We start from the raw sequence: 57,671 nt of genomic DNA, 5'->3' as shown, positions 1-57,671 counted from the left end.
CAAGAGTTCGATTAAATCGGCAGATCTTAAAGACGAATATTTATGGCTCTTGGATGAAGGCCACTGTTTCCGCGATCAGCTGGTCAAATTCTGCCAACTTAAAGCCGCTTCCCACAGCAAAAAGGCCTACAACTTAGGAAGTATAGAAACCTTTATGCGACTTGTCGAGAAAGGAAAGGGCGTTACGTTCATCCCCGAGTTGGCTATGCTGCAATTAGATGAAAGTCGGCGCCCGCTGGTTCGTCCTTTCGCCATCCCCGTGCCGACGCGCAAAATCGTATTGTTGACCAACAAAGATTTTATTCGCACGGCGCTGCGCGATCTTATTATCGAAGAGGTCCGAAAAGTCGTGCCGCGCGATATGCTGACGCTCCACAGTACGCAGAAGGCTTTGTTCTGACCCGCCCCGACACATTATTATATATATAGGGCCGACCTACGCACGCCGCGGGTCGGCTTTTTCGTATCGCGCCCCCGCCCTCGGTCGCCGCGTTCCCGCCTTTGCGCGGCGGCAACCCGATTTCCATGGCGCGCAATCAGCATAGGCAGAAGTCGTTGTCGGAAAGATTCAGCCCGCCTTTTACTTATAAATCGTTGGGGTTTCGTAACTTTGCACTTTATCAATGCTAAGATTGGGTTATGACTGAGCACAAATTATTTATCCACAATACGCTGACGCGCAAGAAAGAAGAATTTAAGCCTTTACACCCCGGCCGCGTCGGGATGTACGTGTGTGGGCCGACGGTGTATGGCGATCCGCATCTGGGCCACGCTCGCCCGGCCATCACCTTTGACCTGCTGTTTCGCCTGTTAAAGAACGAAGGCTACAAGGTGCGCTACGTGCGCAACATAACTGACGTTGGCCACCTCGAGCACGATGCCGACGAAGGCGAGGACAAGATTGCCAAGAAGGCGAAGCTCGAACAGCTCGAGCCGATGGAGGTTGCGCAGCATTATAGTAACCGTTTTCACAAAGCAATGGACGATCTCAACGTCCTGCCGCCCAGTATTGAGCCGCAAGCTTCAGGTCACATTATCGAACAAGAAGCGCTCGTGCAAAAGATTTTGGATAACGGCTACGCATATGAGCGCAACGGGTCGATTTACTTCGATGTAGAAAAATACAACACCAAGTATCGCTACGGCATACTCTCGGGGCGCAACCTCGAAGATACCATTGACGCGAGCCGAACATTGGACGGTGTAGACGAAAAGCGCAATCAAGTAGACTTCGCCCTTTGGAAAAAAGCCCGTCCGGAGCATATTATGCGCTGGCCATCTCCTTGGGGCGACGGCTTTCCGGGCTGGCATTGCGAATGTACGGCTATGGGACGCAAGTACTTGGGCGATCATTTCGACATCCACGGCGGAGGTATGGACCTCGTCTTCCCACATCACGAATGCGAGATCGCGCAAGCCGTCGCGGCCGAAGGGGAACAAATGGTGCGCTACTGGATGCACAACAATATGATCACGATCAACGGCCAGAAGATGGGAAAAAGTCTCGGCAATTTCATTACGCTGGAGCAATTCTTTACGGGCGATCACCCGAAACTGGACCAGCCCTATTCGCCGATGACCATTCGTTTCTTTATTTTGCAAGCCCATTATCGCTCAACGGTCGACTTTTCCAACGAAGCGCTTCAGGCCAGCCGCAAGGGCCTTGATCGCCTGATGGAGGGCTTCGCCACTTTGGGGCGCTTAGCGGGTAACGACGGCGGCGAAATTACGGAAAGCTATGCCGAAGCTCTGTCGGAGCGCTGCTATGCGGCCTTAAACGACGACCTAAACTCGCCCATCGTGATCAGTCACCTTTTCGACGCCTGCCGACTGATCAACCAAGTGGCCTACAAGCAGACGACGATCACGCCCGACGGCTTGGAAGCTCTGAAGCGCGTCTTCAGTCTGTTTGCTTTCGACTTGTTAGGACTCAAGCCTGAGGCTGACGGCAACGCGCAGCGCGAGGAAAGTTTTGGCAAGGCCGTAGATCTCCTGCTCGACGTAAGGCAGCAGGCCAAGGCCGCCAAAGATTGGGCTACGAGCGACAAGATTCGCGACGACTTGGCTGCGCTTGGCTTCGCCGTAAAGGATACGAAGGACGGCGCAACGTGGAAATTGGAAAAATAAATTGAGGCACGCGCAGCCTCAGCGTTTGGTTGGCCGATGGTCGTAGTCTGTTTTCAGATTACGGCCATCGGTTTTTTTAGCCTTTCGGCAAGGGGGCGGCGATGCTCACCTTTGCGCGCGGCCGGCGGGGTTGACACGTGATCAAGGAAATAGGGATATTCGATGATGAACCATTGGTTTTTATGGGCCAAACATGGGGTTTTGCGCGCGCCTCCGGTGTGCTTTTTGCGTTCGCCGTCGCAATTAAAACCTTTTTCATCACGAGCGTACACCTTTTTTATCACGAGCGCAAGCCTTTTTTATCGTGAGCGCAAACCTTTTTTATCGTGATCAAAAAGGGTCGAAGTCGATGCTTTGTGCTGCAAATCGTTGAGCTGTAAGTTTTTATGCGCGCCCTATTGTGAGGCATTGCCTAACCCTTGAAAACGCCCTTGCCGAAGCGTTGATCGCGGATGGGCGTGCAGCGTGTAGCGGCTTGCCGGCAGCGATGGGCGGTAAATGGTCCGGCCACCGTTTTCCGACTATTATTTTCCGAAAGTGCGATGGCCGCATCATCGTTGGCCCACTGACAGGCTACAAAAAAGGCCTGCCGAAGCAGACCTTTGTAGAAATCAAGCACAAAGCAAACGGCGTGTGCCTATATATAGATGTGTGGGGCCACGATGCACCACCGGCGGCCTACGTATTGCGCCGCAAGGAGGTGAAAAGGCTTCCGCCGCGACGGCGTGTGCGCGCCGGGCGCTCTTCTTGGTGCGGGTGGAGCGTAGGATAGGCGATGCGCGTGTGGTAAATCGTCTTGAGGTTGTCGATCAATACGTCTTTCGCGTCGGAAATGTCGCGGAAGGTGATGGGGCATCGGAGGAAGGCGCCGTCGGCCACTTGCGTGTCGATGATGCGATTGACCAGTTCGGTCAAACTCTCCTTCGTGTATTCTTTTAAGCTGCGCGAACTAGCTTCTACGGCGTCGCACATCATCAGAATAGCTTGTTCTTTGGTCGTCGGATTAGGACCCGGGTAGGTGAAAAGCGCGTCGCGCGGCGTCTCGTCGGGGTGCTCGTTTTGCCATTGTATGTAGAAGTATTTCACTTTTCCACGCCCGTGGTGCGTGCGTATGAAGTTGCAGATGCTTTTCGGGAGATGGTGCTTCTCGGCCAAGCGGAGGCCTTCCGTGACGTGGCCGATGATGATCTGTGCGCTGCGCTCCTCTTTCGAAAATCCGTCTTTCGCTTCCAACGCATCGTGGGGGTTGACGCCGTTCTGATTCTCCGTGAAGAAGAGTGGGTTGAGCATCTTCCCAATGTCGTGATAGAGGGCGCCGGTTCGTACAAGCTGAGAGCTGGCTCCGATTTTCAGCGCCACTTCTGCGGCTAAGTTGGACACCTGCATAGAATGGTTGAGCGTACCTTGGGCCACCTTGGACATACGCCGAAGCAGGGGGTGGTTGATGTTGGTCAACTCAATGAGCGTTACGCTTGAGGTGAAGCGATATACGCGCTCGATGAGGTACATCAAGGGGTAGGCAAAAAGGAGCTGGATGCAGCTGAACGTGATGAAGAGATAGCGGTAGAGGCTTAGTTGGGAAAACGACAGGCCTTCGAGCATATCTTGCGCCAGCTGGGCAACCAAACCTACAATAAAGACTAAGCCGACGACGCGTATGATCTGGCTGCGCTGCGTCAGTTCGCGGATGCCGTAAATCGCGGTAAGGCCCATGTAGAGTTGGAGTAAGATGAACTCAAACGACATCTGCACACCGATAGCCGAGAGCAGGACGACGACGATCAGGGCCATCGTGGCCGTGCGCGAGTCGAGGAAGATGCGGATGAAGAAGGGAACAATGGCGTAGGGGATAATGTAGACCGCAGAGAGGGAGAAGCGGACGATGCTGTACGTCAGCAGCGGAAAAAGTACGAGCAGCGTGAAGAAAAAGAGCAAGGTGGAGGTCGACCGGATATAGTCGGGGCGGAACATTTTCAGATAAATGGGGAAGAAACCCAAGATGAGGAAGACCAAAAGCGCTTGCCCGCTGACTTGCTCCCAGAAGTCGGTGCGTATTTCGCTGCGCCGCTTGCTCTCTTTTGTGTACGAGTCGATCAATTGCTTTTGCCGCGCCGAGACAATCTCGCCGCGGTCGATGATGCGCTGGCCTTTGAGGACCATTCCGTTGGCCGCTGATATGCTGCTGATGAGATCTGCTTTCGCGCCGTCGGTTCGCTTGACGTCATAAAGCAGATTTTGCGTCAGATAGTTGTTGATATTGCAGCGCATAAGTATATCTCGGCGATAATTGATCGTATCGTTGTGCATAATATACTCGTAGGCGGTGCGCGTGGAGTAGATACCGGAGACGGGAACTGAGACTGCCTCTTTCCCGTTTACGATGCGGATGGCCGTGGAACCGTTGCGCATCAGCTCGCTCATACCCTCGGTCGATACGATTCCGGCTTCGTAGACTTTTGCGAGCATCTCGGCGACGTAGTGTGCGTAGTTGTCGGGCACTTTCTGGAACATGCCCTTTTTGTAGTCGCCCCTGAAGAGACGCACTTCGATCTGCGCCGTCTGCATGTTGACGCTGTAGAACGGCTGGAAAGTTTTCATCGCGCTATCTCGCTCCATGGCGATCGTAGCTTCGCTTTTGTAGACCGGAAAGTCGTAGTTGGCGATTAGCGGAAGGTGTTTCCAGGGCCGTCCTTCCTCATAATCGAAGGCGATTTTCTTTTGTCGTGGCATCAAAGCTACGAGTAAGACGATGCTTAATAGGTATGCGAGCGCTATATATACGGTTTTTTTCACGAGAATTCCTTTTTTGTTGTTGTATATGGGATTATTGAGCGTCAATATCTATGCAAATATACAACAAATTCAATGTTTTAACGCGTGAAGGCGGGGAGAAGTGATGCGGCGGTGCGTGATGCGTGTTTTTATGTTGGGGCTTGGGCGGAAGATGTTGGGGCTTGGGCGGCTGAAAATGCGATCGCCGCGCCGAAAGATGTGCTTTCGCGCGGCGATGTAAAGCTTTGTGGGGACTTTAACGCAGAATGACTTTCTTGCCGTTGCGTACGAAGACGCCGCGTTTGGGTTCTCCTTGCACGGGGCGGCCTTGCAGGTCGTAAAGTTTCGCATTGCGGCGGTCGGCCTTCACATTTTCGATGGCTGAAGTCTGCTTCTTGCCGGCGAAACGCACGTAGATCGGCGTGCCGCTTCCGCCTTGGCCGTCGTTGAGCCAAACTACGTCGACGTCGATGCTGGCACTGTCGCCTTGGATAAAGCTGTTGTCGCCGTTGATCTTAACCGTAGCTTCTACAGCTCCGCCCATAAAAGATACGTTCTTGGGCGCAGTCGTGGCAAACTTGATTTTGTCGCCTTCAGAATGGATACCCACTTGGTCAATCTCAATGTCGCCCAGTTCCATTCCGGCTGCGAAGGAAAAATTCTTGAGTGTGAAGCGCACAAGGTTTTCTCCGACGCGCTCAATGCTGACTGCCTGGTTCGGCAGTCCTGCTGTTGACTCGTCAATGGGCGCGCCCAGAGAAATAAAGAGCGATCCGCTATACGTGCCCTCAGCTTTGGGCGTCAAATCTTCTGCTTTAATCGTCGCAAAGATGCCAACTAAGAGTAGCAGGCTAAGTAATGTTCTTCTCATAATTCTATTTTGTCGTTGATTGTTTTTGTTTCGTATGCGGTCGGTCGGCTTTTAGAATTGATAGGCAAAGCCCAGGTTGCCGTAGATGGGATAGAGCGGGAAGGTAATGCTTTCAAAATCTGTCGGGAACAAGCCATTGAGATTCCAATCCAAGTTTGCCGTCACGCTAAGATGCTTATAGGCGCGAAAAGTCCCGCCAATCTGCCAGCCCCACGCGAATTTGCGCAGCTTGCGTCCGAAATCGTACGTCGCGTGTGAGACATAGGCCTTCTCGCCCGTAGGATTGTGGTGCCGGATATAGCCATCGTAGGCTTCGCCATTGAAATTGCCTTCGAGCAGCAGGCTAAAATACGGCCCCGTATTGAGTATCCACCGCGGCGATACGTCATAAGTCAAGGTAATCGGGATCGTGAGATACGTAGCCTTGTATTTCGTCATCACATGTCCGGTCCAGGCGCCCTCCATATAGCCTCCGTCGTCGGCCGTCATTTCCATGTGATAGTTCTTCACGTTGGCGCGCGTCTTCATCCCTTTGTTCTCCAAGCGCAGTGCGATATTGAGTCCGAAGGGCGATTGTGCGAAGCGCTTATGTACCATTCCGTAAATCGAAAGATTGAGCAGCGGGTTATACCCCTCGATTTCGCGAATCGACCGCGGCATCGGGAGCGGCGCAGCTCCGCCCAGTGCGGCGCTTGCACCGATAGAAATGTGCCAACCTTTGAGTGCGGCGCGAATCAGGTTGTGATCCGTGTCTCGCGGATAGCGTTTCGATTGCGTCGGTGCGCTTATCTCGAGCGTATCTACCGTTTGGGCTGAAAGAGAGCCGAAGACCGTTGCCGCAAAGAGGGTGCAGAGGATAGAGCGTCTTTTCATTGCTTCCACGTAATCTTAATATTGTCGAGGTAAAGTGTGGATCCGACGGCGCCTTCAAAGAATGCGCCCTGCCGGCTCGAAGTCATAACCACGGCTATTGCATATCCATTGCGGCGCATACGGCCGGCGTCGAACGACTTCCCTGTTTGATAACGGAAAGGCGTGCTAAAATGCGTCCATTGTTCGGGTTCGCCGGGGTTATCGAGCCTTGCGATGGAGACGATGCGCGGATTGCTCAGCACGTCGTCGCCCTGCAGCGGCACGAAGTGGGTCGGATCGACCTCGTAGAGTACGGCATAAATGTCGCACGTATCTTTACGGCCCGCCAATACTTGGCCGTTTTTGTCAGTCATCGTATTTCCCGCCTTATACTTATAATATCCGCTGAGCGAAAGTGGCTCGCTCTTGACCAATTGGAGGCCAAAGCGCGTGGCTTTGAGCGGATAGAGCATCGCTTGAGCTACCTTAAACTCGCCGATAAACAAGTTGCCGGCCGCTATGGGCATCTTCACGCGGCTGCCAAACGAACCCGTACTCTTGGTTTCCAACTTGGCGCAGCGGCCCTTCACCCCGCCGTCAATGAAAGTGGTCGGATAATCTTCCGGCGTGTGGGCCATACCCGTCAGCGCAAAGCCTCCGTTGCCGCTGGCCCAGATATTGGCGTTCAGGCTTCCATCCGTTTGCGTTTGATACAGGATTTGATATTGCGAACGTTCATCGTAGCCAAAATGCTCAAAGTCTGTGCTGTCGATGGGTTGCGGATCTTCAAAGCTCACTTTATATTCCTTCTCCCAAGCGCCGTCTTCAGAGACCACGACGTAAGTTTGAGGTGCAGTGAAGTCATGATATTCCGTGGCGTCAAAGGGGCGTTTGCCCGCAGCGTCCTTATAAAAGAGTCGGGCGCGCGGCGTGATGTAGAAAGCCGGATTCAGGTGTGTGCGGTCGGCATTTTTACGCACCAAGAACGTAACGCTGTTGTTGCGAATCAGCGGATTGCCCGTAATAAATCCCGCGGGCTGCGCGGCCAACCAAATACTGTCTACACCAACTATGTCGCATTCGGCATTAGCTGCCTCTTCGCGAATGCAAGAGGTAGAAACGAAGGCTGCAAGCAGCAAACATAAAGCGAAGGAAATGCGAATTTTCATAAATTATATCATCATTCAAGTTGCAAAAGTAAGGCAAACCGCTTGATAGGCAAAGGTTTTTCATTCTTTTTACGCATTTCCGGAAGACATTGACGGCTTATGTCGAGGCCTGCATATTGCGGGCAAATGAGCCGGTCTTGATGGCGTATGCGGAGGACTTGATGTCTTTCTGTCTCCGGCTTAAATACAACGGGCGAAGCGTGGGCGGCTTATGTTTTTTATCACGATGACAAAGGTTTGTGCTCGTGATAAAAAGTGCTTACGCTCACGATAAAAAAGGTTTGCGCTCGTGATGAAAAACCCAAGAAGTTGGTCCGAGGTCTAATTTTGTATGATGTTTTAGGATTGGTAATCAGTGAATCAGTTATTAAAAATTAGCCGGAATCGTTTTTGAATAAGTCGGCCGGATCGCGCGATCAATGCCTGTGCGAGGGGTGTGAATCGTTGGCCTGAAAATGAGCGTGCGCCGCTAAAAGAAGTGGCTCGTTGGCACGAAAAAAGCCGACGCACGGAAAACTCGCGTGCGTCGGTCGCAATGTGATTTCAGCGCGTCGGCAGACTTTATTGCGTTGTCCTTCGCCGCCGAACCGGTACGTTTACAGCGGGAAGAAGAAGGGGATGACCAAGAGGGAGACGATCATCATAATCACTTGGAGCGGGACGCCTACACGCATATAGTCGGCGAAGGTATATCGGCCGGCCGTCATCACCATGGCGTTGGGCGGCGTGCAGATCGGTGTGGCAAAGACCGCACTTGCGGCCACGGCAGCCGTCATCATAAAGGCGTGGGGGTCTACGCCCAGTTTTGCGGCTGCTTCCCAAGCGATCGGGGCTACCAGGATAGCCGTAGCCGAATTGCTTAAAAAAGTTGAGAGCAGCGAAGTGACGAGATAGATGCCCGCCAATACGCCGTAAGGACCGAAAGATTGGAGGCCGCTGACGATAGAATCGGCTATGATCTTTGAAAGTCCCGTCTCGCTCAGTGCTACAGACATACTCATCATCGCCGCAATGAGCACGATGCTCTCCCAACCTATGGCTCGATAGGCGGCATCGGCTGATCGGATGCAGCGCGTCAAGACAATGAGGACGCCGGCGGTAATGACGGACGTGACGGGCGCTACGCCGATCTGATCTGCAAAGACCATCGCAATAATCATCAAGATCATAATGATGCTGGCCAAGGGGGCTTTGTGGGTGAGCGGCTCATTTTCGGCTATATCTTGAGGGCGGCCGATCGTAACCCATTCGCGACGCTTTCGAGAAAGCCCTTCTATGCCGTGCCAATCACCATGAACGAGGAGCATATCGCCCGTTTTTAATGTCACATCTTGGATTTCGTCGTATTCATATTCGTCTCCGCGTTTAATGGCTACGACATTGACGCCGAAATTCTTTCGAAAGTTCATTCCTCTCAGCGTTTGGCCGATGAAATGCGACTCAGGCAGGAGCAGCATTTCAGCCATTCCCAGTTCGTAGAAGTCTAATTGGCTGTTCTCTTCTGTAGCTTTGTCGTGGCAAATGGTGAGTGCGCAATGCTTTGCAAAGGCCTCGATGCTCTCAGGCTTGCCCACGGCGTAAAGCGTATCGCCGAGGCGGAAGATCGTATCGGGCAAGACGCCCTCTTGCAAGTGCGCGTTGAAAAAAGCCGACCTTCTGGCGCGCCTTATTTCAAGCAAACGAACGTCGTAACGCTGGTGAATCTCGAGTTCGCCAACGGAATGGCCCACCAGATGGCTCTCTCCTTTAATCTGTAAGCGATATATTTTGTTGTCGATCGAATATTCGTGGAGCAATTCGTTGAGCGACTTGTCGTCGTTCGCATCATCTTCGCTTTTACCCTTTGACGAAAGCAATAATCTGCAGAGCGGGTAGAGGCAAATCAGGCCTACGAGGAGCAGGACAAGGCCAATCGGCGTAAATTCGAAGAAGCCGAAACCCGGGCGCCCATTGTCGCGGAGGTAACCATCGACAATCAAGTTGGGCGGTGTGCCTATCAGTGTTAAAACGCCGCCCATACTCGAAGCGAAAGCCAAAGGCATCATCAAGCGGGAGGGATTTACGCCTGCCGTTTTGGCCATGGCGAGGACGATAGGTAGGAGCATGGCGACGGTACCCGTATTGCTGACGAAGGCCGCTACGACTGCGGTGACGGACATCACGACAAAAAAGAGGTTTTTCTCGTTGGTTCCGGCCAAGCGCAGGAAGCGTCCGGCAATATATTTTGCCAATCCGGTCTGGAAAATAGCACCTCCGACGACGAAAAGAAAGACCATAATGATGACGGCCGTGTTGGCGAAGCCGCTGAGTGCGGCCTTGGGTGTCACAATCCCACACAGCATGAGCGCAGCCATACAGCCGAGGGCGACAATGTCGGACCTGATTTTACCAATTAAGAAGAAAATGATCGTAACTAAAAAGATGAGGATGGTCAAGGCTTGGTGGAGCGTCTGCGTATCGCTCCATAGCAGCATCCAAAGGGAGACAATGGCGTCCATAGTCGGGGTGTTTTTTTACGTTATACCAATTTAAGGAGATTTATTGGCGGCTAATATACGAAAAGAATGCATAAGAGGGGAAGAAAGAAAAGTGATTTCGCCTTTTTCTCGCGTTTTTGTTAGTTTTTGTTGCGTTTTTGCGCGTTTTTGGCTGTTTTGTGTTGCGACTTTTTGAGTTGTGCGATATTTTTCTTCAACTTGAACGGCGGAGAAAGTGAGACATTTGTGCCCTTACTCGCGCTCCGAATTGACAGACGCTTGGCGGCGCGGCTTTTTCTCACTACCTTTGTCCACACATTATTATATATAGGGACGCGAGTCTCTGGGGCTTTTTATTTTGAAAATAATTCTTGTAAACACAGCTGAAAACATGGGCGGCGCAGCTATTGCTACGAAGCGCCTGATGCAGGCTTTGCGCAACGACGGACTGGACGCGACGATGCTCGTGCGCGACAAAACGTCGACCGATCCGCACGTCGTGGCGCTGCCGGGCAGATTTCAGCAGCGTTTTAACTTCCTTGCGGAGCGCGCCGGCGTATGGGCGGCCAACGGCTTCAGGCGGCGGAATCTTTTTGTCGTGGATACGGCCGCTTTTGGTACGAACATTTTGCGTCAAACGTTGGTGCAAGAGGCTGATGTCGTACACCTCAATTGGGTGAATCAAGGAATGATGAGCCTTCGATCCATTGCTCAACTGCTGCAGGCGGGGAAGAAAGTGGTCTGGACGCTACATGATATGTGGCCGCTCACAGGTATTTGCCACCACGCCGAAGATTGCCGCGGCTGGCTGGCTTCTTGCGGGAACTGTCCTAAGCTTTTGCGACCTGCGGCGCAGGACTTATCGCGGCAAACGTTTGAGAAAAAAATGCTTACTTACGGTGCGGCGCGCTTGAAGATTGTGGCTTGCAGCAATTGGCTTGCTGATCTGGCTCGCCAAGCGCCCCTGTTGCACGCTTCGGAAGTGTTTAGCATTCCCAACGCCATAGATACGCAATTTTTCTCACCCGGAAGCAAGGCGGAGGCGCGGGCTGCGCTCGGCCTTCCGCCGGATAAGCGGCTGATTCTCTTTGTGGCTTATCGCGTGACGGATGAAAAGAAAGGCATTCAATACTTGATTGAAGCTGCAAACCGTTTGATGGCGGCGCAGCCTGAGAGAAAAGCCGACTGGGGCGTCGTCTTGGCGGGCCGCGAAGCCGCGATAGCGGCGGAGCGCTTTCCTTGTTCGGTTTATCCGCAGGCCTATGTTTCGCAAGCAGAACAGATGCGACTCTTATACAGAGCGGCCGACGTGCTGGCAATGCCCACTTTGATGGATAATTTGCCCAACACGATTGCTGAAGGGATGGCTTGCGGCCTGCCTTGCGTGGGCTTCCGCGTCGGAGGTTTGCCGCAGATGGTAGACGATGACCTCAACGGCTATTTAGTGCCCTTGGCTGACGCCGAAGCCTTGGCGCGCCGACTCTTTGAGGTCTTAACGACGAGCAGTTATCCCCAACTTTCGCTCAATGCGCGCCGCAAGGCGGAAACCAACTATGGAGCAACGCGCGTGGCAGCGCGTTACCGCGCTATTTACGAAACATCTTAAACCAGCTATATATGTATGCTGCTGTCGTTGAGCTGCATACTGTCCGACTATGGCACGTCAACCTTTGAAAATAACTGTGGCCACCGTGGCCTACAATGCAGGCGCTCTCATCGGGCGCACAATTAACAGCGTCGAGGAGCAAGATTATCCTTACGTAGAGCACTTGATCATCGACGGAAATTCGACCGACGACACGCTGAATCGCATACATCATTATATGGAGCGCAACAGTACGGCGTCAATCAAGCACGAAATAAATTGCCTGAGCGAACCTGACAAAGGCATCTACGATGCTATGAACAAAGCCTTGGGCTTAACGACCGGTCGCTATGTGATTTTTCTTAATGCCGGCGATTGTTTTTACGCGACTGATACGCTTTCACGCATCGTTCGCGCCATTTCGCAAGAGGAGGCTCAGCCGGCCGTGGTCTATGGTGATACTCACTTGGTCGATGGCTTTGGCAATTTTTTGCGGCGTCGGCGTCTGACACCGCCGGAGCGTTTATCGTGGCGCGACTTTAAGGAGGGAATGCTCGTTTGTCACCAAGCTTTTTTTGCGCGCACTGATTTGGCACGCGAATGTTTGTATGATACGAACTACCGATTCTCGGCTGATTACGATTGGACTTTGCGTATTATGCAGGAAGCCGAACGCCGCAGCTTGAAACTCTTGAATGCGCACCTCGTCGTGGCCAATTATTTGAGTGAAGGGACTACTACGCGCAATCATCGCCGCAGTTTGATGGAACGCTTACGCATAATGACAGCCCATTTCGGTTGGGCTACAGCGCTGAAGCAGCATTTATGGTTTGTTTGTCGAGCGTTTTTGAAGAAATGACAAAAGATAGCTTTTCACCCGAAAAGCTTTACAAACGTGCAGCATCCCGTTGTGCGCAGCGAGAATACTGTCGCTCCGAATGGGCGCGCAAGTTTATCGAAGGCGGACTGACACACGCTGAAGCAGAAACCTTACTCAATCGGCTCGAAGCGGAAGGCTACATCGACGAAGCGCGTTATGCGCGAGCTTTTGTTCACGACAAAACGCTCTACGACCGCTGGGGGCGCTTCAAGACGCGACAGGCATTGGCGCTGAAAGGCGTCGGGAGTGAGCAGATCGAAGCGGCGCTCGCGGAGATTGACGAAGAGGCCTATTACGACACACTGAAAAGTCTTTTGCAAGCAAAGATGAAAAGCGTCAAAGCGGATTCAGCGTATGAATTGCAGCAAAAGCTCATCCGCTACGCAGCCGGCCGCGGTTTTGAGCAGGATTTGATTTTTAAGGTCTTGGAAACGGAAATATTGCAAAGCGGATATTGCATATAAGTTTCTATATCCTGCAAAAAATCTTAATATTGAAAGAAAATAGGTCTGATTACTTGCATTCTGAATCCAAAGCTTGTATCTTTGCATCGTGTTTTTCATAGTATTAGATTTAAGGTTAACAAGGTTGGGATACAGAGGTATCCCTTTTTTTATGCCTTTTTATCAAGTTGAACTATTTACCTAAATTCGATTGAAGTAAGGTTTTACTTTCGATTGACAAAAGTGCACACTTCTACCTTTCTACTTTTGTTTTAGGTTGAAAAGGAATTGTTTTACGAAAATAAGTCTTACAATAAAGTCATTTTATGAGGATTGTCTTGTTGTAATTTGATTGATAGTCAAAAGATAACTATACGGATGAGATTTCCCTTTTGCGGCTTTGTTGAAACGGACTTAAGGTAAAGATAGACACAGCTTATCTTAATACATGAGAATAGGCTGATAAGCTTAGTTTGAGCTTAGCTTTCAAAGTATGGACAGGCAGATATTTAGTGTCTCAACGCGTAGAAACGATCGTTTCTACGCGTTGAGACGCCATTTGACGATAATGCAAACGACCGCTGCTTCGTGAAAAGCAGCGGTCGAATAAGTGTAGTGTACCTTATGTTATATATTGTGTAGCCCGTAGGGCACCTATAGCAACTTTACCTTTTATAAAAAAATAGTCATTTACGAGTGAGCTTAAAAGGTTGACCATTGCACATGTGCATTGATGCGGTCACTATAACCGGTGTGAACCTCATCTTTGCACACATACATATTATAAGCCTGCTGCATAGGAATATTCCCAGTCTTTCTCGGCGTAGAAGCCCAGAAGTAACCTCTTATTCCTACAAAGGCCAACTTCCCTTCTCTGAAATAGCCTAAAGTAGGCAGGAAGATATACTTACTTTCAACGGCTGGTTTACCGCTTTTTATTTGTGTATTGCTATAAACAAACTTGACAAAATCGGTTTGCAGATTGTTTACGAAGTCTGTTCCATCGGGAGCATGAGACTTGAGCTTGTTGCTTCCTCCGTTTTCTGCTGCTATCACGTTCAATTTCTTCAGCCACATACCACCGGCATACAAGTGTTTCATAACAGACCAAAGTGATGGATCCCAGTGGGGGTCTCCCTTTTCTGCTATCCATCGAAGTTCGTTTGCATTAGGACAATCCTTTGCGGAGCGAGTGGCGTGTGCGGGGAATTCAATGTTATTAAACCAACGAGGATCACCCTGAGCAGTTGGGAAATTCGTTCCAAGATTATCGTTGAGAATTGGTTTCTCATTTTCATGTCCCTTCCAGTAATGATTTCCGACCGGAGCGTCCCACATATAATAGATGTCGTCGCCATAATGCTGTATAGCGAGGTCAGTTTGTACCTTTTTGTTCTTTCCTTCTTTCAAGCTCAATGCAGCATATTCTTTTTTAACCGTGCCGCGCACTTTCGTAGCCTGATCATACAATGTATATTCTACAGTAAAACCTGTATAATCTCCAGGAGCCAGCACCATAATAGCAGCATTCTTCGAAGCTGTGGGTGATTTCGGAATTGTAAAGCCATTATCTCCGCCTCCATTGAGTGTAAGTGTGATACTCTTATTGCTCGTATTAGCAGTCGGACGACTTGAAAGGACAATACCTTGATCGTTGAAATCAAACGTTCCGCAAAGAGCTTCATTAGCCGACACCTTGATTTGCGTCACTTTGACGTCTTCAGCAAACTCATGGTGATAATAAGGCATAAAGGTAAGATAAGCAGCCTTATGCTCAAGTCTGAAAGTATATTTTCCATCTAGGCCTCTTTTAGCTATTGCTGTTCCGCAGTCGCCATCAGTTCCAAGATGTTCGCCAATGCTGGGGGCTTTCTGCGACTGGGTAGCCTTTATGGTGATTTTATCTCCCACAGGGTTGTCCTGTCCTGTGTAACGCACGGGATATTCGGATTTGTTGTAAATTCCTGGGAAGTAGAAATTTGCATTGGGCTTCTTATTGCCGCTGCCGCCGGAAAACTGGCCGTTGATATCATCTTTCGTACTTTGTATCAAATCAGGGTTTGCGTTGACATTATGCACCCATAATTTGTCTCCTTTTTTCCAGTAGAATCTGATGGCTGAGCCATTATAATTTCCGGTAGTACGAGTATCTATAGGATCATAAATAAATGCTGTCAAGTCGCCTTTTTCCTGCGGGTTGGTAGCATCTTTTCCGCCATTAGTCGTTTCGTCGCTGGAGCAACCGGCGGCTAAGAACAACAAGGCGACGGGGAATAGTTTTAAACGTCTCATTTTTACGTTTCTTTTTAATTGTTTTATACTTATAATAATTTCTGACTGCTATTTTTTCTCTCTTCGGGGTGACAGACTCTCCAATTTACTCTCTATCAAAATAAGCAATCGCGCGCGTAAAATACTATAGAAAAAGCGCTAAAAACCACGGAGAGTACTCTGCTTTCCAAAAATGATTTCAGCCTTCGCTATAGCCTTACTTGTCGATTTATTAATGACAAAGATAGGACAATATTTTTAATATGCAACAGTTGCATTTCGCCCCGACAACTACGATTCCCCGTTTTGGAGTAATGAGTTGTCGGGACCTGAAGTTTTTGTATTGTTCCGAAGATTGTGAAGCCAAAGGAGCATAACAAAAAATGGGAATCACATAAAAGTATGAATCAACCGATTAGGCACATTGTGTGGAAATTATACGACTTGTTCCGATATATTCAGGCGCTAACATCGTTACGTCGAATTAAGTTGATTATCATTTGGTCGGGACAAACTATCGTTTGCTGGGGTCAAACTAACGTTTGGTGCGGCCAAACTATTGTTTGGTGAGGCCAAACGGTCCTGAGGTGTCCTTAGGTCCTGCTTTTATCTTATCTTCCAGTTGTTCTTTTGAGAAAGAAAGGATCTATTTTATTAACCATAACTCTGATTTACAAGCTTTCAGAGTCGGGAAGCAGGCGCCGGCGCAATTCTTTCAACCCCTCGGAGGCCGGTAGACGCAAGACGGTGATTGCGCGGTTGGAGGGGACGTGCACTTCGGCAGGGTCGATCAAGAAAATTTTGGCTCCGTCGGGCACATGGCGCACTAATCCGGCTGCGGGATAAACATTTAAGGATGAGCCGATGATGACAAATATGTCGGCTTTGGCCACTTCTTTGGCCGCTTGTTCAAGGTTGGGCACGGCTTCGCCAAACCATACGATCCACGGGCGGAGCAAAGAGCCGTCGGCAGCCAACTCTCCGGGATGTATCTCCACGCGTTCGGGAGTGAGCGTCTGCCATAAGCGTGGATTGTCAGGATCGCGCGAACTGCATGCTTTCATGAGTTCGCCGTGGAGGTGAATAACGTGCGAACTACCCGCTCGTTCGTGCAGATCGTCCACATTTTGTGTCACGATGGTCACATCAAATTGATTTTCCAGGGCAACCAGCCCGCGGTGGCCCTCATTGGGGCGTGCATTAACCAGCAGGCGGCGCAGGTGGTTGTAAAAGTTTGTCACCAAAGTGGGATCTGCCCGCCAGCCCTCGGGGGTAGCGACCTGCTCCACGGGATATCGCTCCCAAAGACCGTCGGAGTCGCGAAAAGTACTGAAGCCACTTTCGGCGCTCATACCGGCTCCTGAGAGAATAACCAATTTCTGTCTCATACTTGCTTAATTTTATAGGCTACTGCGCAAAGGTAGCGAAAAAAGTTGTACATTTGCCCGATAAAATGTAAGATAGCAATAGAGAAAATGGACAAACTCAGTTATGCATTGGGCGTAGTCATCGCCAATAATCTTAAGGGCTTGGGCGTGAACAGCCTCGCAACGGCCGATTTCAGCAAAGCCATCGACGATATTTTGAAAGGAGAACAGCCGGAAATCGGCGAAACGGAAGCGCAAATGCTCGTGCAGCAGTTTATGGAACAGCAGGAGGCTGAGCGCGGTAAGTTTATGCGCGAAGCCGGAGAGCGCTACTTGGCTGACAATGCGAAGCGCGAGGGCGTCACCGTGCTCCCCAGCGGCCTGCAATACGAGGTTTTGCGCAGCGCTATCGGACGTAAGCCGACGGCAACGGATACGGTGGAGTGTCATTACGAGGGCCGCTTGATCGACGGTACGGTGTTCGATTCTTCTTATAAACGCGGGCAGACGGCTACTTTCGGTTTGAATCAAGTGATCAAGGGTTGGACGGAAGGCGTGCAGCTTATGGCTGAAGGAGCTAAGTATCGACTCTTCATTCCTTATAACCTGGCTTACGGCACGCACGGTGCAGGGCAGCAGATTCCGCCTTATGCCGCGCTGGTCTTCGATATCGAATTGATCAAGGTTAAATAAAGTTCGCTACAATGAAGCGCTTATTCTTATTACCGTTGCTTGGCGGCATCTTTCTCGCATCTTGCCATAAAAGTGCGCCGAGGGCTGAGATGAAAACCGATGTGGATACGCTCAGTTATGAGATCGGTATGGCCAATACACAAGGCATTGAGGCTTATTTCCGGCAGATGGGCATTGATTCTCAATATGTCGACGACTTTATCCGCGGCCTGAAAGACGGCTCGCTGGCCGGCGACGATAAGAAACAAATGGCTTACTATGCCGGCGTGCAAGCCGGATTGCAGATAAAGACGCAGATGTTTCCGACGATCGAGCGTCAGGTTTTCGGCAGCGACACGACGCGTATGCTCAGTTTGAAAAACTTCCTCGCAGGCTTCTCCGCCGGATTGCATAAGAAGTCGGCCTTTAAAGTAAATGGGCAGGAGCTTACGCCAACATTGGCCGGACAGGACGCCGATAAGCGCGTAAAACTGATGGCTTCAAAGGCTTTGGAGACGCAATACGGTCCGCAGAAGAAAGCGGCCGATGCTTACTTGAAGCAATTGGCGAGCCGGAAAGACATAAAACGACTCCCGGGCGGCGTTTTCTATCGCGTGATCAAGGCCGGTGGGGGCGCAATTCCTTCAGATACGTCCATTGTCGAAGTAGAATACGAAGGGCGGCTCGTTGACGGCAAGGTTTTCGACTCCTCCATAGAGCGGCAGCCGGGCAAGCCGGTTAAAATGAGCGTCGGCACGGCCATAGAAGGCTGGAAAATAGCTTTGACGCATATGCCTGTGGGCAGCGTTTGGGAAGTTTACGTCCCTTACGATAAAGCTTACGGCGGGCAGGGCACAGGACCAATTCCGCCTTTTGCCAACGTCATATTTAAGATTCAGCTCGACGGAATTGATCGCGCGGCAGGCGGTGCGGGTAGCTAATGCGCCCGACTTCCTGTGGTCCGGCAAAGTCCTGATCGGCAGAACGCTGACTCCAATATTTTACAAATACATCGCACGAACAAATATCTTTAATCTATCCGGCACGCCTTGAGCACGGCGCAGCAAACAACGCGATTAAAACCGCGCCGGGCGAGGCCGATAATTTCAACACACAATATGAAATTCAAAGTTCTTTCCATGTTGTTGCTCACAGCCTTGATGGGCGTGAGTTGCTCCAAACACACAGCGTCGCTAAAGACAGACGTGGATTCGCTAAGCTATGCCCTCGGAATGGCCACTGCGCCCGATTCCGCGCAGCTTGCGATGGCATTTCCTGACAGCACCATCAAGATTGACAACAAAAAGCTTCTTGATGGTATGGAAGAAGGTCTTAAAATGGCCAAAGATACGACTAAGCAAGCAAATTTCTTTGGCTTGCAGGCGGGTATGATGATGACGCAACAAACTTTCCCGACCATAGAACAGCAACTCTTTGGTGAGAAAACAGACAAGAAAGTCAATGTTGACAAGTTTATTGAAGGCTTTAAGGACGGACAAAAGAAGGCGGACGCCGAAATAGAAAAGGCTTTCAAAACACTCAATGAGAAAATGACGAAGCTAATGCAGTCAAAAGACAGCATTAAGATGAAGGATGACGAGTTTGAGAAGCTGGCTTACGATATGGGCTTCACGGCTGTATCCGGCGCGAAGCAGATGATGCAAAGCTCCGGCGTAGCAGCGAAGAACTTGGACAAGTTTTTCGAAGGTATGAAGGACGGTTTGAAGTCGCGCGGTAACAGCAAAAAACTTTCTGAGTCGCTCGGCTTGATGATGGGCTTGCAGATTGCCAACAACCTCTTCCCCGGCGTGGAGCAGCAGATCTATGCTTCCGACAGCACGAAGAAGATTAGTACCGCCAACTATCTGGCCGGCGTTTACGATGCGCTCAATCACAAGAGTTCAATGCAATATAAGGGCAAACCTTTGACGCGCGAAACGGCCAACGAGTACATCCAAGAGCGCATCAATGCCGCAGCTGAGGTTGAGATGGCTAAGCAATACGGCGCTGACAAGCAAAAAAACGAAACCTATATGGCTAATAAAGCCAAAGAAGCCGGTATCCAAAAATTGCCGGAAGGCGTTCTTTACAAAGAAATTACGAAAGGCAGCGGCCCAATCGCCAAAGAAAACCAGACCGTGGAGGTACAATATGAAGGCCGCCTCATTAACGACACCATCTTCGACAAGTCAGAGAAGCCCGTGACCTTCCCTGTCAACGCCGTCGTTAAAGGTTGGCAAGTCGTGCTTACGCATATGCCGGCCGGAAGCGAGTGGGAGGTTTACATTCCTTGGAAAGTGGGTTACGGCGCACGTGGTGCCGGCCAGAACATTCCGCCTTTCTCCACGCTGATCTTCAAGATGAAACTCATCTCAGTGAAATAATAAATCACGACGATTGTTCTTATGAAACTCAGATTTCTTTTTGTCATCGCGCTGGCAGCTTGCGTTTGCAGCGCGACGGCACAGAAGCGCAAGAAAGCGCCGAAGAAGGCCACGCCGGTTGCCGAGGTGGTCGAGCAGATCAAGCCCGTCAGTCCCGAAGACTTTAGTTATGCGATGGGCGTAGCGCAAGGCGCTTCTCTGCGCCAATATTTGCTCACTCGCGAAGGCGTAGATTCAGCTTATCTCGGTGAAGCAATCAGAATGATGCAAAGCGATATTCCCAAACAACGGGCGCAAATTATCTTAGCTCAAGCTGCCGGCTTGAAAATAGCGCAAATGAATGACGAACGCGTCATTTCAGAGGTCAACAAGGCTGCAACGGGTAAGGCTGACACCACATATATGAGCAAGGAAGCCTTTGTGCGCGGCCTTGCAGATGTGGTTCTTGAGCGCCCACACGCTTTGCGCGAAGATAGCGCACAAGCTATCGTCGAGCGTCAGTTTAACTTTTACAAGAACAAGTACAAACTCGAAAATCAAGCTTTCCTAACGGCGAACAAGCGCAAGAAAGGCGTCATCGCCCTGCCTTCAGGTTTGCAATATCGCATCTTGAAAGCCGGTAAGGGCGCTTTGGCTACCGATTCAACGCTCGTTGAGGTAAACTACGAAGGTCGTCTGACGGACGGCACCATCTTTGATTCCTCCTACAAGCGCGGACAGACCGCCAAGTTTAAGCCGAATCAAGTGATCAAAGGCTGGACGGAAGCGCTCAAGCTTATGCCTGAGGGCAGCACGTGGGAGCTTTACCTTCCCTACGATTTGGCTTACGGTAAGAAAGGTACGGGAAGCATTCCGCCATATTCCACTTTGATTTTCAAAGTTGAGATTGTTAAAGTCGGCGCAACTGAATAGCCGTTAACTACAAACATTTATTGAGGCCGCGCGACCCATTTTGCGGCCTGCTTATATAAATCGGGGCGACAGGAACACCTGCCGCCCCGATTTTTTGTTTGGAAAAGCGAGGATGGGGTTTGACAAAAAAACGCAGCAAAGCCTATTTTTTTTAGCGTCTGCGGCCAAGGATTTTGTTTGCGCTCGTGAGGGTAAACCTTTTTCATCACGAGCGTAAGCTGTTTTTATCGTGAGCGTAAAGGTGTGTTATCGTGATAAAAAAGGTCGGGCGTGGGGTGGGGGTGTTTGTAAGTTGATGATTATGTGAGGGAAATATGGGTTTTCAGCGTTTATAGTTTGCCGTTATCCGTTGCGTTTGGATGAGCGGATGTTTTTGAAAGACCAACCCTGAGGGGTTGTCAATGTTGGGGCGCGTTAGACAGGGTTAAAGCGCTGCACGCTTTAACCCTGCCCTGCCAAAAGACTAACCCCGATGGGGTTATTTGCGGCGGGAAGCGTTAGTGGGCGGAATTGCGTGGCGTGTGGGGCGAATTTGTTGGGCCTATTTGCGGCGTTGGTTGTGGAGATCGGGAAATTCGTGTCGGCGTTCGGGGTTCATTTGGTGCAAGATGTGAGGATTGATGGGGTTATTTGCGGCGGGAAGCGTTAGTGGGCGGAATTGCGTGGCGTGTGGGGCGAATTTGTTGGGCCTATTTGCGGCGTTGGTTGTGGAGATTGGGAAATTCGTGTCGGCGTTCGGGGTTCATTTGGTGCAAGATGTGAGGATTGATGGGGTTATTTGCGGCAGAAGGCGTTGGTGGAGGGATTGTGCGAAATATGGGTTGAGTGTATTGGGATTAGATTAAGCGGGGAAGCATTGGTAGTTTGACTTAGGCAGAAGCGGTGCAAGTTCTATTGAGGAATTTGTGTTGTGAAGCGTATCGCATTTAAGCTAATCCATAAAGAAACCAATCGACAATTGCATATATACAATAATGGGACGTGCATAATTCGACCCCGATGCAATAAATAGCGACCACAACCCCTTAGGGTTGGTCTTTTGGCAGGCCAGGGTTAAGGCACGGCGTGGCTTAACCCTGGATAAGCAAGCATACATCGTGTTCAACCCCATAGGGTTGGTCTTTTATCGTGGCAGGGTTGAGCAGCGGAGCGGCAACTTAGTCACTAACGACGCAAGTCGTTGATCTTGTCGATTGTTATTTGGAGGGTGTCCGTTGCGTTTGGACGAGTGGATGTTTTTGAAAGACCAACCCTAAGGGGTTGTCAATGTTGGGGCGCGTTAGGCAGGGTTAAAGCGTTGCACGCTTTAACCCTGCCCTGCCAAAAGACTAACCCCGATGGGGTTATTTGCGGCGGTGGGCGTGGACGGGCGGAGTTGCGTATTAACAACCGAAGCTATGGTATTGTAATCGTGAGGTTTGATGGGAGGCTTTGTAGATAGAAGAATGTCGGCATTGTTTGAAATGATTAGTAGGTCAAATCTAATGTGCATATATACAACAATGGGGCGAGCATAATTCGACCCCGATGCCACAAATTCCAACGACAACCCCTTAGGGTTGGTCTTTTGGCAGGCCAGGGTTAAGGCACAGCGTGGCTTAACCCTGGATAAGCAGGCACACATCGTGTGCAACCCCTTAGGGTTGGTCTTTTATCGTGGCAGGGTTGAGCAGCGGAGCGGCAACCCAGCCACTAACGACGCAAGTCGTTGATCTTGTCGATTGTTATTTGGAGGGTGTCCGTTGCGTTTGGACGGGTGGATGTTTTTGAAAGACCAACCCTAAGGGGTTGTCAACGTTGGGGCGCGTTAGGCAGGGTTAAGCCGCTTCGCACCTTAACCCTGCCCTGCCAAAAGACTAACCCCGATGGGGTTATTTGCGGATGTGTGGTTGCGAAAATTGGTTGGCTGGGTTAGCGTTTAGGAGTAAACGTTAGCAGGCAAGGAATTATGTGGGGTTATTTGCGGGCGAGTGGTTACGAAAATTGGTTGGCAGGATTAACGTTTGGGAGTAAGCGTTTGCAAGGTTGGAATTATGTGGGGTTATTTGCGGGCGAGTGGTTGCGGAAATGGGTTGGCAGGGTCAGCGTTTGGGAATAAGCGTGTGCAGGGTTGGAATTTTGTGGGATTATTTGCGGATGTGTAGTTGCGGAAATGGGATGGCTGGGTTGGCGTTTGGGTGTTTTTTTGTGTACGATTAGATTTTGCGTGGGCTATGTGTGGACGTGTAATAAGGAATTTAGGTAGGGAGGAAAGGGAAATGAGCCTTTCTCGATGAGCGGCGTACACTTGTTGGGGGCATTTTACATTGTGTGTTTAAGCGTGTGCGTCGGCGGGGTCGGTGGCCGGGCACTTGGGGGATGTAAAATGCGGAATTGGCAACTATGGGTGGTAGGGAACGATCGGTTTTCGCTTGCGTGGTGCGAAGCGAAAGCCAACGTACCACTCGCCGGCGTAGGCTTTCGTGCGGTGGGCGTGGATGTTGAAGCCCGTATGTAGGCCGCAGGGAAAATCGTAGCGGAGGCCGATGCGTTCGTAATAGCCGTACTCTTCATCAGTCAAGGCGTAGCGCTTGAGCGGGCGGAGCAGATAGATGCCGAGGGCGAAGGTGGCAGCTAAGCGCCGATAGCGGGCTTCGTGGCGCAGACTCAGGCCGATCGTCGTCTTGCCGATGTCGTGAGGGCGTGCGGGGTTTTGCACTTCAATACGACCGGCGTAAGGCTCATGGGTGAGGTCGAGACCGAGACCCGAAGCATATTTCAAACTATACCGATAGAGGAGGCCCAGACCTAAGCCGTGAGAGGCGTAGAGTCCGTAAGAACCATAGCGGATTGGGTTGCCGTAGCGTTCCGCATTGTGGTCGTAGAGCCATTCGCCGACGGACGTTTTCAAACCTAAACGATAATCGACATCGACCAAGAAGCCGCGGTCGGTAAAGGGGATTTGTAGGCGCGTAAGACTGTCGGGCGAAGCGGCATCGAAGTAGTGGCGCACGAAGGTTTGAAACAGCCAAGCGTTAGCTCCTTTATTAGGTCGATGGAGTGCGCTGTTGGAAAGATGAAGGAAGTCGGGACCGGCGCGAAATTCCCACCCGCCGCGCCGATAAGCGACGTGAAGGCCTGCACCGAAGTAGATCGCGAAGCGCGAACCTAACATTTCGTTTTCCGGATTGCGCGTGCGATGCCATTTGTGCGTGTTCAGACTTACACCTTGGGCCAGTGTGTAATCCAAACTCCACCCTTGCGGCGTGCGGAGGAGTGGGCGCTCGAAAGCGGCAAAGAGCAGGACAGACGTACCCAAACGCGATGGGGCGGCCAAGGGCCGGAAATCGGGGTCTTTCAAACGGATGCGCGAGAGATCGACGACTTGCAGGCCGAAGCGGAAGCGTGGGTCTCCGTAAGCCGCATCGTAGCCATCGGCCGTAGCACGCGGCGTAAAAATATATGCGCCTTCGAAGCTGTGGATCGGGCCGCCACGCGTCACTTTTATGTAGGGGTCAATGCCGATCATACGTCCGTTGGCGTAGCCCGCCTCCCAACCTTGGGCCAAAGCAGGGCGGGCCAAAGGAAGCAGCAGGCTGAGCAAAAGGAGAATGGACGCAAATCGGCGCATATCGAAAGATTGAGGCATCAACGGCAGCGCTGTGCAACCATAGATGCCTCGTAGATGATGGGTTTTGAACTTATTGGGCTGCTTTCGTCTTATAGGCTAAAGCGTACATTCGCATTTGTTTGACCATAGCCAAGAGACCATTGGAACGGGTCGGGGAGAGATGCTCGCGCAAACCGATGCGGTCGATAAAATAGAGGTCGGCGGCGAGTATTTCGTCGGGTGTATGGTCCGTCATAACGCGAATAAGCAGGCTGACAATGCCTTTTACGATGAGTGCATCGCTCTCTGCGCGAAACTGTAAGCGGCCGTCGTGCTCGTCGCATACGAGCCAGACGCGGCTCTGGCAACCATCGATGAGGTTGCTTTCGGTTTTGTCGGCCGCGGGCAGAGCTTGCTCGCCTTCACCCATATCGATGAGGAGCTGATAGCGGTCCATCCAGTCGTCTAACAGAGAGAACTCTTCGATGATTTCGTCTTGTATTTCGTTGATCGTCATTGTGTGTATTTTTATTCGGGGGATGCTGCGTGAGATTTGCGCTTTTGCGGGTCGCAAATTTACTTCGCGCGGTTGTTTTCTTCGTGTAGGAATTGAATAAGCGTCTGCCCTACGCCACGTAATACATCGACGGAAATGTTTTCCGGTGTGTCGCGCGTCGTATGCCAGGTTTCGCTGAATCCTGTGCCGGTATTGGTGATGATATCAATGGTCGGAATGCCTGCGATTTGGTTCATCGGGATGTGATCGTCTTCTACCATTGTGCCATCGTCTTGCACAAAAAGGTTGTCGGCGCCAACTGCTGCTGCGGCAGCCCACACGCGGGCTACGACATCTTGCGCGTATTTCATCGAAAAATACTCGAAGGGGAAGCGAGCGTCACTTCCGCCGACCATATCTAAGAGTATGCCGCAGCGCGGCTTGTAGCCCTTGGGCAGATTTGAGGCCCAATAGCGCGAACCTAAGCACCAGTCGCTCTGGTCGGGGCTCTGCTTGCCCCAGTAGGGTGCACCGTAATCTTCTGTATCGAAGCAGACAAAATCTATCCCATACGAGGGGTTGATTTCCTTGATTTGGCGGGCAATTTCCAATAAAACGGCTACTCCGCTTGCGCCGTCGTTGGCGGCCATCACGGGTTCGCGATGTTTGCTGCTATCGGGGTCGGCGTCGGCCCAGGGGCGGCTGTCCCAATGCGAACAAAGGACGATGCGGTCCTTGAGTTCGGGGCGGTAGGAGGCGATGATGTTGTTGCACTTCAATTGCTTGCCATCCCAGCCCTTGAGGGTGGTCTTCTGCTCTTGGACTTGCAGGCCGTAGCGCTTGAACTGTGCGACGATATAGGCGGCGCAGCGGTCGTGGGCCGGACTGTTGGGGACGCGGGCGCCGAAATCGCACTGGGCTTTTACGAAGGCGAAGGCTGAATCGGCGTTGAAACGCACGGTCGATAGGTCGGCGGCGGGCGTAGACTGGTCGGCACTCTTGCCGGACTTGCAGGCGCTGAGCAGAAGTGCGGCGAAGAGGATGGCGAGGAGGGTTGCTGTATGTTTCATTCGGAATGTTTTTGTTGGATTGCGGGCTCGAAAGCAGGCCGTATGGGGTTGGGGGAGTGGATTATAATTTGATTTCGCCCTGAAAGCGGGCCTGACTCATAATATGTATGAAGTTGCCGCCCCAAATTTTGCGCAACTGGGACTGGTTTAGGCCTGCGGCCATCAGGCGGCGGGTGAGGTTGATCATTTCTGCGGCTGAAGCTAATCCGGGTACGCCGCCGTCGCCGTCAAAATCGCTGCCGATGCCTACGTGATCGATGCCGGCAATATCTATCGCGTGGAGAATGTGCGCCACGACGTCGTCGATGGTGGCTTTGCCGTCTTCGCGCAAGAAGCCTTTGTAGAATGTGATCTGAACAACGCCACCTTTTTCGGCTAAAGCTTGGAGTTGGGCGTCGGTAAGGTTGCGCGGGTGGTCGCATAATGCGCGGCAGCAACTGTGGGTGCAGACCACGGGGGCGCTGCTGCAATTGAGGACGTCGTAAAAGGTTTTCTCGCCGGCGTGGGAGAGGTCGATTAGCATCCCGACGCGGTTCATTTCGCGCACGACTTCGCGGCCAAAGTCGCTCAAACCGTTGTGCTCGTTCTTGGAGCGTACGGCAGAATCGCAAATATCGTTGTCGCCGTTGTGGCAGAGCGTCATATAAATCACGCCCTCTCGACGGAAGAGTTCTATATTTGCGAGGTCGTGCCCAATGGCGTAGCCGTTTTCAATGCCCAGAAGGACGGCGCGCTTGTCATGGTTCTTCGCCCTAAAAATATCGTTGGGGCTGTTAGCCAATACCGCGTTCTTGGTCTCGTTGACCATCGCCTTGATTGCCCCAAGCAAGTGATAGGCTTTGGCGCCGGCGTTGCGATGTCCCGTTTCGCTGCGCTCGCCTTGCGGAAGATAGGCCGCCATAACCACAGCATCGACGTGCCCTTCCGTTAATTTGTGCATATCGACTAAGATTTTTGGGTCGCGATGTACAAAGCGGACGCCTTGATCAAAGAACATGGGCGTGTCGGTGTGGGAATCGAGCGTCACGATCTGGCGATGTGTGGCCACGGCGCGGCGATACGATTCTGCTTCTTCCACAAACCAGCGGAAAAGGGGGAGCTGGCTCTTGTCGCCTTCTTGCAAAAAACATTCGGGGTGCCACTGTACGCCGACGATGCTTTTCTTCTCGTTGCTTTCGATGGCTTCTATGACGCCGTCGGCCGCATAAGCCGTCGTGCGGAAGCGTTTTCCGGGATCGGCCACTGCTTGGTGGTGCACGGAGTTAACCGCAAAGCGTTCGCCGAGCAGGCGAGCGACGATGGAACCCGGTTCGGCCGTCACATAGTGCGATGGTACGCCGCGCGGCATTTCTTGGTCGTGTTTGAGGAGCGGCGTCGGTTCGGGCATAGCTGTGCGCAAATCTTGGTGCACTGTTCCGCCGAGCGCTATGGCCAAAGACTGAATGCCTCGGCATATGCCCAGCATCGGGATCTGCCGATCATAGGCGAGGCGAATCAAAAGCAATTCGTTGCGGTCTCGTTTCGGATTGACTTCGCCCAAGCCCGGAACCGGGTCTTCCCCAAAATAGAGCGGGTTTATATCGGCACCGCCGGAGAGCATCAAGCCATCGATGCGGTCGAGCATAGAAAGCAGCAGCAGAAGGTTGTTCGACGGCGGAATAACCAAAGGAATGCCCCCCGCCGCTTCGATGCTGGCGTAATAGCCTTCGGCGAGTTGGCAGCCATATTTTCCAAAATTGCCCGTAATGCCTATGATTGGGCGTGCGGAATGGTTAGGAAAATGGTTCGTGACCGAGAAATAATCAGCTTTAATATCGAAATTCATAGTCCTCAATATATAATGGAGTGAGCCGTCCTTGTCGCGCGTCAAAGCAATAGGGGCGACGCTGGTCCGTGCTCCGGATCGTAACGTGAAGTGCTGAGGTTTTGCTCCGCTCAGCCGGGAGTGCAGTCAGCGCGGCTTATTTCGGGTTCGCTTTGTCGTGGCTGCAAACAATCATCGTCGAGAGCCTTTCGGCCTTCGACGATGATACAATTTAGCTTTTACGGCTTTTTCTCTTTGGGTTCTCAGGAAACCATCCTTTCTTCACACGTTCTTTTTGCTCAAATAGTTCTAAGATGGTCCATAAGTTGGTTACGCCCAGAATAGCGCAAAGACAAGACCAAAAAAGTGAGGCAATAAAGAGCGAAGCGCAAAGGAAGCCCAGCCCTATCACAAGGAAGATCCACCAGACGCGTGTGCCGAAATAATATTCAGACTTGATGACGACCGGGTGAAACGCACCAATGATAAGAAACGTGCAAAGCCCGAGAAGAACGCCTTCGTAGTGCATCAATCAATGGGGTCCTTCGGACGGCGTCCGGGCTTGCGTTGCCGCGGCGGGAGCTCAAAGTCGGCGCCCGGTATGGGGAAATTGCGAGAGACCGTCTGCTCCAGAGAGATCAAAGTCTCCGTTGCCGTCACACCCTCTATGCTTTGGATCTTACCATTGAGCAATTGCATAAGATCTTCGTTGTCGTGGCAGTAAAGTTTGACAAGCATCATATAGTTGCCCGTCGTATAATGACACTCTACAATTTCAGGTATCTTCTCCAACTGTTCGGCTACTTCGCGATACATTGAGCCGCGAGCGAGCGAAATCCCTACATACGTACACGTGCTAAAGCCTACGCTCTTCGGATTCACCGTAAAGCCGGAACCTGTGATAACGCCATTTTCCACGAGGCGCTGTACGCGCTGATGAATAGCTGCACGTGAAACACCACATACGGCTGCCACGTCCTTAAACGGTACGCGAGCGTTGCCGGAGATGATGCTCAGAATCTTTAAATCTAATTTATCAACCTTTTCCATTTATCTTTTGTTATTGCTTAAGCAGCCACAAAGGTAATCAAAAAAAGAGATAACCTTACATTTCTCCATCTTTTTTCTACAAAATAAGAGATAAAAAAGGCTTTCTTTGGGTTTCGAGGCCAACTTTTTCCCATTACGAGGGGAAAAGTGGCGTTTCTTACAAGTTGTGTCTTATGTTGAAATTATGTAAGTCGGCTGCAAATTCAGGCCTGTTTATCGCCCGTCGCTTCTTGCCTTTTAGGCGCAGCCTTCTGCCGGCGTGGCGTGGCGCAGATTTTACCCGTGAAGCCTGCCGCTGCGCCGGTTTTTTCGGTCGTCAGCTTTCGCACGGCGCGGTGGTCGTTAATCACCGCCGGCGGCCTATATATAATATATAATGTGTGGCGCGGCGTTTGGCGTCGTAGGCTTCGCGCCTCGCAGTCGGCCGCAGCGGTCGCTGCCGGTGCTTGTAGCGATGCGGCAAGTTCGCCTTTTATGGCTGCCGACTCACTTTCGAAGCACGGCCGATGGACTTTTCTTGCGCCGCAGTATCGGCAGCCGACTTTTTTCTCACGATAAAAAAGGTTTGCGCTCACGAGGATAAAGGTTTGCGCTCGTGATAAAAAAGTCTTACCCTCGTGAGCGTAAACGTTTTGTGCAAAACTGCGTGTGAGCAAAATGGGGCAATGCTTCTCCGAAAGCGAAGACTTGACTATTGGTAGGTGCACTTTTGTGGGCGCAAGGTGCGGAAAAGTTGGTACTACGGACGATTTCGAGCAAAAAAAGACGAAGTAAAAGGACGTTAACCTTGTATAGTGTAGCCATTTGTAAACTAAAATATGACCATGAAGGGATGGATGGGTCGACAAGTGGGCGCTTTAATATGCCATATTGGAGATAACAAATCAGAGGCCTAAGATCAAAATAAAGGAAAAAGAGCGAGGCTTCCGCGATCGAAGTTTCGGCAACTCCGCGCCGGGTTCTTGCGGCGCTTGATAGCGGGCTGTTTGTCGGAAAACGGGTCGGCCGAATCAAAAAAAATGACATCAAGTCGGCTCAAACTGCCGATTTTTGATTTCTTCATTGTACTTTTGCAAAAAAATAGGGTGCTGATGACAATAAAAGCCCCTGTTTGGCTGTTTTTTCATGCAGACCCCGCGTAGGTCTTGGGACTTTCCCATGGCAGATCTTGCTGCGTTGCCCGCGCCGGAGGTCCTTTTCGTCTACCCGCTGCGCGCTGCCGATTACGATCCCGAAGCCGCTCAGACGCCCGCTTATGCAAGGGCTGCAGGGAGAGACCCAAGCCCATGAAGAGAGATACGATCAGACCCGCAATACCCGATGGTATGAACTGCGCAGAGCGCCTACTGAAGCGGATGGCCGATATAGCCATCGCGCTCCTTTGCCTATTGCTTTTTGCGCCGATTATGCTGGCCTGCTATCTTGCCGTGAGGCTTGACGATGGCGCGCCCGCCCTCTTCAAGCAGACGCGCATCGGCCGCTACGGGCGCCCCTTTTCCATGTATAAGTTTCGCAGCATGCATAATGACGCTGAAGCGGGCGGCCCGCAGCTTTGTCGTGGGCGCAAAGACCCGCGCCTGACGCGCGTAGGCCGCTTCTTGCGTGAGCATCATTTGGACGAGCTGCCTCAATTGTGGAATGTCTTGCGCGGCGATATGGCTTTTATCGGTCCGCGTCCGGAGCGTCGCTTCTATATCGAACAAATCATTCGCCGAGATCCGCGCTACCCGCTTTTGTATCAAATCAGGCCGGGCGTAACGTCTTATGCGACGCTCTATAATGGCTATACGGATACGCCGGAGAAGATGTTGCGTCGGCTCGAACTTGATCTTTATTACCTGGAACACCGCTCGCTTTTCTTAGACTTGAAAATCCTTTGGCTAACGTTTTGTCGAATCGTTGCGGGGCGCAAATTTTAGCTGCTTTACTTGACTTTTAATTTGGTTAATTTGCTATAAATAAGTGCAAATTAACAAAAGTGATAATATCAGATTTGTTTCTTTTTCCTAATTTTGCCGAAGAAAGAGTATAGAAGAGCGTCTTTAAGCGGCATAATCTGCGTCAATAGGTCTTTATTATATAATTATATATAGGGATCGTTGCTGTTTTTTTGATTTTTTTCTTTTATATTTTATATCTTGTGATAGGGATAAATCGTTTCTTAGCGTAAGTCTGTGGCATCTTTTGCTTGCCGCACTTTTGTCTCAAAAAGGTGTTTTCGCACAATAACAAGCTATATAGACTCGTAAAAAAACTATAATCAAGTAAAATATAGATAGTATGAATAAGCAACAAATTAAATTATCGTATCAGCCGTTGCAGTTGGAGGTTATTGCATTTGAAGCAAAAGCACAATTGATGGAAGGAACTTCACTTGATGGTAATGCCGGTAGTGCTGAGGATGATGATCAGGTTTTGGATGCACCTCGCGATCCGTTCTCAAACGAAGAGAACTAAATAATTCCCTTTTTTGTATGAAAAAACTCTTTGCGTTAATTGGATTTGGCGCTTGCTTGTTGGTTACAAGCTGTTCGAACGAGATTTCATCAGAAGAGAGAATACATAATTATGATACTAAGGGCTTAACATCTTTCTACGAGCGGTACATTTTCTTCTCGCCTGCATTGGGAAGCTATGCTTCGGGCAGATTCCTTGGCTTCCAAGATCATGGCGACTATTGGACGTCTACAACAAGCCCGTTTGCTGTGAGTCCGTATGGGACACAACGTCCTATGGCTTGACTTTCAGCAGAAGCTACGTACAATGGGGAAATGGCATTGAGCGCAAAAATGGTGTGCGATTGTGGACTACGGAATAAATACTAAGACTAAAGCGTCTTTAATTGAATAATGACGACATCGTTCTTGTCTAAAATAGGATTGGCAAGAACGGTGTCGCTATTTTTATGGAAAAAGGAGAAGATTGAAGCCTTTTTCGTGGCAAACAGCGGGTGGTTTGCCGTTTTTTGCAGTTGTAAGGTGCGGAATAAGTCGTTTCCCGTGGAGAATACGTAACTTTGCGCATTGTTTGAACACACACTTATGGTACTCAATTATATTTGGATTGCCTTTTTTCTCATTGCTTTTATTGTGGCAGTGGTAAAGCTGATCTTCTTTGCCGACTTTACGGTCTTTCCGGCCATTATGCAGTCTACGTTTGATACGTCTAAACAAGGTTTTGAAATATCTTTAGGACTGACAGGCGTACTCTCCTTGTGGCTTGGCATAATGAAGGTGGGCGAAAAGGGCGGTGTGGTTAATGCGCTTGCCCGCCTGCTCGGCCCTATCTTTGCCCGACTCTTCCCCGATGTGCCAAAGGGGCATCCCGTTGTGGGTAATATTTTTATGAATCTGGCAGCCAATATGCTTGGCTTGGACAATGCGGCGACGCCGCTTGGGCTTAAAGCGATGGAGGGTTTGCAGGAATTAAACGCAAAAAAGGACACCGCTTCGAATCCTATGATTATGTTTCTCGTCTTAAACACTTCAGGGCTCACGTTAATCCCTGTAAGTATTATGACGTACAGATTTCAGTGCGGCGCCGCCCAACCTACGGATATTTTTGTGCCTATTCTGCTCGCGACATTCGTATCTACGCTTGCAGGCGTCATCATTACGTCGCTCTATCAGCGCATCAATCTCTTCAATCGTACGCTTTTGCTGACGCTTGGCGGAATGTCGGTCTTTATGGCTTCGATTGTCTGGATTTTTAGCAGGATGGATGCGGCGACAATGAATATTGCGGGCAGTACGACGGCCAATGTCCTGCTTTTGCTCATTATCATTCTGTTCATCTTGGCCGGCATAAGAAAAAAAATCAACGTTTATGATGTTTTTATAGAGGGAGCTAAAGAGGGCTTCTCCACGGCTGTGCGCATTATCCCTTATTTGATTGCGGTACTTGTCGGGATCGGCGTCTTTCGGGCTTCAGGCGCGATGGACTGGCTGATTGATGGCCTGCACCAGTTGATTGCTTGGACGGGTTTACCCTCTGATTGGGTCGGCGCGCTGCCAACGGCGCTGATGAAACCGCTGAGCGGAAGCGGCGCACGTGGAATGATGGTTGACGCGATGAATACTTACGGCGCCGATTCCTTTGTTGCCCGCCTGAGTTGTGTGTTCCAAGGGTCTACGGATACAACTTTTTACATCCTTGCCGTTTATTTCGGCAGCGTCGGTGTGCGTCATACGCGCCACGCCGTGGCTTGCGGTCTGTTAGCCGACTTAGCGGGCGTCGTGGCCGCTATAGGTGTTTGTTATTTGTTCTTCGCTACGAGTTAAAAGCTCAGCTTTGCGATATTTCTATGCGCTAATTGGTAAGAGTAATCGGACAAAGCCGTCTTTCAACGCAGCGCTACACAATATATAATATATACGAGACAATGCCCAATCTGAAATCATTGGCAAAAGATACGTTCATCTACGGAATGAGCAGTATCATAGGTCGCTTTCTTAACTATTTGCTCGTCCCGCTCTATACGGCGAAAATGGCGGCTTCAACCGGCGCTTACGGCGTCATAACGAATGTTTACGCCTATACGGCTTTGCTGCTCGTGCTGCTGACTTTCGGTATGGAAACAACGTATTTCCGTTTCTCAACCAACGAGAAAGACGATCCGCAACGCGTCTATTCCACCACGCTCCTGATGGTTGGAGGCGTCTGTCTGATCTTTGTTGCTCTCGTGATGATCTTTCTGCAACCTATCTCCGCTTGGATGCAATATCCGGACCATCCTGAATACGTCGGGACAATGTTTGTCTGCGTAGCAATCGATGCTTTTCAGTGCGTGCCCTTTGCGCATCTGCGGCGCAACCATCGCCCGATCAAGTTTGCTGCACTCAAGTTGCTCTTTATTTTCCTCAATATCCTGCTAAATCTGGCCTACTTCCTGCTTGTTCCGTGGTTGTACGCCCAAGATTGGGGTCGCCCGCTCGTGAGTAGCTTCTACGACGGACAATTAGACTTAGCGTGGGCTTTTTACATCAACCTTTTCTGCACAGCATCTGTCACCTTCTTCTTCTATAAAGAGTTAACGGGCTTTCCGTGGGTCTTTGATAAAGCTTTGGCCAAACGCATGTGGCACTATAGTTGGCCTATTTTAGCCTTAGGCGTAGCCGGCATTCTCAACCAAACGGCTGATAAGATCATTTTCCCTTTTGTTTCCACCCATGTTGGGAAAGAAATAAACGTGCAACTGGGTATTTACGGCGCAGCTGTGAAGATTGCGATGATAATGACGCTTATTACGCAGGCCTTTCGTTACGCTTACGAGCCCTTTGTCTTTAGTAAGAGCCACGACCGCGATAGTAAGGAGACCTACGCCGCGGCGATGAAATACTTTATCATTTTTACGCTGCTCGCCTTCTTGGTTGTTGTGGCCTATCTGCCGCTTTTTAAGCACCTCATCGGCCCTGATTATTGGGGAGGTTTGCGCGTCACGCCGATTGTAATGGTTGCGGGCATCCTGCTGGGCATTTATTTCAACCTTTCTTTGTGGTACAAACTCGTCGACAAGACGATTTACGGCATGTATTTCTCCTTTGCGGGTTGTGCCGTCTTAATTGCAGTCAACGTTCTCTTTATTCCGCGCTTCGGTTATATGGCCTGCGCTTGGGGCGGTGTGGCCGGCTACGGCGTGGCTACGATTTTGAGCTATTTTGTCGGACAGAAATTTTATCCGATCAAGTATCCTTTGAAGAGCATAGCCGGTTACGTCTTGCTCACAGCTTTTTTCTTCACGCTGATGCAGCTCGAATCGGCCGCTTGGAGTTCTTGGCTCACGATGGGAATCAATACGGTGTTTATCATCCTTTACATTGCCCACGTTCTTTACCACGATTTTCCCGTCAAGCGTTTACCAATCATCGGCAAATACTTTAAGAAATAAAGATCGCCGTCCGTTCTGTTGAGCGGGCGGCGTTTGTTTTAGATGTGCGGCTTGCTGGCTGATTGATGAAAGCCGGAGCGTGGTCAATAAAGTCTGCTTAGCGCATTTCAATGTTTATGGAAGCGCGCGGTGATGTCCGTTTGCTGCCCATCGACGAAGCGATAAAGGCGCTGATTGGTCGTTGCCGCTTTGAGTGGGCCGCGCTCCTCGATGTAAGGCCCCAGCTTTACGTAGTCGAACAATCGAGGATTGAAATCTTTAGGCAACTGTGCGCGTCCCGAATACCAACCTGTTTTCAACTTATCCCCATAAACGCGGCGCACAAGCGCAAAAAGTTCGCCCACAGCCGCCGGATCGTTGTCGCCGCCCATCAATCCTACGCAAGTAATCTCCCCATCATACGAGTCGATCAAAGCTTGCAGCCGCTCCGGCGTGAGCAATTCGCCCACGTCAGTCTGCAAAAATTGGCTGTGGCAGCCCGGGCAGCAGACCGGACACAGCGAGAGATTGATTGCAAGCGTTACTTCGTCGGGGAATTCTTGAAAAACAATATCGTAGTTAACGTATTTCAGCATAAAATGTTCGTCGATTTTTGATCGAACTTTACTTTTATCTTATCGGAGCGGAAGCGGGCGCCGTCGAGGTGCGCTGTGCTTCCGCTCCGATACATTATTATATATAGAGCGTAAGGACGATTTTTCTTCCGGCCCTATTCCGCTTTCGTTTGCCTTATTGTTTTACCTTCTCAGGGTTGAGCGAGTAATAGCGGCGTGCCGCTTCTTTCTGGCGATCAACGGAAAAATTGGATACGCGCTTCAGATAGCCGATCACACGCGTCAAGTAGTCGACGTTATGACTGTGGCAGTGCGGACATTCCTGCAAGTGGCGCTTATCAATAGTGCCGCATTCGTTACAAAGCGTGTTTGGAATGTTAAACGTGAAGTAATTGCATCCCTCTTTAGCTGCCACGCGGAGCAGTTGGCGATATTGCGCTTCGCCCAGGTGCTCATCCAGATTCATGTGGAGCGCAGAACCGCCCGTCAAGTGTTCAATGTAGCGGCGGCCGTGCAGACGGAATTTTTCGATGATGTCCGTATTCGGATCTTCCACAATGTAGAAATAGCTGTTGTAGCAATCGCGCGGCACGAAGTAGCCGGCCTCGCGATCCCAGCGCGCGTGCTTCACGCCCACATTCTCAGCCGGAATCATCTCGCAGTTGAAGAGCACATCCTTAGAGCGGTATTGCTTATTATACTTTTCGATTAGGCCCAAAATGCTGCCGACAAACTCCTCGTATTCTTTGTTGTCGGAGATTTGTATGCCCAAACTTTCGGCCGCTTCGACCATACCGTTGACGCCAATCGTCAGATATTGGCGCTGAATGTTGATATATCCGGCATCAAACAATGGGAGCATACCCTTCGCCTGCAAGGCTTTCAGGTTCTCATTGTAAGCTAATTGCACCTTATGTACGAGATCTACGATCGAAGCCAGGTATTCCGTGTAGTTCAAACCCTCGCGGGTAGCTTGTTGCACGCAGCGGTTCAAGTTGATCGTCAGCACACTCTTCGACCCGGTTGATACACCGCCCGCACCGAGCGTATAGCTGAAACCGTTGTCTTGAATCTCATTGCGCAAGCGGCAGCAAGATGCCAACGAATCGGCATTATCACTCATATACGTGAAGAAACTGTGGCCCGCAGCGTACATTTCGGCCGTGAAATCGGCGTATTCTTTATCGAGCACGTCGCCGTCTTTTGAAAGCAAGGCCATCGTTTCCACCGGGAAGGTCAAGACCGTGCGCGTGCGCTCTGCATTAAACCAACGCATAAAGCGCTTTTGCAACCAACTCAGTGCGTCCCAAGAAGGTTTTTTGCCGTCGGGGAAGCGGAAATCGCCAAAGATACTCTCGAAGTAGTTCTTATCATAATAAGAGATATTCCAGAATACGGCTTGGAAGTTGCGAGCTCCCGTCGGCTGATTGATGGAATAGACCACTTGTTCGAAGCAATCCGTAATGATTTTGTCCATCGTGCGCTGCTTCTTGGAAAGGTCTACGACCTCGTCGGCGCGCAGATAGAAGTCATCGCCGTATTCCTGCTGGAGGAAGTAGCTCATATACATCAGAAACTCCGGCGTGGCGCAAGCGCCCGACAACATGGAGGAGACGATAAACACCATATTGACAAAACCGCCGCAGAAACTTTTCAAGTTAGTCGGCGCCGTAGAGTTGCCGCCTATGTTCATCGTGCCGTTGAGGAGCCACGGATACATCGTGATACTTGCACAATAATTGGCTAGGCTGGTTTCGTCGTTTTTATAGATAAAGTGGTTGTCGAGCAGATACAGATAGCGTTCGGCCAAAGCCTTGCCATACATCTGCTTGATGCGGTCTGTCAGGAGGCGACGGTTGAGGCGGATGAAGCTCCGTTTAGGCAATTCGCCGATCAGCGTCGCGATATTTTTGTTTTCGACGTTAGCGTTGGCGTCATACTTTGAGCCGGTGGCCGGGTTGGCCGCATCGCAGTAGTCGAACATAAAGCTTAGGCGTTCGGCCACGTCACGATCCTCCGTGTGCTGTTGGCGATAAAGCATAAAAGCTTTGGCTACCTTGAAGTGTTTTTCTGCCATCAGGGCCACTTCCACTTGGTTCTGAATGTCCTCAACGCTCATACCGTTGCAGAAACGCAGGTGTTCGATGACGCGCTGCAAGCCTTGCGCATCGATCGGTTGATGCAACGAGGTGAAAGCTTTGAGTATAGCACTCTTAATCTTATCCAGCGAGAATCGTTCTGTGGTGCCGTCTCGCTTGGTAATAATGAAATTTTCAGTACACATAGGTTTTCGTGTTATTTTGTTGTTATGGGCAGTTTCACCGGCAGCCTTTTGCAGGCCGTCCTGTTTCGTTGCCACAAATTCGTATTTATTTTCATCGTGTTGATGCTGAACTGCTGTTCGTGGGCGCTTGCCCGCGCGGCACTTCGGGTGGGAGTAAAAAAGGCTTTGATCAGTTTTCCGTTGATGCGCGTAATGCCTTGTTTATCCGTATTTTATGTTGCTTCTGAGATGCCCTGTTAGGGACTAACTTGGAGCGCCTTTAGCGGCCTCTTCGCTTGGATTTTGCGGACCCGTGTCGCCTTTTTCGATGCAAATGTAAGTAAGAAATCGGACTTTTCCAATGAAGACAAGAGATATTTTTTGAGAAAATTACAAGGCGCTCTAAAGTCGCGAAAGTTTTCCGTTTTAGAAAACTTAACACGTCTTTTTAAGAATATCCTTTTCTCTTTTTCTGCTTTTGGACAACTGAAGATCGCTTGTTTGCAGCTTGAATCAAGCGCTATGAGGGGTTGTTTTTAATGGTTTGAAGCGCTTGTTTTTAGAACTACTTAACGAAGATTTTTGAGCTATGTTTAATTTCGACTTGGAAATTTGGATGCTTCATTCGCTCCGATTGATTGCCGAGATGCAATTTCGTGTTTTGTACAGGCTTTGTGCTTGTCTGGTTTACAGGCTGTCGCGCTTCGGTGTTCTTTCTACTTGAAGATGTTTTCGCCTGATAGGTTGTTTCGCGTGCCACTACTTTCCTCGCAAAATGTGGACGCACATTTTATATTCCTACAAAGGCCAAAAGAGAACTTCTTGTTTCGGATTTTTTGTCCTTCACATTCTTCTTTCGTTCGTCGTCGGTCGAAGTTTTCCTATTTGCGCTCACGATGAAAAAGGTTTACGCTCACGATAAAAAGGGCTTATTCTCGTGATAAAAAAGGTTTGTTCTCGTGATGAAAAAGGTTTGTCGTGGGCATGCATTCGTTTAAAGTCGATTGTTGTGTGTTTGTAAGTCAAAGGTTTGGTGGGTGAAAAGGCAATTTCCGATGTACATTTTGGTTACTCTTTGTTGCGTTTCGATTTGCGGATGTTTTTGAAAGACCAACCCTAAGGGGTTGTTCAAAGGAATGTTGCATGAAACAGGGTTAAAGCGCTCGACGCTTTAACCCTGCTCTGCCAAAAGACTAACCCCGATGGGGTTATTTGCGGCCTAATTTGTGAAAAATAAGGCTGTTTATGCCGGCAATCGGGAGGGTAAAAAATGAGACAAGATTAAACACTCGCTATAGGCGTGGATGCGATACGTTCAACTTGTCTCTTTGAAAAAAAGATAATTCAGCCTTCGCTGTAGTCTTGATGGGCGATGGCTATTTTCGGCTCTGCTTACGATATTGCAAGGGCGAGAGGCCCGTTTCCTTCTTAAACTGCGTGCTCATGTAAGTCTGAGAAGTGTAGCCTAAAGCGTATGCAATGTCGGCAATGGAGTCTTCCGTCGTGCGAAGCAATTGGCGGGCGCGGTGCATGCGCACTTTTATGGCGTATTTACCCAGCGGGAGGCCTTCGGTTGAGGAGAAGATGTCGCTGATGTAGTGATAGTCGTAGTGGAGCGTGTCGATGATGTAGTCGGAAAAGTTCTTGCGGATGGGTGGATTGGCATAGACGTAGTCGATTGTAGCCAGTTTGATCGCTTCGATCAGTTGCGGTCGTTTGTCAAAGACAAGTTCGAAACCGAGTTCTTTGAGTCCTCTGTCCAAAGCTTGCATTTGTTTGCTGGTCGGCACGTCGTAGAGATCTATGCGCCCGAGATCGACTTTCATAGCTTCGATTCCGATGCGCTCCAGCAGCTGCTCCACAATCATTATGCAGCGCTGGCAAACCATTCCTTTGATGAAGATTACCATTAGTCTTGACGTCGATAAACGTTAGTTTCACGTAGTTTGAATCCTTGCCCGGTGTAGAGTTTGTTAGCCGCTTCGCGGACGGGGCGGGATGTGAGGTTGAGCGATTTTGCGCCGAGCCGCTTGGATTCTTCGTAGACTTCGGCCACGAGGAGTTTGGCGTACCCCTTGCCACGGCAGGCGTCGTCGACCACAACATCTTCCAACCAGCATTTTTTGCCCGTTGGCATCAGCGTAAAACATAGGGTGCACATGCCGCAGATGCGGTCTTGCTCATCGCGTATGGTGTAAAGGCGTGTGGCTTCGGTCTGTAACAGCAGGCGAAGGGCGTCTTCCGTCATCGGTGTGGCGTGGCTGGTGAGTTGGGGTAGGAGGTGGTTGACCGCGGCTAAGAGCTCGGGGGTAAATTCTCTTTCTGAGGTAATTCGTGTCTTGTTCATATCCTTTTAAGCATTTCTGTTGCGGTTGCGTGGGTCACAGGGTGGCGCCAATCGGGTAAGATTTCAGTTAAGGGTTCTAAGACAAAGCGGCGCTCGGCCAAGTGGGGGTGGGGCAGCGTGAGGTCTTGCGTGCGGCAAATGGTGTCGCCCAGCGCGAGGAGGTCGATGTCGATGGGACGATCGTGGTAGATGCCGTTGCTGCTTTTTGTCTTGCGGCCCAGGCGTTGCTCTATGTTCTGCGTGCAACCTAAGATGCTCGGCGCAGACAGCGTCGTCTCGAAAAGGGCTACGGCATTGAGAAACGCGTGGGGCGATTGGAAGCCCTCAGGTTTTGTCTCATAAAAGGAAGAACACCTTACGATGGAGCCTACTTCTGCCGTTAATGCAGCCAAAGCTGCTCGGAGCGTGTTTGCGCGCGAACCGACGTTGGCGCCTAAAGCGATTAGTAGCTGCATACTTAGATGATGAGCATCGCATCGCCGTAGGGGCCGAACATATATTCGCCCTTGATGGCTTCTTTGTAAGCTCCCATAACCTGATCGTAGCCTCCGAAAGCTGAAGCGAGCATAAGGAGTGTCGAATAAGGGAACTGGAAGTTGACGAGCATCGCATCTGCTACGGAGAATTCATAAGGCGGGAAGATGAATTTGTTGGTCCAGCCTTCAAATTCCTTGATATGGCCGTCGGGACCTACGCACACCTCTAAAGCACGCATAACCGTGGAGCCCACAGCTAAGATCTTGCGATTGGCATCTTGGGCGGAGTTGACGTGCCGGCAGCATTTGGCGTCGACAAACATTTGCTCGCTTTCCATTTTGTGCTTCGTCAGATCTTCTACGTCAGTCGTTCGGTAGTTTCCTAAGCCACAATGGAGCGTCAAATACGCGGCATCGATGCCTTTAAGCTCCATCTTCTTCATCATAACTTTGGAGAAGTGAAGCCCGGCCCCGGGGGCGGTGACGGCACCTTCGTTGCGGGCGAAAATAGTTTGGAAACGCTCTAAATCTTCCGGTTCCGTCGGGCGGTTGATCTCGCGGGGGATGGGCGCTTCTCCGAGGGCGTAGAGCGAACGCTTGAATTCTTCGTGGTCGCCGTCGTACAAGAAACGCAGGGTGCGACCGCGGCTCGTGGTGTTGTCGATGACCTCGGCGACGATTGAGTTGTCCTCGCCGAAATAAAGTTTGTTGCCGATACGAATCTTGCGCGCCGGATCGACGAGCACATCCCAAAGGCGCAACTCTTGATTCAACTCGCGCAGGAGAAAGACTTCGATGCGTGCACCTGTTTTCTCTTTGTTGCCGTAAAGGCGAGCGGGGAAGACTTTCGTATCATTGAAGACGAAAAGGTCTTTCTCGTCGAAGTAGTCCAAGAGTTCGTCGAACTTTCGGTGTTCTATCTTGCCCGTAGTCTTGTCGAGCACCATCATTCTACAATCATCGCGCAAGGGCGATGGATATTTGGCAATCTTTTCGGCGGGTAGTTTGAAATTGAATTGAGAAAGTTTCATACAGCAATAATATAATGTGCGTTTTGGATTGAGTTTCGTCCGGCGGTGTTGCGGCTTCTCTTGTTGGCGTTTGAATTTCGCTTGCCGGCGCCTTGATGCCGCGGCGGCGGGGCTCAGTCTTTTTTGATGTGCTTTTTAATTTGCGGGCCGTTGGCAAACTCTGCGGGAATTTCAATCGTCTGCGCGGCGAGCCATTCTTCAAATGCTTCGAGCGTGAAGCAATTTTCGACGCTGATGTCGCCAACTCGTGTGCGCCGGAGCGACGTCATATGCGCCCCGCTTTGCAATGCTTCGCCGATGTCGCGGACCAGCGATCGAATGTAAGTACCTTTTCCGCAGACGATATGAAGTCGTGCGTAATCGGGCAGACGCAGTTCGAGGATATCAATCTTTTCAATGCGAATGGGCTTGGCTGCGAGTTGCACGTCCCTACCTTTGCGGGCCAAATCATAGGCGCGGTCGCCATTAACCTTGCAGGCAGAAAAAACAGGCGGCACTTGCAGGATATCGCCCTCAAACTTTCTGACGGCTTCCTCAAAGCTTTCTGCCGTGATATGTGCCGTTGAGAAGGTTTTATCTACGGGATGTTCAAGATCGAAGCTGGGCGTCGTCTCGCCGAGTTTTAATTCCGCGATATATTCCTTTGTATTCTTTTGCAGCGACTCTATTTGTTTCGTCGCCTGCCCCGTACAAAGAATCAAGACGCCCGTAGCCAAAGGATCGAGCGTACCGGCGTGGCCCACGCGTATCTTTCTTCCGTCCATCTTTTGTGTGAGTAAGCGACGCACACGTCCCACGACGCCGAACGACGTCATCTTATAAGGCTTATCAAAGGCCAAAATGCGGCCGGAAAGGAAGTCCATTTCAGCCTGCCATATTAAGTTCGACCCCGCAAGCCATCAGTAGCAGAATTACGCTGCCGGCTACGATGCGGTACCACCCGAACGCCTTGAAACCATACTTGCTCACGTAAGCGATGAAGAAGCGTATGGCCAACAGCGCCACGACAAACGCCACGCCGCTCCCCAGCAAGAGCAGCCAGAGATGGTCGCCGCTCAGCAGCATCCCGCTATCGTGCTTCAAAAGCTTATACGTTTCAAGCAATGTAGCGCCCGCCATTGTCGGCACGGCGAGAAAGAACGAATATTCTGCGGCCGATTTTCGCGTCAGTCGCTGTTGCATACCGCCAACTATAGTTGCCATCGAGCGCGATACGCCCGGAATCATCGCCAAGCATTGAAAGAGACCGATGAGGAACGCATTTTTATATGACGGCTCTTTTTTCCATCCATTGCCAAACAGCTTATCGGCAAAGAGCATAAAGATACCGCCGACGATGAGCATCACGGCCACGAGCCGAACGCTTCCCAAGTTCTCTTCAATCAGATCGTTAAACGCCAAACCAAAGACTACCGCCGGCAAGACGCCGACAATCAGCCGCAAGTAAAAGCGCCAGATCGCCTGCCACCAAGTATAGCCTTTCGTGCGTATACTTTCAGGGTAGAAAAAGCGTCGCCAATAGAGCAGAATCACGGAAAGAATGGCGCCAAACTGGATAATCACCGTAAAGGCCTTAACAAAGGGCGTGCTCTGCATACCCATCGCTCCTTCCGTTATGATCATGTGGCCCGTCGACGAAACAGGCAAAAATTCAGTCAAGCCCTCGACGATAGCTATCACGAGCGCCTGCCACCAGGTCATATCTAACATATATAAAGTCTGTGGTTATTCTTTTGTTATCGTTTTTTCATCGCTTTTGGGCCGATGAATGATGCCAAAAATAATGGTAATATAGCCCAAAAAGCAAACAGCGGGCGCCACTTTGATGCGCATAGCGCTGAAAATGTTTGGATCAAAATGCGTCTCCGTCGAGCCTTTGCCATACATAAGTATCATGCCGAGGATCACGATCGCCATACCGACAGTCAGGACGATGAAATTTGTGCGTCCGAAGGCAAATACGTGTTTCTCCGTAGCCGGTTTCTTATCTGTTGTCATTATATAATGTGTAGAATGATTGCGTAATACGTTTGTTTATTTCAAAAGCAGTTCGTCCGTGCTCATTCTCAAGAAGCGATTCACGCTAAAGAAAGTGCAGACCATTGTAACCAAAAGGCCGCAGACGAAGATTGTGCCCAGCGTGAGTGCGATTACCTCTACTGTAACCAGCGAACTCAAATAAAGATTCATATCAATGAGCACGTACATTCCCGCGCCGAGCAGTGCGCTTGCCAAGATGGCAGCCGTCAGTCCGATGCAGAAAGCCTGCCATAAGAAGGGGCGGCGGATGAAGCTCCATTTAGCCCCCACGAGCTTAAGCGAATGAATGTAGAGACGCTTAGCGTAGACGCTCATACGCACCGTATTGTTGATCAAAGCAAAGGATACGAGCGTCAAGAGCAAGGCTACGATCAGCAAGACCAAGCTTACGATGGGAATAACGGCGTTGAGCGAGTCCATCGTCTCTTGCGGATAAATGACGTTCTTCACAAACGGCTTGTTTTTGATCATAGGCAGATAGCGCTCCAAGCTATCTCGCTGCGCGTAGTCGGCTTTCAGAAAAAGCTCAAACTCGGCCGAAACGGGGCTGACCCCGCCAAATTCGTCCTCCGTCGTTCCCAGCGCTTCGTTCATATTGGCTGCGCCCTGCTCCTTTGAGATATAATTCGTGCGAAGCGTGTACGGCTGACGCTTCAAGTCTTCTTGCAAGAGATAGAGGTCGTGTTGCGGAATGTTATCTTCCAGAAGTACCTCCACGGCGAAGTTTTCGCGTAAGTTCTTGCTAAAGTTGCTCGCCACGGTAACGAAGAACACGTCCGCCCCAAGCAAGATAAGTACAAGCGTCGTACTGATCACCGAGATAAAAGCGCCGAATCGGCCGCCCACACGTTTTTTCTTTCGAGCCATAAGGGTACAATAAATCTAAAATCGCACAAAAATACAACATTTGGAGGTGGACGGCAAATTTTGTCGTACAAATTTCCACCCCACAGGCGTTATTCTCATGACGCTGAAGGCGCAGTCTCACCCCTGCCGCGCCCGCTGATTGTCGGTTAAGTTTTTCTTCTTCTGTTCTATATTCCTCTTTCTAATGCTGTTATACTGTTTTTCTGTGGACTAATTTTGGCGTTGGCTCCGCGTGTGCGGCCTCCGGATCAGTACCTCTCCCGCGCGTTTTTGTTCGCTTATTGTGGCGATCAACGTAGCGCCCTTTGCGGCGTCTGAAAGGCAAATGCACAAACGGCCGACAGACTAAGCATCAAGCGCAGCAGACGACGCGTCCACTAAGCTTTATCGGCGTTTGCCTTACTCCCCTTTGTAACCGCGCAAAGCAATAGATAAAGCTATAAAACATAAGTTATTAAGACTGCAGTATGCCCGATAATTCGTTTGCGATCACGAGCGCACACCTTTTTTCTCGTGAGCGTAAGTACTTTTTATCACGAGCGCACACCTTTTTTCTCACGATAAAAAACGTCGGCGCCCATAGCTTCGCTGTTCAGAAAGCAGGCCTTCGCGCGGCGCGGCAAACTTTCGCCGTCGGCTTATGGGCGCTACGGTTTTCCCTACCTTGTGCGCAGGTCGGGTGAGTTGGGCATTGTGAGAACTGACGACCCCTTCCACTTCGCGGCGCAGACCTTCCGCCGGCAAAAAAGCGCCCGAAACCGAGGCTTCGAGCGCTATGGGGAGATGCGTTGGCGAGGGCGGCCTTTATCGGCCGATCCAAGCCTCTGGATTAAGTGGAGACGTTTCGCGTCGCAATTGGAAATGGAGCGTGCAATTGCCCGTGCCGTCGCCCGCAACGCTACCCAGCGTCTGGCGCGTTCCGACTTGCTGGCCGCGATGTACGCTGACGCTCGACAGATTACAGTAGACGCTCATATAAGAACCGTGGCGAACGATGACGTTATACAATCCGTTCATATTGAAAACGGCCGTTACTTCGCCGCTATATACGGCCCGCGCTTGCGCGCCCGGACGCCCGGTGAGGTTAATGCCCTTGTTGCTGAGTTGCACGCCGCGCAAGCCGGCCACATTGTAAGTGCCGTAGTGCGCCGTGATGGCATAAGAGCCCGTAATCGGGACGGGCAGACGTCCGCGGTTGGCTGCGAAGCCACCGCTCAAGGCGTTGTCGGCCGCTGATTCAGCTCTGAAGACTGGTGCGGCAGGCGTCCGCGCTGCGTTGCGCGCTTCGGCTGCTGCCTGCTGCTGTTGTCTGGCCGCCGCTTGCTGCTGCCGGCGGGCCGCTTCTTGCGCCCGTCGAGCTTCGGCCTTGGCTGCTGCGGTGCGGGCCTGCGCTGCTTTTTGCTTCGCCGCCCGTTCGGCTGCGGCCGCCTTTTGTGCGGCTATTTTAGCCAGACGCGCTTTCTCGGCTGCTGCGCGCTGGCGTGCGGCTTTCTCTGCTGCGGCCTTACGCGCTGCGGCTTCCTGCGCCCGGCGCTTGGCTTCGGCGGCCTTGCGTGCGGCTTCCGCCTTTCGCCGCGCCTCGGCTTTGGCTATTTCTGCGCGGATCAGTTGGTCGATGCGAGCGTTTAAGTTGGCATATTTGCGCTGTTGCTGCGCGATAGTGGCTTGTAGTTGGCGCTGCTTCTTATTCAGGTCGTCGACAACCTGCTTCTGCTTCACGTGTTTCTCGTTGAGCTGACGCTGTTGTTGTTGCCCCTCGACGAGGAGTTTGTCCTTAGTGGCCTTTACGCCCAATATCTCGTTTTTCTTTTGCTGTACCGCGGCTTCCTTTTCTTTGATGATCTTCGCCTGCATTTGCTGATAGCGCGTATATTCCGAGACATAGCGGAGGCGGCGACTCATCTCGCGAAAATCTTTTGCCTTCAAGACGAACAGCCATTTGTTGAGCGACATCCGGTGGTTGAAGAAGTAGATCACGCCGTGTTCGTAGCGCTTTTTGCAGAGGGCTAAGTCGGCCTCCAAAGCTTGCAGTTGGCGCTCCAAGACGGAGAGATTGTTGCTCAAAACAAGCACTTCGCTCTGAATACCATCGACATACTTTTTCTGCTCCCCGATCTGGTTATTGAGTACGGCGAGGTTGTTGAGCTGCGACTTGACATCGCGCTTTGTCGTCGTGAGTAACTTCTGCGAAGCTGATAGCTCCTTCTGCAAGGCTGCTTTCTGGTTTTGCAGGCGCTTGATCTGCTTCGTCTGTGCAGAGGCGAGGCTGAATCCTAAACAGGTGAGGATGAGTAAAATAAGCGTTCGTTTCATACGGGAGTTGATTAGCGCCGGTCGCCGATGGGAGTCGGTCGCCTTATATATTATTGTGCCATTCCGGCTAACTTATCCAGCAAGCTTGTAGCTTTGATCTGCGTATATTTTGTGGAGACGGTTGTGCGCGTAGGCCAGCCGCTGTCGTTGTTGAGGCGCGAGAGAGCGAGCGTAAAGCCTGCCTTTTTGCCCATTCCGTTGATGCTGACTTCCATCAAAGCGGGGAAAGGTTTGCCGCTAAGCGTCGTAAAATTGTCGTATTTCCAAACAAATTGCCCTTGATCTGCGGTAGACTTGCCGTCGACCGTGACGCGGTCGAGCAGGGCTGAACTCGTGCGTGTGAGAAATTGGTAGTTGAGCTTCGGTGCATCCGTCAGGAGGAGCGAAGTGTGGTCTCCGCTCGCCGCCAAGCGAAAGCGGTTGAGCTGCGAGCGTACATCGCGGCTTCCGGGGGTGAAGATTTCGTTCCAAAAGAGTGATTGCAGGGTGTAGAAATCTAAATCCGCTTGCCGGAGGAAGTCGACTTCGCCATAGGAGGCGCGACTGTATTGCTTATGGATGCGATCTACGACGAGGACATCTTTAGGTGTGAACTCCAAACGGCCAACTTCAAAGCCGAGGAAGGTGAGGGAGAGTTGGATAACGTCGTCCCGCTTCATTTTGAGTGAGCCGCCGCAGGAGATTTGCTTGCCGTCGGCGTCTACATCCATATTGATCTTAGCCGTAACGCATTGGGCGGTCTGTGCTTTGGCGACTACGGCTGCTTTATATTGCTGCTCCTGCGATTGATGTGCGGCGCCGGCAGATGGCTTTTGGGTATTCTGCAACGTGCGGCAACTCGTCAGGAAGGCGAGGGAGATCAAGGTGGTGAGGAGGAAGTATTTCATATGTTTCGTTTTGTGATGTGTGTTTGTAAAAATGCGCGCCGCGGATACAATATTAAATGCGCCGACGACGGATGCGCTGCTTGATCTGCTTCTGTTGCGCCTTGGTCTTGGCAAATTTCGCTGCTTTGCGCCAGGTTTCAAGGGCTGCGCGCTTCTGCTTCAGGCGGAAATGGATGTCGCCTGCGTGCAACAAAAGCGTATAATCGAGATCCTTTTCGGGCGTGCGGCGCAAGGCTTCTTCGATGTAGATGAGGGCCTGCTCATATTGCTTGTCGCACAAGAGCGCATAGGCGTAAGTGTCTAAATATGTGGCGTTGTCGGCTTCTGCATCAACCGTTCGCTTGCTCATGGCCACAGCTTCGGGAATGCGTTCGCCCGCTTGGCAGAGGAAATATGCGTAGTTGTTGAGGCAGGGATAGTTTTCGGGGTTGGCTTCGATAGCCTTTTGGTAGGCGGAAAAAGCTCCCGCTTTGTCGCCGGCCTGATGTAGTAGGTCGCCAAGTGCGCCATAAATCTCGGTAACCTCATCGGAGTTGGAATAAATCGTGATCTGCTTTACGCCATCCTGTAAGATGCGGATCGCCGCCGCGTCGTCGCCCTTCTGAGAAAGCGTCACGCCTAAAAAATAATAGAAGGATAGGTGCCCGGGATTGTACGCTAAGCCTTCGCGACACAGATGAATGATCTGCTCAAGATTGACTTCGCGGATCGCAATGTTGAGCAATTGCAGGCGCGCTCGGAGGTAGTCGGGCTCAATCTCTAAGATCTTCTTGTAGATAGGCACTCTGGTGGCTTCAGGAAGCCGCAGCGTCTCCATATAAGCGGCACAGAGTTCGGCCATACTGCGATCTGCTTGCGGATGTTGCAAGGCTTGGTGAAAGAGGGTAAGCACTTGTAGGCTGTCGCCCTCATTGCGTCTGTCAAAAGCGTATCCCCGCATCGCTTCAGCCTTGACATCGGACGCCGCCATTGAGTCTAAAACGATTTGCTTTACGTAATCTTTGTAAAGAGAGTCTTGTTTCGTCCGATTGTAATAAGCCAGCATCGAAATGCGCGCAAAGGCGTTTTGCGGCTCTGACGTTAAAACGTCTCGGTAAACGCGTAGGGCTTGATCGGGATGGTTATTTTGCAAGAACATATCACCGAGTAGGACGCGATACTTCAGTTCGTTGGGATAATTGGCGCATAAGTCTTCGAGCGCTTTGTACGCTCGTCCGTCATCTTTAAGTTCTATGTAGCTTTGGAACTTAGCTAAAGCGTATTCTTCCTTTAATCCGTCGATGGTGATCAGTCTGTTGATCGTCCGGATGGCGCTCTGCGCGTCTCCGGCCACACGGTAGAGATCTGCCAGCGAGGAAAGCACGTCCGTAGTCGGTTTTTTCGCGGCCAAAATCTCAAGTTCCTCAATGGCTTCCTTGTATTTCTCGTTGCGGGCTAAAATGTCGACGCGCACTTCGCGGTAATTCAGGTTGCCGGGGTCCAACTTTATGGCGCGTCGTAAAAGCGAATCGATTTCTGCGCTTGTGATCGAATCTGCCGAGCCTAATGTCGCGTATTTTGCAATTGCTAAATCGGCCAGCGCTTCCGGTCCGTCGGGATTTATTTCCAAAGCTGCTTCGAGCAAAGCTATTTGTGCATCGTAATTGCCCTTGAGTTTTTGGCACTCGCTTTCGAGGAAGCGTTCGTTATAATGAAACCGCTCCTCCCAAGTCAAGTTGCGTGTAGGGGGTGTCGGGACAGCGTCGGCCTGCGGCGCGTTGACGCGCCGCGAGGATGCACACCCCGCCGCCAAAGTGGCTACCAGCGTGAATACGAACAAGGAAAAAAGGACCGGAATCTGCTTCATACGCCAATTTTAATGGCCTGTGTGCCCGAAACCTCCCGCTCCGCGTTCCGTTTCATCAAGACTTTCCACAGGACGCCAAACGATTTGCTCGTGACGCGCCACGATTAACTGCGCTATACGGTCGCCGCCGTTGACGACGAAAGCCTCCTGCGACAAGTTTATCAAGATTACGCCGATTTCTCCCCGATAATCCGCGTCGATGGTACCGGGCGCGTTGAGTACGGTCACGCCTTTCTTCAGCGCCAGTCCGGATCGCGGCCTTACCTGCGCTTCAAAGCCCGCCGGCAGCGCGATAAACAGTCCCGTAGGGATGAGTTTGCGCTCCATCGGTTGCAATGTCAGCGGCGCAGATAGGTTGGCGCGTAAATCGAGTCCGGCGCTCAGCGGCGTTTCGTAGGCCGGGAGCTCATAAGGTGACTTATTGATGATCTTTATCTCCATATTTTTGTACAAAGAAACGAGAGCGGCAGCGCGCCGTTCTCTTGTTTTACCTTGCATTGAGGCTTCAAAATTACATAATTTCCAATGATTTTCTCCTCCTTACCTCCTAAAAAAGAGCAATGCGCCACATTTCTTCCTCCGAGTTGCCGCTTTTGAGCCTTTGGTGCAAACGAATGCAGCCCTCAGGTCGCACTTTCGGATTGAAAGTAACAGAAAGCCGGCCGGCGTCTCTTGATTTCCGACAAGAAAGTGCAAACTTGCAGGAAAATGGACGCGAAATGCATACCTTTTGTTTATCTTTGCGCGGATTTTTCACGCGTTTCGCCGGCCGCACGTACAATATATATAATGTATAGTTCGCCGGTTCGGATCAGCAAATCCGACTTACTAAACGACAACTATCGGCTGCGGGCGAGGCGAGAGAGATCTTTTCGAAGCAGAATGAAGAAAGAAGAGCAGCAAAGCGCGATCGGTGCGCGACAATATACATTTACTTTACCCAACGGCTTGCGCATCGTTTGCGAGGAGCGAACGGCCGATGTGCTCTATTGTGGTTACATCGTCAAAGCCGGAACGCGTCACGAGGAAGATGCCGATTCCGGCTTGGCCCACTTTCTGGAGCACCTCTCGTTCAAGGGTACAGCCCGCCGGCGCTCTTGGCAGATCACCAACGGCTTGGAGCGCGTAGGTGGCGACTTGAATGCCTTCACCAATAAGCAAGAAACAGCTTTTACGGCTATTGTTTTGCGCGAAGATTTCACCCGCGCGGCCGACCTGCTGACTGACATCGTCTTCCGCAGTGCCTATCCGCAGAAAGAGATGGACCGCGAAGTGGAAGTGGTGTGCGACGAAATCGACAGTTACCGCGATCAGCCGGGCGACTTGATCTTTGATGAGTTTGAGGCCATGCTCTTTCGCGGCCACGGACTCGGGCGCGACATTCTGGGCAGCAAGGAGCGCTTGCACGCCTATCGCACGGCGGATGCCTTGCGCCACGCTCGCCGCTGGTATGTGCCGCAAAATGCCGTCTTTTACGTCTATGGGCAGATTGATTTCAAACGCGTGGTCCGCACGCTCGAGCGCTTGACCGCCGATCTCCCATCAGTGGCAGCGCCCGTTGTGGATCAGACTTTGCCCGCTTATGTTCCGGAGGTGCGAAAGCTTAAAATGCAGACGCATCAAGCCCATGTGCTGATCGGTGCGCGCGCTTTAGCCGGCGGAGATCCGCGGCGCCATGCGCTCAGTCTCTTAACCAACATCCTCGGTGGCCCGGGTATGAATGCCCGCCTCAATGTCAGGCTGCGCGAGAAGGCCGGTTTGGTCTACTCCGTCGACGCTACGTATTACGCATATCCTGATACGGGCGTTTGGCAGGTTTATTTTGGTTGCGATGAAGCCGATGTTAGTCGCTGCCGTCGCCTTGTGGTGAGCGAACTGCGCAGAATGGCCGAACATCCGCTTTCGCCGACTCAATTAGCTGCCGCTAAGAAGCAATATTGTGGGCAGACGGGCATCGCATGTAGCAATGCGGAGAGTTATGCGCTGGCCCTCGGCAAAGCTTTTGCCCATTATGAGCGCGTGTATAGCATACGGCGAAAATTGGAGCACGTGCGCGACGTCACGGCTGATGAACTTTGCAGTTTGGCGAGCGAACTTCTGAATGAGGATCGCTTGACTACGCTGATTTACAACTAAACAAGAGGTCAATAAATGACGAAAAATCACCCCTTGGCGCGCTTTTTGCATTGCCCTTGTTGCGGTTCGCCGCAGTTTGAGGTGCACGACGAGCGCGCAAAGCGCTGCGCCGATTGCGGATTTACCTATTACGCCAACGCAGCTTGTGCTACGGCGGCGATTATCCTCAACGAACGCGAGGAGTTGCTCGCCGTGAGGCGTGCCTTGCCCCCGGCGGCGGGCACTTTGGACTTGCCGGGCGGCTTCGTTAATCCGGGAGAAACGGCCGAAGCGGGCATTCAGCGCGAAGTAAGAGAGGAGACGAGCGGAGAATGCTTGAAAGTCGACTATCTCTTTTCGTTGCCCAATATGTATGAGTTCTCTAATTTTATCGTACATACGACGGATTTCTTCTTTCGTTGCACCTTGCGCGATGTGGCGCGCCTTTCGCCTGCCGACGATGCGGCCGAACTCCTCTGGGTGCCTGTTTGCGCAGTGTGTCCGGCCGATTTTGGCCTGCCCTCCATAAGGGAAGGCGTGAATAAATGGTTGAAAATGTATCACTCTAATCAATAAACAAATAAAGATGGAAGTAACTTTGCAAGGAACGCCTGTAGCATTGACAGGCGAAATGCCCGAAGTGGGCGCAGAAGCACCGAAGTTTTGCGGTGTACGTGGCGATTTGACTAAATTAAAGCTGCCTGAATTGCGCGGCAAACGCGTAGTTTTGAATATTTTTCCCAGCCTTGATACAGAGGTGTGTGCGGCCTCTGTCCGCCATTTCAATAAGGTTGCATCCGAGTTGGAAAATACAGTAGTACTGTGCGTGAGCAAGGACCTTCCTTTTGCGCAGACGCGTTTTTGTACGACTGAAGGTTTGACAAATGTGATTCCCGTGAGCGTATTTCACTGCCATCACTTCCCGGAGCGCTATGGGCTTGAAATAGCTGAAGGTCCGCTCAAAGGACTATTGGCGCGCGCTGTCATTGTGATCGATGAAGAGGGCAAAATCATTTACGAGCAACTTGTTCCGGAAATAACTGAGGAGCCCAACTACGACGCTGCTTTAGCGGCATTAAAGTAAGTAGGCCGTAAGTTTTCAGATGCGAGCATTCCTTTTCCAAAGGAGTGCTCGCATCTTTCGTTTTTACCCAATTGAAGCGGGCCACCGGCCATCTAACGCTTTTAGTTGCATCCCTCCCCTTTGTTTCTGTTGCGCGGCAAAGGCCTTGCATTGCCCCGATCGTCCGCTTTCTGAGCTACATAGCCCTGCTTTGCGCGAATCACTTCCCGATTATGCCCTTTGCGCTCACGATGAAAAAGGCTTACGCTCACGAGAAAAAAGGTTTGCGCTCGTGATAAAAAGTACTTACGCTCGTGATGAGAAAGGTTGTTAGTTGGATTAAGAGGCTTCAAACTGCGTTGCAAACCATTGTAAATCAGTTTGCCGGATATAAAAATGTAAGGCTTTATGCACACTTTTTATAGGGTCGCCTTGCCGGCGCTTGACTGTCGTATGGAATATTTCGCGCGAATCGATATGAAACGAATCGAAGGTGGCTGTCGCTTGCTATGAAGTCGTTCTGTTCCAAAAAGAAAGTTTCCCGAAACCTACTGATTGGTTCGGGAAACCTTATCTTTTTTCGCCTAAAAATAGCGCTTAAAAAGCCATAGAGCTACTGCCGCTTTGCGGGTAAGACCGGAATGTCGAGCGAAGCGCCTTTTACGCCCGCTGCCGTGGCTTTTAGGCGTAGCGTGCCCGCCTTTTCTCCGGCCCGAACAATAGCTGTACACATACCGCTGAAGAGGTGCATTTGCGGGCGTTGGAAGCTGTCTAAGCAAGTGGGGTCGCCGTTGGCAGCAGCCTCAAATCGGCCGGCGCCGCTTACGCTGAATTTTACTTCGCGCCCGTCCTGCGGACAGAGGTTGCCATCTTTGTCGACCAAACTCACCGTGACGTAACTCAGCGCGTCGCCGTCGGCTACGAGTGAGGGCTCGTAGTGGGCCTTTAATACTAAGTGGTCAGGTTTCCCTGCCGTGCGGACGCTCGCCTCGGCATACTTGTGGCCCGCTTTGTCGTAAGCCACGACGCGTAGTTCGCCCGGCTCGTACACAACGTTGTTCCACATCAGTCGGTAGCGGTGCATCGTCGTGCTGTCGTTCTTCATTCTGCGCCCCAGGCTCTTCCCGTTTAAGAAGAGTTCGGCGCCGGGTGCATCGGTATATACAAATACCGGCGTGATTTGGCCTTCGCGCTCCGGCCAAGTCCAATGGGGCAGGATGTGCAGCGTCTTTTCGCCTTCCTTCCACTGACTGCGGTAGAGGTAGTAGCGATCTTTGGGCAGCGAGGCCAGATCTATGATGCCGAAGAGACTGCTGTGGTTGGGCCAAGCGTCAGTATCGTAAGGCGTAGGCTCACCTAAGTAGTCGAAACCCGTCCATACGAATTGCCCTAAAGTCCACGGGTGATCGTCGGCCAAAGCAAAGTCTTCGTCGGGCGTGTTGGACCAGTTGCAGACCTCTACATCATACGACGAACTCTGATGATCCTTGGCTACGACGTCGGCCTTGCGCTCGACCGGCCAATGGTAGACGCCGCGCGAACTGACGGTAGAGGCTGTTTCCGTGCCCAGCAATAAGCATTGCGGGAGGCGCTCGTAGGCTTCCACATAGCGGTGGGCGCGGTAGTTGAAGCCCGGGATGTCAAGCAAAGCTGCGAACCCGTTGTTGAGGACAGGGTCGATCTGATCCATACCGCAGGTGACGGGCCGCGTGGGGTCCTCTTCGTGACATATATCCTGCAAATATTTTGCAACCTTGTAGCCCACGGGCGAATGTTGTGAAGGCACTTCGTTGCCAATGCTCCACATAATGACGCTGGGATTGTTGCGATAATGACGCAACATATTTCGCATATCTTTAGCGCTCCATTCGGCAAAATAGCGATGGTAGCCGTTGAGACATTTTGCTACGTCCCACTCATCAAACGGCTCGATCATCATCATCAAACCCAATGAATCGCAAAGCGCAACGAGTTCGGGCGCAGGCATATTGTGGGACGTGCGAACGGCATCGCAGCCCATATCTTTCAGCATAAGCAGTTGGTGGCGCAACGCTGACTTGTTGACCGCCGCACCCAATGGGCCGAGGTCGTGATGGTTGCAGACGCCCTTAAACTTCCGGCGTTTGCCGTTGAGGAAGAAGCCTTCGTCGGCAACGAATGCTATGCTGCGAACGCCGAAGCGCGTCTCGTAAGTATCTTCCAATCGGCCGCCGGCGCTGTAGATTTTCGTCACCGCACGATAGAGTGAAGGATTTTCGGGCGACCAGAGTTGCGGTTGGTGAATCAGGAAATGCTGCGTGAAGGCTTCGCCCTCTCGCACACGGCGCGTGTTGCTCTTGGCTGCTACGATTTGCCCCGCTGCGTTGATGATGTCCGTGCAGAGCGTTAACTCCCGATCGCCGGCGCCTGCGATCGTCGTGTGCAGTTCGACAGAGGCTAAAGTGTCGCTGACCTGCGGCGTCAAGATTTGCGTCCCCCAAACAGGGACGTGTATCTTGTTCGTATGAATGAGGTGCACATTCCGATAAAGACCTGCACCGCAATACCATCGACTGCTTTGCGGTCGATTTTCAAGCCTTACAACCAGTCGGTTTCCCCTTTCATTGCCGCGCAGATAGGGCGTAGCGTCGCAATAAAAAGAATTGTAGCCGTAGGGCCAAAAGCAGATTTCTTCGCCGTTCAAATAGACGCGCGCCTCACTCATAGCTCCGTCAAAAACTAAGGTCGTCGTGCCCGCGGTATCGGCGTCAAAGGTCGTTCGATACCAGCCCACGCCTTCGTAGGGCAAGCCGCCTGTTCTGCCGGTCTTTTCCGAGGCCGTCGTTTCGTTGTTCTGCGTCACCTGCACGCGTTGCAAATCGTTGTCGCGACTAAACGGGCCGGTGATGGCCCAATCGTGGGGCACCCTCACGGGGCGCCAGCCGGTTTCGGAATTGACTGCCTCCGACGCACCTTGGCTAAAGTGCCAATCGCGTAAAAGGCGCTCCGTGCGCTGCGCAAAACTTACCGCACACACCGCGGCGAATGCCATCAATACTAAAAGTCTTTTCATTTCGTGTTGCATAATCAAATACGTCAAACCAATTGCCGGGCGCGCCGATTGCGATCTGTGCCCTCGAATATCTGCAAAAGTAGACTTTTCTGGCTTATTTCTCTGCTTATCCTCCGTTAAAACCTGCCGCTGATAGAGTTTCTCGTAAAGCGGCTTCAATTTTTGCGGACTGAAAAGCAGGCGAGAGGCAATAATTGGCGTTGACTGCTGCCGCTCCTACACATTATATATATAGGGCATCTTGATTCGAGGGAGTGGCGGCGCTGTTTTTGGCGGCAGGAATGGCTTGGTTGCAGCGTTCGGGCGCAACTTGGGGAATATCTTTTCCATTTCTGCTCGCTGCGGGCGGATTTTGAGTCGGCACATACCTATCTTTGGGAGTCGGCAACAGATTTTGCGTCTTAGAAACCTCTGCTTGCGCACTTTTTTTGCCCCTTTTTTATCTCAATTTTCGGCTGTTTTCCTTGTGTTCTGCCATTTCCGCATGTCAAACCTTGCCATCTCCGAAATTATTTTCGTTTTTGCGTAAAAAAGTTTGTTGTGTGTTTGGTTGTAATGGGATTTTGTTCTACTTTTGCACTCGCTTTCCAGCGCCGAGGCGTTAGGTTTAGCATCAAGAAAGCGATCTTTGAAAGAATTCCATAGACTTTTATGCAGAAGAAGCAGAAAGAGTTTCAATCCGAGGATGCTTCGGCGTTTTACGGATTGTTATTCGGTAAGCAGTATGTTTTCTTGTAAAAGAGAAGTACAAGAATCGTCAAATTCCTTTTTTACATTCAACTCGTTGAATCAGAAAAAGAAAAAATGAGATATACAATGTAGAGTTTGATCCTGGCTCAGGATGAACGCTGGCTACAGGCTTAACACATGCAAGTCGTGGGGCAGCGGATGCTTAGCTTGCTAAGTATGCCGGCGACCGGCGCACGGGTGAGTAACGCGTACCGAACCTGCCCATCACACAGGGATAGGCTTGCGAAAGCAAGATTAATACTGATGGTCTCAGTTGTATGCATGTATGATTGAGTAAAGCCTTCGGGCGGTGATGGATGGCGGTGCGTCCCATTAGGACGTTGGCGGGGTAACGGCCCACCAATCCTTCGATGGGTAGGGGTTCTGAGAGGAAGGTCCCCCACATTGGAACTGAGATACGGTCCAAACTCCTACGGGAGGCAGCAGTGAGGAATATTGGTCAATGGGCGAGAGCCTGAACCAGCCAAGTAGCGTGCGGGATGAAGGCCCTTGTGGTCGTAAACCGCTTTTATCAGTGAATAAAGTGCACCACGTGTGGTGTCATTGCAGGTAGCTGAAGAAAAAGGACCGGCTAATTCCGTGCCAGCAGCCGCGGTAATACGGAAGGTCCGGGCGTTATCCGGAATTATTGGGTTTAAAGGGAGCGCAGGCGGGAGTATAAGTCAGCTGTTAAATATCAGAGCCCAACTCTGTTATGCAGTTGAAACTATATTTCTTGAGTACGCACAGGGATGGCGGAATTCAGGGTGTAGCGGTGAAATGCTTAGATATCCTGAAGAACTCCGATCGCGAAGGCAGCCATCCGGAGCGTAACTGACGCTGAGGCTCGAAGGTGCGGGTATCGAACAGGATTAGATACCCTGGTAGTCCGCACGGTAAACGATGAATACTCGCAGTTCGGCCGTTTAGGTCGAGTTGTCCAGCGAAAGCGTTAAGTATTCCACCTGGGGAGTACGCCGGCAACGGTGAAACTCAAAGGAATTGACGGGGGCCCGCACAAGCGGAGGAACATGTGGTTTAATTCGATGATACGCGAGGAACCTTACCCGGGCTTGAACCAAGAGTGCGGAGTGCAGAGATGCGCTTTTTCTTCGGACACTTTTGGAGGTGCTGCATGGTTGTCGTCAGCTCGTGCCGTGAGGTGTCGGCTTAAGTGCCATAACGAGCGCAACCCTTTTCTACGTTTGCCATCGGGTAATGCCGGGAACTCCGTGGATACTGCCGCCGCAAGGCGGAGGAAGGTGGGGATGACGTCAAATCAGCACGGCCCTTACGTCCGGGGCTACACACGTGTTACAATGGTCGGAGCAGCAGGAAGCTACCTGGCGACAGGATGCTGATCCCAAAACCCGGCCTCAGTTCGGACTGGAGTCTGCAACCCGACTCCAC

48 protein-coding genes and 1 rRNA gene (2 of these 49 only partly in view) are annotated in these 57,671 nt (G+C 51.2%); 17 read left to right on the top strand and 32 right to left on the bottom strand.

The window, feature by feature from the left end; all coding sequences use genetic code 11:
- Both GCWU000325_RS05740 and cysS read left to right on the top strand, forming a co-directional pair.
- Positions 1-400 carry the 3' end of a hydrogen peroxide-inducible genes activator gene (locus tag GCWU000325_RS05740; RefSeq protein ID WP_006255305.1) on the top strand. 530 nt of this gene lie to the left of the window's left edge, so only the last 400 of its 930 coding nucleotides appear in the window; its start codon lies beyond the left edge, outside the window; it ends in the stop codon at positions 398-400.
- A 239-nt stretch (positions 401-639) separates the two neighbouring features.
- On the top strand, positions 640-2,127 hold the full coding sequence (cysS, locus tag GCWU000325_RS05735; RefSeq protein WP_006255304.1) for a cysteine--tRNA ligase: 1,488 nt from the start codon (positions 640-642) through the stop codon (positions 2,125-2,127).
- A 412-nt stretch (positions 2,128-2,539) separates the two neighbouring features.
- Here the strand turns inward: cysS and GCWU000325_RS05725 are convergent, their stop codons facing one another.
- From GCWU000325_RS05725 to GCWU000325_RS05700, 6 genes are all read right to left on the bottom strand, one after another.
- Positions 2,540-2,746 (bottom strand): hypothetical protein, encoded by a 207-nt coding sequence (locus GCWU000325_RS05725; RefSeq protein WP_006255300.1) that lies wholly within the window; start codon positions 2,744-2,746, stop codon positions 2,540-2,542.
- Positions 2,747-2,805: 59 nt separating this feature from the next.
- The gene (locus GCWU000325_RS05720; RefSeq protein ID WP_154646586.1) at positions 2,806-4,920 is read right to left on the bottom strand and encodes an HD family phosphohydrolase; all 2,115 of its coding nucleotides are present in this window, start codon (positions 4,918-4,920) and stop codon (positions 2,806-2,808) included.
- A 235-nt stretch (positions 4,921-5,155) separates the two neighbouring features.
- Entirely contained in the window at positions 5,156-5,770 is a 615-nt protein-coding gene (locus GCWU000325_RS05715) for a calycin-like domain-containing protein (protein ID WP_006255297.1), read from the bottom strand.
- Between the two features lie 51 nt (positions 5,771-5,821).
- On the bottom strand, positions 5,822-6,643 hold the full coding sequence (locus GCWU000325_RS05710) for a porin family protein (protein WP_006255296.1): 822 nt from the start codon (positions 6,641-6,643) through the stop codon (positions 5,822-5,824).
- Positions 6,640-7,791, bottom strand: coding sequence for a PCMD domain-containing protein (locus GCWU000325_RS05705; protein ID WP_006255295.1), 1,152 nt, complete (start codon positions 7,789-7,791; stop codon positions 6,640-6,642). Before GCWU000325_RS05705 ends, GCWU000325_RS05710 begins: the two co-directional genes overlap by 4 nt.
- Positions 7,792-8,387: 596 nt before the next feature.
- Complete coding sequence (locus GCWU000325_RS05700; RefSeq protein WP_006255292.1) at positions 8,388-10,289, bottom strand: SLC13 family permease; 1,902 nt, start codon at positions 10,287-10,289, stop codon at positions 8,388-8,390.
- A gap of 337 nt (positions 10,290-10,626) precedes the next feature.
- Here GCWU000325_RS05700 and GCWU000325_RS05695 point away from each other — a divergent pair, with 337 nt between their 5' ends.
- From GCWU000325_RS05695 to GCWU000325_RS05685, 3 genes are read left to right on the top strand one after another with little or no spacing between them, the layout of a single operon-like run.
- Entirely contained in the window at positions 10,627-11,874 is a 1,248-nt protein-coding gene (locus GCWU000325_RS05695; RefSeq protein WP_040598987.1) for a glycosyltransferase family 4 protein, read from the top strand.
- A 49-nt stretch (positions 11,875-11,923) separates the two neighbouring features.
- Positions 11,924-12,712: a glycosyltransferase family 2 protein gene (locus GCWU000325_RS05690; RefSeq protein WP_006255289.1), complete on the top strand. Its 789-nt coding sequence runs from the start codon at positions 11,924-11,926 to the stop codon at positions 12,710-12,712.
- Positions 12,709-13,197, top strand: coding sequence for a regulatory protein RecX (locus GCWU000325_RS05685; protein ID WP_006255288.1), 489 nt, complete (start codon positions 12,709-12,711; stop codon positions 13,195-13,197). Before GCWU000325_RS05690 ends, GCWU000325_RS05685 begins: the two co-directional genes overlap by 4 nt.
- Before the next feature lie 681 nt (positions 13,198-13,878).
- Here GCWU000325_RS05685 and GCWU000325_RS05680 read toward each other — a convergent pair.
- Both GCWU000325_RS05680 and GCWU000325_RS05675 read right to left on the bottom strand, forming a co-directional pair.
- A complete protein-coding gene (locus tag GCWU000325_RS05680; RefSeq protein WP_006255287.1) occupies positions 13,879-15,468 on the bottom strand; it encodes a fimbrillin family protein in 1,590 nt (529 codons plus the stop codon).
- Between the two features lie 650 nt (positions 15,469-16,118).
- On the bottom strand, positions 16,119-16,835 hold the full coding sequence (locus GCWU000325_RS05675) for an SIR2 family NAD-dependent protein deacylase (protein ID WP_006255285.1): 717 nt from the start codon (positions 16,833-16,835) through the stop codon (positions 16,119-16,121).
- 87 nt (positions 16,836-16,922) lie between these two features.
- Between GCWU000325_RS05675 and GCWU000325_RS05670 the strand changes: the two genes are divergently transcribed.
- The 4 genes from GCWU000325_RS05670 to GCWU000325_RS05655 all read left to right on the top strand — a co-directional run bounded on the left by GCWU000325_RS05670 (position 16,923) and on the right by GCWU000325_RS05655 (position 20,782).
- Positions 16,923-17,507, top strand: coding sequence for an FKBP-type peptidyl-prolyl cis-trans isomerase (locus GCWU000325_RS05670; protein WP_006255284.1), 585 nt, complete (start codon positions 16,923-16,925; stop codon positions 17,505-17,507).
- A gap of 11 nt (positions 17,508-17,518) precedes the next feature.
- Positions 17,519-18,427, top strand: coding sequence for an FKBP-type peptidyl-prolyl cis-trans isomerase (locus GCWU000325_RS05665; protein WP_006255283.1), 909 nt, complete (start codon positions 17,519-17,521; stop codon positions 18,425-18,427).
- A gap of 177 nt (positions 18,428-18,604) precedes the next feature.
- Complete coding sequence (locus GCWU000325_RS10985) at positions 18,605-19,870, top strand: FKBP-type peptidyl-prolyl cis-trans isomerase (protein ID WP_006255281.1); 1,266 nt, start codon at positions 18,605-18,607, stop codon at positions 19,868-19,870.
- 21 nt (positions 19,871-19,891) lie between these two features.
- Positions 19,892-20,782 (top strand): FKBP-type peptidyl-prolyl cis-trans isomerase, encoded by an 891-nt coding sequence (locus tag GCWU000325_RS05655; protein WP_006255280.1) that lies wholly within the window; start codon positions 19,892-19,894, stop codon positions 20,780-20,782.
- Positions 20,783-22,088: 1,306 nt separating this feature from the next.
- Here GCWU000325_RS05655 and GCWU000325_RS11975 read toward each other — a convergent pair.
- The 8 genes from GCWU000325_RS11975 to GCWU000325_RS05620 all read right to left on the bottom strand — a co-directional run bounded on the left by GCWU000325_RS11975 (position 22,089) and on the right by GCWU000325_RS05620 (position 29,366).
- Positions 22,089-22,274: a hypothetical protein gene (locus GCWU000325_RS11975; protein WP_154646585.1), complete on the bottom strand. Its 186-nt coding sequence runs from the start codon at positions 22,272-22,274 to the stop codon at positions 22,089-22,091.
- A gap of 888 nt (positions 22,275-23,162) precedes the next feature.
- The gene (locus GCWU000325_RS05650; protein ID WP_006255275.1) at positions 23,163-24,410 is read right to left on the bottom strand and encodes an acyloxyacyl hydrolase; all 1,248 of its coding nucleotides are present in this window, start codon (positions 24,408-24,410) and stop codon (positions 23,163-23,165) included.
- 52 nt (positions 24,411-24,462) lie between these two features.
- Positions 24,463-24,888: a SufE family protein gene (locus tag GCWU000325_RS05645; RefSeq protein ID WP_006255274.1), complete on the bottom strand. Its 426-nt coding sequence runs from the start codon at positions 24,886-24,888 to the stop codon at positions 24,463-24,465.
- Positions 24,889-24,947: 59 nt separating this feature from the next.
- Positions 24,948-25,937 carry a M28 family peptidase gene (locus GCWU000325_RS05640; RefSeq protein ID WP_040598981.1) on the bottom strand — a complete coding sequence of 330 codons (990 nt, stop codon included), beginning with the start codon at positions 25,935-25,937 and terminating at the stop codon, positions 24,948-24,950.
- Between the two features lie 61 nt (positions 25,938-25,998).
- A complete protein-coding gene (locus GCWU000325_RS05635; RefSeq protein ID WP_050756622.1) occupies positions 25,999-27,762 on the bottom strand; it encodes a membrane dipeptidase in 1,764 nt (587 codons plus the stop codon).
- Between the two features lie 211 nt (positions 27,763-27,973).
- Positions 27,974-28,270, bottom strand: coding sequence for a DUF4491 family protein (locus tag GCWU000325_RS05630; RefSeq protein WP_006255269.1), 297 nt, complete (start codon positions 28,268-28,270; stop codon positions 27,974-27,976).
- Positions 28,270-28,791 carry an Lrp/AsnC family transcriptional regulator gene (locus tag GCWU000325_RS05625; RefSeq protein WP_006255268.1) on the bottom strand — a complete coding sequence of 174 codons (522 nt, stop codon included), beginning with the start codon at positions 28,789-28,791 and terminating at the stop codon, positions 28,270-28,272. Before GCWU000325_RS05625 ends, GCWU000325_RS05630 begins: the two co-directional genes overlap by 1 nt.
- Positions 28,792-28,994: 203 nt before the next feature.
- Positions 28,995-29,366 carry a hypothetical protein gene (locus GCWU000325_RS05620; RefSeq protein WP_169303823.1) on the bottom strand — a complete coding sequence of 124 codons (372 nt, stop codon included), beginning with the start codon at positions 29,364-29,366 and terminating at the stop codon, positions 28,995-28,997.
- A 711-nt stretch (positions 29,367-30,077) separates the two neighbouring features.
- On the opposite strand from GCWU000325_RS05620, the gene GCWU000325_RS05615 reads away from it, so the two are divergent.
- Together GCWU000325_RS05615 and GCWU000325_RS11970 are read left to right on the top strand one after the other, a co-directional pair.
- On the top strand, positions 30,078-30,710 hold the full coding sequence (locus GCWU000325_RS05615) for a sugar transferase (protein ID WP_006255264.1): 633 nt from the start codon (positions 30,078-30,080) through the stop codon (positions 30,708-30,710).
- 361 nt (positions 30,711-31,071) lie between these two features.
- Positions 31,072-31,248, top strand: a complete 177-nt coding sequence (locus tag GCWU000325_RS11970; RefSeq protein ID WP_006255263.1) for a hypothetical protein — start codon at positions 31,072-31,074, stop codon at positions 31,246-31,248.
- A 370-nt stretch (positions 31,249-31,618) separates the two neighbouring features.
- Here the strand turns inward: GCWU000325_RS11970 and GCWU000325_RS12180 are convergent, their stop codons facing one another.
- On the bottom strand, positions 31,619-31,828 hold the full coding sequence (locus GCWU000325_RS12180; protein WP_006255261.1) for a hypothetical protein: 210 nt from the start codon (positions 31,826-31,828) through the stop codon (positions 31,619-31,621).
- 4 nt (positions 31,829-31,832) lie between these two features.
- Between GCWU000325_RS12180 and GCWU000325_RS05600 the strand changes: the two genes are divergently transcribed.
- Both GCWU000325_RS05600 and GCWU000325_RS05595 read left to right on the top strand, forming a co-directional pair.
- The gene (locus GCWU000325_RS05600) at positions 31,833-33,071 is read left to right on the top strand and encodes a nucleoside recognition domain-containing protein (RefSeq protein WP_006255260.1); all 1,239 of its coding nucleotides are present in this window, start codon (positions 31,833-31,835) and stop codon (positions 33,069-33,071) included.
- Positions 33,072-33,172: 101 nt separating this feature from the next.
- The gene (locus tag GCWU000325_RS05595) at positions 33,173-34,678 is read left to right on the top strand and encodes a lipopolysaccharide biosynthesis protein (protein ID WP_006255259.1); all 1,506 of its coding nucleotides are present in this window, start codon (positions 33,173-33,175) and stop codon (positions 34,676-34,678) included.
- Positions 34,679-34,785: 107 nt separating this feature from the next.
- Here the strand turns inward: GCWU000325_RS05595 and nrdG are convergent, their stop codons facing one another.
- The 14 genes from nrdG to dut all read right to left on the bottom strand — a co-directional run bounded on the left by nrdG (position 34,786) and on the right by dut (position 49,743).
- Entirely contained in the window at positions 34,786-35,253 is a 468-nt protein-coding gene (gene nrdG, locus GCWU000325_RS05590) for an anaerobic ribonucleoside-triphosphate reductase activating protein (RefSeq protein WP_006255258.1), read from the bottom strand.
- Positions 35,254-35,407: 154 nt separating this feature from the next.
- On the bottom strand, positions 35,408-37,516 hold the full coding sequence (gene nrdD / locus GCWU000325_RS05585; RefSeq protein WP_040598976.1) for an anaerobic ribonucleoside-triphosphate reductase: 2,109 nt from the start codon (positions 37,514-37,516) through the stop codon (positions 35,408-35,410).
- A 1,355-nt stretch (positions 37,517-38,871) separates the two neighbouring features.
- Positions 38,872-39,405, bottom strand: coding sequence for a helix-turn-helix domain-containing protein (locus tag GCWU000325_RS05565; protein ID WP_006255251.1), 534 nt, complete (start codon positions 39,403-39,405; stop codon positions 38,872-38,874).
- Positions 39,405-39,842 carry a GNAT family N-acetyltransferase gene (locus tag GCWU000325_RS05560; protein ID WP_006255250.1) on the bottom strand — a complete coding sequence of 146 codons (438 nt, stop codon included), beginning with the start codon at positions 39,840-39,842 and terminating at the stop codon, positions 39,405-39,407. Before GCWU000325_RS05560 ends, GCWU000325_RS05565 begins: the two co-directional genes overlap by 1 nt.
- Positions 39,839-40,297 (bottom strand): 2-amino-4-hydroxy-6-hydroxymethyldihydropteridine diphosphokinase, encoded by a 459-nt coding sequence (folK, locus tag GCWU000325_RS05555; RefSeq protein ID WP_006255249.1) that lies wholly within the window; start codon positions 40,295-40,297, stop codon positions 39,839-39,841. The genes GCWU000325_RS05560 and folK overlap by 4 nt, the downstream gene beginning before the upstream one ends.
- Before the next feature lie 2 nt (positions 40,298-40,299).
- Complete coding sequence (gene queA, locus GCWU000325_RS05550) at positions 40,300-41,349, bottom strand: tRNA preQ1(34) S-adenosylmethionine ribosyltransferase-isomerase QueA (protein ID WP_006255248.1); 1,050 nt, start codon at positions 41,347-41,349, stop codon at positions 40,300-40,302.
- A gap of 113 nt (positions 41,350-41,462) precedes the next feature.
- Positions 41,463-42,212 (bottom strand): tRNA pseudouridine(55) synthase TruB, encoded by a 750-nt coding sequence (truB, locus tag GCWU000325_RS05545; RefSeq protein WP_006255247.1) that lies wholly within the window; start codon positions 42,210-42,212, stop codon positions 41,463-41,465.
- A gap of 1 nt (position 42,213) precedes the next feature.
- Positions 42,214-43,050: an undecaprenyl-diphosphate phosphatase gene (locus GCWU000325_RS05540; RefSeq protein WP_040599374.1), complete on the bottom strand. Its 837-nt coding sequence runs from the start codon at positions 43,048-43,050 to the stop codon at positions 42,214-42,216.
- A 24-nt stretch (positions 43,051-43,074) separates the two neighbouring features.
- The gene (locus GCWU000325_RS05535) at positions 43,075-43,347 is read right to left on the bottom strand and encodes a DUF3098 domain-containing protein (RefSeq protein WP_006255245.1); all 273 of its coding nucleotides are present in this window, start codon (positions 43,345-43,347) and stop codon (positions 43,075-43,077) included.
- 36 nt (positions 43,348-43,383) lie between these two features.
- Positions 43,384-44,256 carry a cell division protein FtsX gene (locus GCWU000325_RS05530; RefSeq protein ID WP_006255244.1) on the bottom strand — a complete coding sequence of 291 codons (873 nt, stop codon included), beginning with the start codon at positions 44,254-44,256 and terminating at the stop codon, positions 43,384-43,386.
- An 804-nt stretch (positions 44,257-45,060) separates the two neighbouring features.
- A complete protein-coding gene (locus GCWU000325_RS05525) occupies positions 45,061-46,569 on the bottom strand; it encodes a murein hydrolase activator EnvC family protein (protein WP_006255241.1) in 1,509 nt (502 codons plus the stop codon).
- Positions 46,570-46,619: 50 nt separating this feature from the next.
- Entirely contained in the window at positions 46,620-47,456 is an 837-nt protein-coding gene (locus GCWU000325_RS05520) for a DUF4292 domain-containing protein (protein ID WP_006255240.1), read from the bottom strand.
- 52 nt (positions 47,457-47,508) lie between these two features.
- The gene (locus GCWU000325_RS05515) at positions 47,509-49,302 is read right to left on the bottom strand and encodes a tetratricopeptide repeat protein (protein ID WP_006255239.1); all 1,794 of its coding nucleotides are present in this window, start codon (positions 49,300-49,302) and stop codon (positions 47,509-47,511) included.
- A 9-nt stretch (positions 49,303-49,311) separates the two neighbouring features.
- Positions 49,312-49,743 carry a dUTP diphosphatase gene (gene dut, locus GCWU000325_RS05510; RefSeq protein ID WP_040599373.1) on the bottom strand — a complete coding sequence of 144 codons (432 nt, stop codon included), beginning with the start codon at positions 49,741-49,743 and terminating at the stop codon, positions 49,312-49,314.
- Positions 49,744-50,184: 441 nt separating this feature from the next.
- Between dut and GCWU000325_RS05500 the strand changes: the two genes are divergently transcribed.
- Genes GCWU000325_RS05500 through tpx form a run of 3 tightly spaced genes read left to right on the top strand, consistent with a single transcriptional unit; the run spans position 50,185 to position 52,501 of the window.
- Complete coding sequence (locus GCWU000325_RS05500) at positions 50,185-51,438, top strand: M16 family metallopeptidase (RefSeq protein WP_006255236.1); 1,254 nt, start codon at positions 50,185-50,187, stop codon at positions 51,436-51,438.
- A gap of 15 nt (positions 51,439-51,453) precedes the next feature.
- Positions 51,454-51,993 carry an NUDIX domain-containing protein gene (locus GCWU000325_RS05495; protein WP_040598969.1) on the top strand — a complete coding sequence of 180 codons (540 nt, stop codon included), beginning with the start codon at positions 51,454-51,456 and terminating at the stop codon, positions 51,991-51,993.
- Positions 51,994-52,003: 10 nt separating this feature from the next.
- A complete protein-coding gene (tpx, locus tag GCWU000325_RS05490; RefSeq protein WP_006255234.1) occupies positions 52,004-52,501 on the top strand; it encodes a thiol peroxidase in 498 nt (165 codons plus the stop codon).
- 592 nt (positions 52,502-53,093) lie between these two features.
- Here tpx and GCWU000325_RS05480 read toward each other — a convergent pair.
- Complete coding sequence (locus tag GCWU000325_RS05480) at positions 53,094-55,544, bottom strand: glycoside hydrolase family 2 TIM barrel-domain containing protein (protein WP_040599371.1); 2,451 nt, start codon at positions 55,542-55,544, stop codon at positions 53,094-53,096.
- 801 nt (positions 55,545-56,345) lie between these two features.
- On the opposite strand from GCWU000325_RS05480, the gene GCWU000325_RS05475 reads away from it, so the two are divergent.
- Positions 56,346-57,671, top strand: a 16S ribosomal RNA gene (locus GCWU000325_RS05475); it runs 204 nt beyond the window's last position.

Source organism: Alloprevotella tannerae ATCC 51259 (assembly GCF_000159995.1).
GTDB classification, from domain to species: domain Bacteria; phylum Bacteroidota; class Bacteroidia; order Bacteroidales; family Bacteroidaceae; genus Alloprevotella; species Alloprevotella tannerae.
The sequence above is the reverse complement of the archived record's forward strand: the minus strand, read 5'-3'. Positions and strand labels throughout refer to the sequence as shown.

What these genes read in the sequence shown, in the direction of transcription:
- cysS (WP_006255304.1), top strand. Translation starts at nt 640, where the DNA reads ATGACTGAGCACAAATTATTTATCCACAATACGCTGACGCGCAAGAAA.
- GCWU000325_RS05715 (WP_006255297.1), bottom strand. Translation starts at nt 5,770, where the DNA reads ATGAGAAGAACATTACTTAGCCTGCTACTCTTAGTTGGCATCTTTGCG.
- GCWU000325_RS05710 (WP_006255296.1), bottom strand. Translation starts at nt 6,643, where the DNA reads ATGAAAAGACGCTCTATCCTCTGCACCCTCTTTGCGGCAACGGTCTTC.
- GCWU000325_RS05705 (WP_006255295.1), bottom strand. Translation starts at nt 7,791, where the DNA reads ATGAAAATTCGCATTTCCTTCGCTTTATGTTTGCTGCTTGCAGCCTTC.
- GCWU000325_RS05700 (WP_006255292.1), bottom strand. Translation starts at nt 10,289, where the DNA reads ATGGACGCCATTGTCTCCCTTTGGATGCTGCTATGGAGCGATACGCAG.
- GCWU000325_RS05690 (WP_006255289.1), top strand. Translation starts at nt 11,924, where the DNA reads ATGGCACGTCAACCTTTGAAAATAACTGTGGCCACCGTGGCCTACAAT.
- GCWU000325_RS05685 (WP_006255288.1), top strand. Translation starts at nt 12,709, where the DNA reads ATGACAAAAGATAGCTTTTCACCCGAAAAGCTTTACAAACGTGCAGCA.
- GCWU000325_RS05680 (WP_006255287.1), bottom strand. Translation starts at nt 15,468, where the DNA reads ATGAGACGTTTAAAACTATTCCCCGTCGCCTTGTTGTTCTTAGCCGCC.
- GCWU000325_RS05675 (WP_006255285.1), bottom strand. Translation starts at nt 16,835, where the DNA reads ATGAGACAGAAATTGGTTATTCTCTCAGGAGCCGGTATGAGCGCCGAA.
- GCWU000325_RS05670 (WP_006255284.1), top strand. Translation starts at nt 16,923, where the DNA reads ATGGACAAACTCAGTTATGCATTGGGCGTAGTCATCGCCAATAATCTT.
- GCWU000325_RS05665 (WP_006255283.1), top strand. Translation starts at nt 17,519, where the DNA reads ATGAAGCGCTTATTCTTATTACCGTTGCTTGGCGGCATCTTTCTCGCA.
- GCWU000325_RS10985 (WP_006255281.1), top strand. Translation starts at nt 18,605, where the DNA reads ATGAAATTCAAAGTTCTTTCCATGTTGTTGCTCACAGCCTTGATGGGC.
- GCWU000325_RS05655 (WP_006255280.1), top strand. Translation starts at nt 19,892, where the DNA reads ATGAAACTCAGATTTCTTTTTGTCATCGCGCTGGCAGCTTGCGTTTGC.
- GCWU000325_RS11975 (WP_154646585.1), bottom strand. Translation starts at nt 22,274, where the DNA reads ATGCACATTAGATTTGACCTACTAATCATTTCAAACAATGCCGACATT.
- GCWU000325_RS05650 (WP_006255275.1), bottom strand. Translation starts at nt 24,410, where the DNA reads ATGCCTCAATCTTTCGATATGCGCCGATTTGCGTCCATTCTCCTTTTG.
- GCWU000325_RS05645 (WP_006255274.1), bottom strand. Translation starts at nt 24,888, where the DNA reads ATGACGATCAACGAAATACAAGACGAAATCATCGAAGAGTTCTCTCTG.
- GCWU000325_RS05640 (WP_040598981.1), bottom strand. Translation starts at nt 25,937, where the DNA reads ATGAAACATACAGCAACCCTCCTCGCCATCCTCTTCGCCGCACTTCTG.
- GCWU000325_RS05635 (WP_050756622.1), bottom strand. Translation starts at nt 27,762, where the DNA reads ATGAATTTCGATATTAAAGCTGATTATTTCTCGGTCACGAACCATTTT.
- GCWU000325_RS05630 (WP_006255269.1), bottom strand. Translation starts at nt 28,270, where the DNA reads ATGCACTACGAAGGCGTTCTTCTCGGGCTTTGCACGTTTCTTATCATT.
- GCWU000325_RS05625 (WP_006255268.1), bottom strand. Translation starts at nt 28,791, where the DNA reads ATGGAAAAGGTTGATAAATTAGATTTAAAGATTCTGAGCATCATCTCC.
- GCWU000325_RS05615 (WP_006255264.1), top strand. Translation starts at nt 30,078, where the DNA reads ATGAAGAGAGATACGATCAGACCCGCAATACCCGATGGTATGAACTGC.
- GCWU000325_RS11970 (WP_006255263.1), top strand. Translation starts at nt 31,072, where the DNA reads ATGAATAAGCAACAAATTAAATTATCGTATCAGCCGTTGCAGTTGGAG.
- GCWU000325_RS05600 (WP_006255260.1), top strand. Translation starts at nt 31,833, where the DNA reads ATGGTACTCAATTATATTTGGATTGCCTTTTTTCTCATTGCTTTTATT.
- GCWU000325_RS05595 (WP_006255259.1), top strand. Translation starts at nt 33,173, where the DNA reads ATGCCCAATCTGAAATCATTGGCAAAAGATACGTTCATCTACGGAATG.
- nrdG (WP_006255258.1), bottom strand. Translation starts at nt 35,253, where the DNA reads ATGCTGAAATACGTTAACTACGATATTGTTTTTCAAGAATTCCCCGAC.
- nrdD (WP_040598976.1), bottom strand. Translation starts at nt 37,516, where the DNA reads ATGTGTACTGAAAATTTCATTATTACCAAGCGAGACGGCACCACAGAA.
- GCWU000325_RS05565 (WP_006255251.1), bottom strand. Translation starts at nt 39,405, where the DNA reads ATGGTAATCTTCATCAAAGGAATGGTTTGCCAGCGCTGCATAATGATT.
- GCWU000325_RS05560 (WP_006255250.1), bottom strand. Translation starts at nt 39,842, where the DNA reads ATGAACAAGACACGAATTACCTCAGAAAGAGAATTTACCCCCGAGCTC.
- folK (WP_006255249.1), bottom strand. Translation starts at nt 40,297, where the DNA reads ATGCAGCTACTAATCGCTTTAGGCGCCAACGTCGGTTCGCGCGCAAAC.
- queA (WP_006255248.1), bottom strand. Translation starts at nt 41,349, where the DNA reads ATGAAACTTTCTCAATTCAATTTCAAACTACCCGCCGAAAAGATTGCC.
- truB (WP_006255247.1), bottom strand. Translation starts at nt 42,212, where the DNA reads ATGGACTTCCTTTCCGGCCGCATTTTGGCCTTTGATAAGCCTTATAAG.
- GCWU000325_RS05540 (WP_040599374.1), bottom strand. Translation starts at nt 43,050, where the DNA reads ATGACCTGGTGGCAGGCGCTCGTGATAGCTATCGTCGAGGGCTTGACT.
- GCWU000325_RS05535 (WP_006255245.1), bottom strand. Translation starts at nt 43,347, where the DNA reads ATGACAACAGATAAGAAACCGGCTACGGAGAAACACGTATTTGCCTTC.
- GCWU000325_RS05530 (WP_006255244.1), bottom strand. Translation starts at nt 44,256, where the DNA reads ATGGCTCGAAAGAAAAAACGTGTGGGCGGCCGATTCGGCGCTTTTATC.
- GCWU000325_RS05525 (WP_006255241.1), bottom strand. Translation starts at nt 46,569, where the DNA reads ATGAAACGAACGCTTATTTTACTCATCCTCACCTGTTTAGGATTCAGC.
- GCWU000325_RS05520 (WP_006255240.1), bottom strand. Translation starts at nt 47,456, where the DNA reads ATGAAATACTTCCTCCTCACCACCTTGATCTCCCTCGCCTTCCTGACG.
- GCWU000325_RS05515 (WP_006255239.1), bottom strand. Translation starts at nt 49,302, where the DNA reads ATGAAGCAGATTCCGGTCCTTTTTTCCTTGTTCGTATTCACGCTGGTA.
- dut (WP_040599373.1), bottom strand. Translation starts at nt 49,743, where the DNA reads ATGGAGATAAAGATCATCAATAAGTCACCTTATGAGCTCCCGGCCTAC.
- GCWU000325_RS05500 (WP_006255236.1), top strand. Translation starts at nt 50,185, where the DNA reads ATGAAGAAAGAAGAGCAGCAAAGCGCGATCGGTGCGCGACAATATACA.
- GCWU000325_RS05495 (WP_040598969.1), top strand. Translation starts at nt 51,454, where the DNA reads ATGACGAAAAATCACCCCTTGGCGCGCTTTTTGCATTGCCCTTGTTGC.
- tpx (WP_006255234.1), top strand. Translation starts at nt 52,004, where the DNA reads ATGGAAGTAACTTTGCAAGGAACGCCTGTAGCATTGACAGGCGAAATG.
- GCWU000325_RS05480 (WP_040599371.1), bottom strand. Translation starts at nt 55,544, where the DNA reads ATGCAACACGAAATGAAAAGACTTTTAGTATTGATGGCATTCGCCGCG.